Below are 57,671 nucleotides of genomic sequence, written 5' to 3' on the forward strand. Positions count from 1 at the left end.
GGTCATCTGCGCTACGATATTCGCGTAGAAAGCTGTCCGGACGATCTCGATACTCATCCCGAAAGGGAACGTGCGATCCTTTACGCTCGACACGAAATCGTACTGACCGGTATCCGCCTTTTCGATCATAAACTGCAAGGCCTCCAGGTCAATAAACAGATTGTCACCATTGATGCGAACGACATAATCCCAGTCGAATTGCCGGGCGAGCGATAAAAATCGCCCCGCTACGTCCGTCAGGCTGCCGCGAAAATAGTCAATTCCCTGCTTTTCGCAGTATGCGGCAATCGCATCGTCGCTGCTTTCTTCCGAAGTGGCCACTACTACCGGTCGGTGGGGTTCCAGTTTTTGCAGCCGATCGATAATATGTTGGAGTACCGGCTTTCCTCCGATCGGCATCAGTACCTTTCCGGGCAGGCGCGAAGAGCTGTACCGGCACAGTACGGCGATTCCTATAGTCATTTTCTTTCGCTTATTTTTTTGGCGGGAATACCTCCGACGATGGTATAGGGAGCCACATCATCCTTAACCAGAGCACCGGCAGCAATTACAGCGCCCTCGCCGATGGTCACGCCTTTAAGGATCTTGGCTCCCGTGCCGATCCAGACGTCATTCCCAATAGAAATGGGTGCGGTTTGATTGGGCTGGCGGTTGATAAGTTCGTTCCGATCGATACTGTGGTCACTATCCACCAGGTAAACAAAGGGAGCGATCAGGCAATTATCCCCGATGGAAATTCCGGCCGAAGCAAATAGGTAGGTATGGTAACCGACCGTGGTGTTCTCCCCGATCCGGATGGTTGCCTGTTCATTGCAGGCGCACAGGCGGGCGCCGGTTTTCAGCACCATATTGGACCCCAGGAAAATATTCTCCGGGAAGCGCATCAGTGCGACTCCCGGTTCGAAAAAAATGCCTTTCCCGCAGCTCCCCAGTTTCTGCTTATTCCGCCAGTAACGAAGGTGCGTACCGAGTGTCCACTTTAAATTTTTCCTGAGTTGTTGATTCCCCATGGCCTTGCGTAAATAAATGCCCAAATTTCACCTATTCCGGCCAGAGAAGACAATAGATCAGCGAATTTTTATGATTTTTTTCGTGAGTTGTTGCTCTGGGGTGCGGAGATTCAGGAAATACATTCCCGGCGATAGCCCGGAAACATCCAGGGAAAAGCGGTGTTCTCCCGCTTCCAGCCATCGATCGGTAAAGATCACCTCCAAGCTTCGCCCGTTCATGTCCAGCAACTGCAAATGCGCCGGTTGTAATTGATCGGTCCGGATGCTAAGCTGCAGGTCCGATCGAAAGGGATTGGGTACCGCTGTGAGTCCCAGCGTATGCTCGGTAACATTTGTAGAAGCCGTCTGATCAAACGGTAGCGCATCCGGTATAAGCCGCGTATTGGGCATTTGCGCTTCGTTACAGTCCTCAATTTTCCCGATAAACGACACTCCCGGCTGTACCGAAAATCCGGGATTCAGAACGATCCGGCTTCCCGCCTGAAAAACCGTTTGTTCGCCAACGGTGACGGTTCCGGAAGTTGAGAGTTCGGCCGCCGCCTGGTAGTGTAAATAATTTGGCGCTTCGTCGACAATCAGCTCTTCCGGGCAGTAGGTATTCGCCACGGCCCTGATCTCGGCCGGCGATAACGCCCGGCCGTAATAACGGACTTCGTCCAGACTTCCTTCGAAATGATTGTGGATGAAAGGGAAATTGCCCCCGGGCTCCCAGGGGTTCTGGGCACCAATGATCAAATTACCATCGCCGCTAAGTCCCCGAAACCGGGAGTCTTCCAGCGAAGCTACCAATTGCAGATCTACCCACAATTCGACATGGCTACCGGTGCGTTGGAAAACGACATGGTGCCAATCCTGATCCACAAACAGCGGATTGGTGCTCCCCACAAAGGTACCCGGAGGCACTCCGTCGGTGAGAGACGCCTGGATGTGGTTTCCATCCCCGTAGTCATCCAGGCGCAACCAGAGCCCCGGATGAGGGCCGTCCACTGTACCGGACGTTCCTTTTTGAAAAAGCATCTGCGGGCCACCCGTCGGATCATCGGCCTGGACCCAAAGCGATACGGAAAAAGGCCCGGTTCCCGGATTCAACAAATCGTTATTGGGAACCAGAATGTGGTCATCGATCCCGTCAAAATGCAGGGCCGCACCGCCTTGACCAAACCGGTCGGCAGTATTCAACGCCCCCGTAACGGTACCGTCCAGCTCATTGCCGCTTTCATCATTTCCGTTTCCGTCCAGTGGGTAATAAGCGATCAGTCCGGTTGTAATATCCGGTGCGGTATCCGGGCAGCTGAAATCCGAAAGTTCTACCAGCTGATCTTCGGTGAGAGGATAATTATACAGCTGCACCTGATCGATCGTTCCCTGGAAATAGCGAAAATTGCTGAGGTTATTGGCTACGGACAGTCTTCCGATCGCCAGGGGTACGGTGGTGGTGAAATCGGGGAATTCCGTCCCGGTATTAAGCCCATTCACGAAGCGACAGTCCAGGAACAGCCGCCAGGTATCTCCGTCAATCACCCCCACAATGTGGTGCCAGTTACCGTCATTGACCATAAAACCTGTAGAAAGGATCTGATAAAAATTGCCGGATCCATCCCGGCCTTCCATCGAAGCCAGGCCACTTTCCACGGAAATAGAATATCCGCGATCCTCGGCAACGTTGTATTTGGAGGCAACTATCATTCTACCGGTTCCAGTCGTTTTCACCCATGCACTGAGCGTAAGCTGGTTGCTTACATTCCGGTTATCCGTGCCGGCATCAATGTAGCTGGAGGTGCCGTTGAAAAGAAAGGCACCGTTAAAATCGCCTTCTACTCCACCCGCAGAACTCAGATCAGTCCCGCTGCCGTCCAGCATATTGGGACTGTCATCGGCCAGAGATCCGCTGTCGAATTCAAATTTCGCCTGTAAATAGGGAGTAATACTTTGCGACCGGAGGGTTGTGGAGAAAAGGAATAGCGCCCCACTTATTACAATCGTAGATAAAAAACTTCTGTACATGCCAATAAACTGTATTAAATGATCAGAGAAAGTTAAATGAGTAAAAATCAGAGTTTTACGAATCGATACCCCCGGAGCAACTGGTGGTCCGTCAGATAGAGTTGCAGTGTATACATACCCGCGGGCAGGTCCGCCAGGTTCTTCCGAAGCTGCTCCCGGCTCCCCTGCCATTGCTCCTGCCAGAGGATCCGCCCGTTCAGGTCGATCAGCCGCAGGCGGGTCCGCTGCCGCTGCTTAAAATCGAGCTGGATCGTTAGCCAGTCGGAAACCGGATTGGGGTACAACTTAACTTCGCCTACCTCCAGGGGCAAGGGTTCGGTACGACTCACCATATCCCCCAAGGCGAGGATATCATCACCGCAAAGAGCCCGGTTATAGATCCGGATCTCATCCAGCCGACCGTTCAGGTGACTGTGTATATAAGGATAATTCCCCCCGAAGTCCCAGGGATTTTGGGCACCGATGATCAAATTACCGCTGCCACTGACATTGCGAAACTGCGTATCCGCCTCCGAAGCAGCCAGTTCTCCATCTACCCAAAGCTCCAGGTAAGTAGCCGTTCGTTGAAAAACGATATGGTGCCAGTTCCTATCGGCAAAGGGTGAGTTTTGGATACCGATGGAAGAGGCCGGCGGATAGCCGTCGGTGACCGTTCCCATCACCTGCAGCGGCGTAAGGAAATCATTTAAGCGGATGAAAAAATGGGGATTGACCTCAATATTGCCGGAAACGCCTTTCTGGATCAACATCTGCGGACCGTTAGAAGGATTATCCGATTGCGCCCAAAGCGATACGGCAAATTCTCCGGTACCAAAATTGAGTAAGTCATTGTTCGCGACCAGAATATAGTCATCTACTCCATCGAACCGCATGGCACGCTCTTCCTCCCCCAACTGGTTCTGGGTCGGTAAGGCGCCGCCGACCGTGCCGTGCAGTTCATTGCCACTTTGGTCGAGACCGTCCCCATCGAGGGGATAGTAGGCAATCAATCCGGCATTGAGATCCATCTCGCAATCTGCACAGGAGTAATCCGAGATCAGTGGTAGTTGTTCCACCCGTAAAGCCGTATTATAAAGTTTGACATTATCGATCTGACCGTCAAAAAACCGGCTGTCATTGTCGTTATTCGGTACGGACAGTTTGCCGATGGTCAGGGAATCAGTCGTAGTGAGCAGCGGTGCTTCTGTGGTAGTGATCAGCTCGTTGACCAACTGACAATCCACGTACAGGCGCCAGTGATTCTGGTCAATAATCCCGATAATGTGGTGCCAGCGATCATCATTGATGAGATAGTTATCCAGCAGGATCTGGTGAAAAAAGCCCGATCCGTCCCGCCCTTCCATGGAGGCCAAACCTTCCTGAACGGACAGGGAATAGCCCGCATCATCGTTCACGTCGTATTTGGCCAGTACAACCTGCCTTTTGAGGGAAGTCGTTTTAACCCAGGCGCTCATGGTCAACTGATTGGTGATGCCGCGATTATCGGTCCCTAAGTCTATAAAACTGGTGGTGCCGTTAAACTGAAAAGCGGAATTGGCCTCCCCCTCAACACCGATAGCCGAGCTGAGATTGACACCGGTACCTACTGTCATGTTCGGACTGGCATCCAACAGGGAACCATTGGTAAAATTGAGATCTAGCTGTAAAAAGTCGCCGGGAGATTGTCCCTGAGAGCCGGGAAGGAATGCATACCAGAATGTAAGCAACAGGAGAAAGCGTAATGGTTTCAGCATAGGGTGTTTGCGTTTATCAGAGATTTAGGGCAATATACCAAATATTAGGTTATCGGCACGTGCTCCAACTGGGAGCCGCTCCCATATTTGTGTCGGAAAAACAGCGAAACGAGCTTACTTGTATATTTTTCTAAAAATCACTAACTTAATCAAATCATTACACAAACATCGTTCTCCTAAAAAACCTTTCCGACATGATCGCCAGATGGATCATTTTCGGTTTATTGTTGGGCATTTACCCCCCAGTTATCGGGCAGATCACCCTTCAGAACAGCGATCGCCTGGATAGCCTCTATTCGGCATTGGATACCGCAGGTTCCAATTATTACCGCATTCAACTCACCGATGAGATCCTCCGGCTGGTGGACACCGCCGCGGCCAGCCCTAAACTATATGAGATCTACGGAATTCGCGGCCGCGCTCTTTTCCAGGCCGGGAATTACCATCAGGCACTGATCAGTCAGCAGGCTGCCAGCCGGATCGCTCACCAATTGCAGGATTCCTTTCTGATCGCTCAGTCTTCCTACAGTATCGGCAGTATTCAGTATATCCGGGAACAATACAAATACGCCCAGCAGCATTTCGAACAAGCTGCCGGAATATTCGGCCGGCTGGATAGCGTTCGGTGGCTGGCTTACGCCAAAAATGGATTCGGCCTGCTGGCCCGGGAACAGGGGCAATGGGAGCAGGCCCTTGGGTATTACCGGGAAGCTTACGACCTTTTGGTGAACAATGGTTTTGAAGGCTTGTCGTCGATCCCGCTTAATAATATCGGAGACATCTATTTTCTTCAGGAAAAATACAAAGCATCCCTGGAGGCATTTCAGAAAAGCCTAACACTGGCACTTCGGCTTCGTCGAAGTTCGGACATCGCAACCGCTTATTTGAATATCGGCCAGTCGCACCGGGAGTTGAGTAATTACGATCAGGCCGTTCGCGATATACGGAGGGGACTGGACCTGGCCCGGAAGGAAGGCCTGAAACCCGTTGAAGCACTGGGCCTGAAAGACCTCTCCGAGACCTTCGAGCGCATCGATCAGCCGGACTCCGCCCTCCTCTATCTCGACCTTTACCTCGAATTGCAGGATTCCCTGAAACAGGCCGAGACCAACGCCCGCATCGAAGAGTTGTACGTTGTTTACGAAACCCAGAAGGCCAGAGAGGAAGCAGCGCTTCAGAAACAGGAGATCGAGGATTTAAAAAAGGAACGACAACTGGATCATCTGAGCGACTATTTCATTATCACGCTGCTGATACTGGCGCTAATGCTGAGTAGCTTCCTGATCATTCGCAACCGCATGAAAAGAAAACTAGCTGAAAGTCAATTGCGGAATCAAAAGCTGGAAGCCCAGCAGATCCGCCGGGAACTGGAAGGAAAACAAAAAGACCTCACTAACCTGGCCCTGGAAATTGCCCGTAAAAATGAACTGTTCAGCAAAACCAACGAAGCCCTGACGGAGATCGACCGGGACTCGCTGCCGCCGGAGCAGCAAAAGAAGATCAGACAACTGATCCAATACAATGTAAACCAGCTAAGGATTAATGAGGATCTGAAAGAACTGCTCCTGAATATCGAGCAGGTCAACGCCGATTTTTTTGAAAAACTGAACGAGCTGACTCCGGACCTGACTCCTTCCGAAAAACAATTGTGCGCCCTGCTGCGGCTCAACCTGAGCAATAAGGAGATCGCAGCTATCCGGAATATCTCCCCCAAATCCGTAGAGATGGCCCGCTACCGGCTGCGGAAAAAACTACCGATCGAGGCCGGAGATGACATTTATACCTTTATCCAGAATATCTGAACGATCGGGGGCCGGACGGTGATCCGGCCCCCGACGGTACTATTCAATCGACAGATCGAAAGTTACCCGGCGGTTTTTCTGCCGCCCGGCAGCAGTACGATTATCCCCGATCGGTTGGGTTTCTCCGAAGCCGTCGTGGATCATTCTTTCCGGGTCAACACCTTGTTTGACCAGATAGTCAAAGCAGGCTTCGGCCCGTTCTTTGGACAGTTTCAGGTTGAGTGCATCTTTACCGCGACTATCCGTATGGCCGGAGATCGTTAGTTGATAATAATCGTATTCTTCCATGATACCGGCAATTTCATCCAGAGTTTTCAGGGATGCCTGCTTCAGTTTGGCGCTGCCGGTCTCGAACTTGATGTTGCGGGTAGCAAATTCCAGGATCGTTTTAGCTTCCTCGGGCAGTGGTGGGCAACCGGCATTGGAACGCAAACCAGGCGTCTCCGGGCAACGGTCATCGATATCAACTACCCAGTCGTTATCGGTATCCGGGCAGCCGTCGTTGTAGACAGTACCGGCCACTTCCGGACAGCGGTCGTCCTCATCCGGTACACCATCTTTATCCGCATCGGCAAAAGGACAGCCATTGAACTCGAAGGTACCGGCAACCGTGGGGCATTCGTCCGAGGCATTACCGATACCGTCGCCGTCACAATCCGGACAACCGAGCAGCAGCTTGGTACCGGCTTCGCCCGGACATTCGTCCAGATCGTCCCGGAAACCGTCGCCATCCAGGTCCGGACAGCCCTGGGTAGATTCCTTGCCAGGTACATCCGGGCAAAGGTCGAACCGGTCGGCCACTTTATCGCCGTCACTATCCGGACAGCCGCTTAACTCATACACTCCCGGGATGCCGGGACAGATATCCTCCAGGTCTTCGATCCCGTCACCATCCTGATCCGGGCAGCCGCGCGCGGAGAGATTACCGGGTTCTACGGGACAGGCATCTTCCTTATCCGGTATACCGTCATCGTCGGAGTCCTTCTCTCCGATCCGGAAAGACAGAGAAGTACCGCCGAAGACGTACCAATCCCCGCTACCGGGGTTGCCCGCTTCGCTGATGCCGTCTATATAATCGGTCATGGCCTTACGAAAGCCCAGTTCTACGGATATTACGCTGCGTTTACTCAGGTCCTGTTTAAAGCCTACCCCCATCGGAAAGGTGGGGATCAGATTTTCGGGGAGATCGCGTTTATCGGTTTGGATGCGTTCCCGGTATCTGGCTTCCTGGTTAGTCGGCATATCGGAAAAATCCGGATCCGCCATCACCCGGACCACGCCTATACCACCAAAAATATAAGGGGAAAAGATCTTTTTGAATTCTACTTCACTGGGATAACGGCGTTTACCGAATGGTTCCCAAACGCCTACGAGCGACAGCTCCAGCAGGTCTGTGGTAAAACGAAAACGGCGGTTTTCGGAATAAACCGGATCCGAAAAATTCTGATCGTCTCCACTGACTTTACCGTAAGCAGCCCCCAGCCGGAGGCCCCCCGTTTTACCGATCCGGTAAGTCGACCACATCCCGAACATTGGATTGGTCTCTTTCAGGAAAGGCCAACTGGTCTCCACCAGATCTCCCAGATAATTACTACCGCCAACCGCAAAGCCAAGGTCGATGCGAGGCTGTGCGGACAACATGAACGTAAAAAACAGTAAGCAAAAGGTACCGTAGATACTCCTTCTCATAATACGCGATTTAAACCCAACACTGAGTTGCTCTTCAATAGTGCGATCCATTCAAACGGACCTTGCGGACATGGCATTGCCAGACCAAAGGATGTTCGAATGATTCAATTCGATAATTTTTGGCTATGGATTCCTATCCAGTCTATTGCAGGGAATAGAAAGCCTTTGTAAAGGGTTGCCGCGATTTGGATTGATTGTGAGAAGTAAACTATAAAAATAGGAATGATGGGGACGTAACTTACTCTCTGAACGTAAAATTGGCAAGAAAATTTGTATTTGCCCAAAAAAAATCAAAAAAATGGCGAGCCGGTTTTGCGCAGCCCACCATTTTTGTAGTCTAATAGTATCAGTAAGTTATTCTTAATTCGAACTTGAAGCGGTCCCGAAGACCGGTGATCAGATCTAAAATGACCGGGCCGAAGCCCGGTCGAATTGGCCATCTGAAAAATTAGAAAATCCTTATCCTGAATTTCAGGAGCTCGGATTGTCCACATTCTCTTAAAAATGAGGATAGTTCCTAATTACAAAATCGAAAATAAGGATTTTATTGACTTTATGAACAGCTAGTTATTAACACTATGTTGATAAATGACATAAATGCCTGATTATCAGAACCAATTGATTGTTAATTAAGTTTTCCACATTGTGGATAACTTTTAAACATCTTCAATTTATTTATCTATCACATTGGGAATACAGCCTTTTGAGTAGTCTAAATGCTTAGTAAAGAGGAAATTAGTTGCTCGTGAGCACCGCTGAACTGACGTAAATTTGGTTGGGGCAATCCAATCCAATTTAAATACAAGTACAACATATACTTACCGAGGTGGTTGGGGAATTCCGACTGTGACCAGCACATCAGGACCAAACCACTCCACGTCATGTATAGTAGGTACATTTCCTAATGCTCATCGAAAACTGCAGGAATACCTGAAGTTAAAAAAGCCGTTTACGTTGAAAATACCAGGCCAGTAACAGGCTGATAAAGATGGAGAAGATGACGATGAACCAGGGCGTCCACATCCGGTTTTCGAACGGCAGCGGGACGTTCATACCGTAGAAACTGGCGATCAGGGTAGGTACCATCAGGATGATCGTGATGGTGGTCAGTCGCCGGATGGTCAGGTTGAGATTATTGGAGATGATCGACCCGTAGGCATCCATCGTCCCGTTGAGGATATTCGTATAGACGTTGGCCATTTCCAGGGCCTGGGAATTGTCGATGATGATATCTTCGAAAAGATCGGAGCGGTCTTCATCGTCCCGGATCTGCAGAAAATCCGTTCGTTTCATTTTCATCTTCAACAACTCGTTGGCATTGAGCGAGTTCATGAAATAAACCAGACTTTTTTCAATGCTCAGCAATTGTTTCAGCTCGCGGTTGCGGCTGGAATCGTAGAGTTCCTGTTCGATGAGGTTACGCTGCAGGTTGAGCTTTTTCAGGCAGGTCAGGAAACGATAGACGTTCTGCTCGAGGATCTGCAACACGAAAGAAGCATCCTGGCTGGGATCGAAGTTCTTTACCTTACTGTCGAGAAAAAGTTGCAATACCGGGTTTTCGTAAGCAGTGATCGTGATGACGTGGTCCGGCGTAATAATTATACCGATGGGCACGGTAATGTAGATCGTATCCTTTTCTTCTTCCTGCGCGTTGAGCAGAGGGGTATTGACCACGATCAGGCGAATATCGTCTTCGCGTTCGTAGCGGGATCTTTCATCAATATCCAGCGAGTCCGTCAAAAAATCGAGCGGAATATCGACGATCTGAGCAAACTCTTCCAACTCTTCCTGACTAAAAGGCGGAGAAATATTAATCCAGTTCGCCTGTTTAGGCTCTTCCATTTCCTGGATCCGACCTTCTATTTTGGCATAATAACGAATCATAGGCCCTTGTTTTTTGACCTGTTCCAATCTCCCGGTAAGCAGCCGCAAACTTACGATTTATCTTTAGGTATTGACGGGAAAAAAAATAATAATCCGGCAATTCAGAAAATGGCTTCAGGGATTTTTCAATTTATCGATGTAGTACTGATAGGTTTCCAAGTGGCTTTTGCCCCCGTTCGGGCTCCAGCGCGCCAGTCCCGTCCGGATCAGGCGGAAATAGTCCTCAATAATGGCCGCCTGCTGTTCGTAATTAAACGCTTTTAATCCACGGTCAGCGGTTTTGGCCTGTTCCAGCAGGGGAATACCGCCGTAATTATAACCCATCAGGGTGCGCTGCGCCAACAGCGCTCGCAGGATGTAAGGGCTACCGTAATGCTGGAATTGCCAGACATGCACCAGTTCGTGTACCAGCACAGACGGCGGCATGGTCTCCCAGCTATTGATGATGCTAAAACTCACGTAGCAAAACTGATACTGACGGGGCCCGACCCGCGCACGCTCGTCCAACTGGATACGCTCCAGCGAAAGCCAGTCGCCGAAGATATACCTGGCCAATTGTTTTTCCTCAACCGTCAAGCTTCGGGAATTGGGTTTAAACCAACAATTTCCCAGCTCGTACCATTCGGGTATGCCCAGCAGATCCAGCAGAAAAAACACCAGTTCTCCGACCCACAGCATAAAACGTGGAAAGGGCCGCAGAAGTACGCCGTGTAAGCGGTGGCTTTTGAGGTAGCCCGGCAAATGGAGCAGGTGCCGATACAAACGCCCCAGACGAACGGGCAGCAGCCGAACAACATCCGACAGCAAGCGTACACTCAGCGATAATTTATGCTTAATTCTTTTCGACAAGCATGGAACGTTTAACAGGATTTGCCGGAGCCCGCTGGTTTTGGTAAACGCTGGAGATCATCAATCTCTCCTTGCTCCGGAAATAAAATTCGGACCGTTAGTATCGATCAATAGTCTGTACCTTACGGGGTCAGGATAGCCGGAGGAACAGCTCTGATGTTTCGAACACGGCTTGCAGCCGATCTGTTCAATAAGCAAACACCGACAGCCTTTCAATCAACAATCTTTTCAATCTAAATATTATGCCTTACAAAAACAATACCGAATTACCGGATACCATCAGAAAGAATCTTTCCGAACCCGCTCAGGACGTTTACCGCGAAGCTTTTAACAACGCCTGGGATCAGTACCAATCACCAAGGGGCCAGGAGATCACCCATAATCTGGACGAATCCGCCCACAGCGTAGCCTGGGCTGCCGTGCAGAATTTTCGGGAGAAAAACGAAAAGACGACCAATCCGTAAAGCTACCGCGGCTTATTTAAACCGAATGGCCTTCACCGGACTGATCCGCGTGATCAGATAGGATGGTATGATCAGAAAGATCAGGATAATGATCAGCGATCCGGCGTTCAGTCCCAGTACCGTCCAGAAATTGACATGTACCGGCGCTACGGACAGGTAGTAATCCGCTTCGGACAGGCGGATCAGTTCAAATTTATCCTGAATAAAACAGATCAGTAAACCGATCAGATTGCCCCAGAACAGGCCCATCACTATGATATAGCCGGCATAGAAAAGAAAGATCTTCCGGATATCCCAGTTGCTGCTGCCCAGCGCTTTCAGGGTACCGATCATATTGGTCCTTTCGAGGATGAGGATTAGCAATGCCGTCATCATATTGATTATGGCCACCGTGATCATCAATCCGAGAATGACTACTTCGTTTACGTTCTGCAGGTCCAGCCAGTCGAATATTTCCGGCGTCTTTTTGCGGATGGATTCCGAATAGAGTTCGTTCGGGATCACATCGTAGAATACATATTCATCAAAGGCCTGCAGATCTTCAATATCGTCCAGCAGTACTTCAAAGCCGCTTACCTGATTGCTTTTCCACCCCATCAGCCGCTGGATCTGGCGAATGTCCACCAGCGCGAACTTGCGGTCGTATTCCTCCAGACCGGTCTTATAAATCCCCGCTACCGTAAATTTCCGCTTGAGCTGACTTCCCTTTTCCTCCACGAAATTCACGATAAACTCATCTCCTACCCCGATCTGCAGCCGGTCGGCCGTCTGTCGGGAGATCAGGATCTCCCGGGAAATATTCTGGGTCGGAATACTGTCCACCTCACTCTGAGCCGTAGAGTCGGCCAGGTCCAGCGGGCGGCCTTCCTGTATGTATTTTTTGAGAAATGACCAGTCGTAGTCCGGCCCTACTCCCTTCAGGATGATCCCTTCGATCTCATCGTTGAACTGGATCATTCCCGGTTTCAGGGCAAATACCTGGATGTGTTTGATGCCCCCGTTGGTCATTTTTTCCCGGGTAAATTCCCGGCCCATAAACTCATCATCTTCCAGGTATTTGATGGGTCCGACCTCGGTGATCTTCGGGTAAAAGTCCTGGTCTTTGTCGATGGGTGACAGATCAACCAGAGAATGGGAAATATTCGGTTCGGTGATGTGGATATGCCCCCAGAAGCCAAAGATCTTCGCCCGGATCTCTTCTTTAAAACCAGCGATCAAAGCCGTGGCTACGATCATCACCGCCACACTGATCGCCACGGCGGCGATAGCGATCCGGATGATCAGCCTGGAAAAAGTTTTTTGCTCGGAAAGAGCTACCCGTCGGGCAATAAAATGTGTAATATTCATTCGCGTGGTAAAAATAGAAGTAGATCAGACACCAGAAAAACGAACTTAGGGTGAACTTATTTTTCTACTTGTCGGTATGTTACGACATAGATTTTTTTGTAAATCTCTGCATTATCAGATTACAAAAGTAGTCCGCGTCGATTATAAAATTAGTAATTTGCGCCGGATTTTTTCAAACGATAACTACGAGCATGGATTTTTTGGAAGAACTGAAGTGGCGTGGCATGTTGCACGATGCCACTCCCGGAGTTGAAGAAGTACTGGATAATGGATCGATCACCGGCTACATCGGATTCGATCCGACGGCCCCTTCTCTAACCATTGGTAATTACGTTCAGATCATGTTGCTGACGTTGTTCCAGCGCGCCGGTCATCAACCTATCGCCCTGGTGGGCGGGGCCACGGGCCGGATCGGTGATCCTTCCTTCAAGGATAAGGAGAGACCGCTCAAATCGCACGAGGAACTGGAGCAAAACCTGGCTAAAGTAAAGGAACAACTGGAGAAATACGTTGGTACTCCCGACGGTGAGCACGAGGTGATCATGGTGAATAACCACGATTTTTACCGAAATATGAACGTTCTCGATTTCCTCCGGGATGTGGGTAAAACCCTGACGGTCAACTATATGATGTCGAAGGATTCGGTCAAGAACCGTCTGGAGACCGGTCTTTCTTTCACCGAATTCAGCTACCAGATCCTGCAGGGATACGACTTCCAGTGCCTGTTCGAGCAAAATAACTGCCTCCTGCAGATGGGAGGATCGGATCAGTGGGGCAACATCACCTCGGGTACCGAATTCGTTCGGCGTAACCTGGGTGGTAAAGCCTACGCGATCACCACTCCCCTGCTGACCAAGGCCGACGGCACCAAATTCGGTAAGTCGGAAGCCGGCAATATCTGGTTGGATCCGGAGATGACCTCTCCCTACGAATTCTACCAGTTCTGGATCAATGCCGCCGATGCTGATATACCCAAGTTCATCCGTTACTTCACCCTGAAATCCAAAGAGGAAGTCGAAGCAATGGAAGCCGAACACGCGAATAATCCCCGGGAACTCAAACGGCTGCTGGCCGAAGAACTGACCATTCGTCTCCACGGAGAAGAGCAATACGAAGCCGTAAAAAAGGTCTCCAACCTCTTGTTTAACACCCGCGCCAAGCAGGATGACCTGCACGCACTGGACGCCAAAAGTCTGGCCACCGTGGCCCAGGAAATCCCCAGCTTCCAGGTGGAGGCTGCGTTGTTGCAGCAAGGGGTGAACATTGTGGATCTGCTGGCTGAGCACACGGAGATCGTCAGTTCCAAAGGTGATGCCCGGAGGGCCATTAAAGGTCAGGCCGTGTCGGTTAACAAGGAAAAGATCACCGACCATGAGACCGTAGTCGGTATGGATGCACTGCTCCACGATAAATACGTGATGGTGGAGAACGGTAAGAAGAATAAATACATGATCGTGACTGTCTAAAATCACGATCTCGTTAATAAGAATATAAGTCGTTCTGAATTTTTTCAGGACTCAAAAATGACCTCGTAGAGGTTAAACATTCGTAGAAAAATAGCCGAAATGCTGGTCTCGACCTCAGCGAGGTCGCACAACATGGAGCATGTGGTAAATGTGCGACCTCGCTGAGGTCGGAAAACGCTTATCCAGCCTAAATTCTACGAATATTTGACCTCTCTGAGGTCATACACCGCCCTTTATAAAATTTGGGGTGATTCATGTTCCTTTTGCGCCGCAGCGGATACTGCCATTACGGCTAATTCACCTTGCGCAATTCACCATTCTGTTCGATCACGATGAAAGCCGTATTAAAACCGGCTGCCCGGGCCTGCGCCAATGCCTGCTGCGCCTGCTGCAGGGATTGCAGTCCACCAATAAATTTCACCGTAAGGTTGCCTTTGATCCGCTCTTCGATGGTACCCAGTCCCGCAATCGGCGATGGATCGAAATAAGCCGGATTCCGGTAGGCGGCCAATTGCACTTTATAAGCACCGCCGCGGGCCGTTTCCTCGATCGGATAAGTTGGCTGACCGGGAGAATCCGGTGCCGCACTGCTGCCCAGCAGCGCGCCTTCTTCTTTGACCAGAAACGCATCGCGGTAGCCGGAATTGCGGATCGCATTCATCGCATTGATCGCTTCCTGGCGGGTTTCGAAGATACCGACGCGGATCTTGTACTTGCCATTCTCTTCCGTAGAATATACTTCCCCAAAACTGTTCAGCGAAGCGTACTGGGCCATATTGGCCTGATTAACGGCCGCCACCTGTACCGAAAATCCGTCCTGAGGCACAGACTTAGGCTGTACGGTCGGATTGTTGGGTACCGTATTGGGAACCGATGGCGTGGAGGGCCCCACCTGCGTTGCCGGCAGCATCGAGATCACGCCGAGTATGGACCGATCCAGTCCGTCGCGGGTATCCACCGTAAAGTTGACCTCCCGGAAACCGGGAGCAGAATAACGCAAAATATAGCTGGAATACGGGCTCAGTGCCAGGAAATAATCCCCGTTGAGATCGGTACGGGTTTCCGTGGTATTACCGGTAGAACGGTTCGTGGCCGTTACTACTACGTTTTCCAGAGGAGTACGGGACGTATAGTTAACGATCCGCCCGGCGTAGGCTTCGCCCAGCCGGCTGAGGGTCACATCGTATTCCCGGTTTTGATTCGTACCGCTGGTTGATACATCCACCGTGGTGGTCAGGTAACCTTCTTTGGTGATCACCAGTCGGCAATTCAGGCCCTGTACCGCCTGGAAGGTGTAAACCCCGGTCGGATCGGTCTGGTAAATCCCTTCACCACAGTTGGAGAAGTCCACTACCGCGTTGGGAATAGGCGTACCGTCCACAGAGTTTCTCACCCGCAGGACGATATTGTCCGCCGCGCGGCTGACATTGTAAAGGTCTTCATTGCCTCTGCCACCGGCCCGGTTGGAAGCCAGATAACCGACGTTCCGGAAGGGATCGTAAATGAAACCGAAGTCATCGCGCGGGGAGTTTACCGCATTACCCAGGTGGTAGATACGCGACCAGCGATTGTCACTGCCTCTTTCACCGCGGAAGATATCGAAGCCGCCCATCCCCTGGTGCCAGTTGGAAGAGAAGAACAACATGGTTCCGTCGAAGTAAGGCGTTATTTCATCTCCCGGGGAGTTGATCACCGCACCGAGGTTCTCCGGCGTACTCCAGGAGTCAGCCGTCCGGTAAGAGACATAAATATCAAAGCCACCGTAACTGTCCGAGCGGTTCGAGGCGAAATACAGCGCCGTACCGTCCGGAGAAAAAGAAGGGAATCCGTTGGAGAAATCGGATCCGTTATGCGGGAAGGGTTTGACATCCACCCAATCTCCACTCTGGTTGACCGTAGCGAGATAAATACTGGTTTCGATGCCGGCTTCCGGGATCATCCGGGTGCCGTCCACAAAATTGTTCCGGGTAAAGGCCACACTGCGGCCGTCACTGCTGTAGGTAACCGGGCCTTCGTTGAATTCCTGAGCCGATGCGTTGGACCGCAGGAATATCGGTGATTCCAGGTAGCCCCGACTGCCGATACTGGCCGAAAATAACTGGTTGCCCTGCTTTCCGTCAAAAGATCCCGGGCTCTGAATGTCCGTCCGGGAAGACGAGAAAACGACTCGCTGGTTGCCCAGAAATGCCGGGCCGAATTCGGCCGCAGAGGTATTGACAAATTCATTGGTTACGGTGTAGGAAGAAGCCATGTTCATCTGTTGGGCGGCAAAATCACAGCTCTGCGCGTAGTGATTACCGGTCATGGCATCTGCGTCCCGCGCGTACAGAAGGAACCACTGTTTGGCTTCATCGTAGCGCGCCAGGCCCTTCAGGGTCTTGGCGTACTGTAGGACATATTCTTTATCGGCGTCCCGGTTACGGACGACCTGTGCGTAGTACTGGGCGGCATCTTCCAGTTGGTTGAGCATCCGGTAGCTATCGGCGAGTTTTCCGAGGGCTTCGGCTTCATCCGGTCGTCTTTCCAGGGCCGCGAGATATTCCGGGATCGCAACATTATAAGCGTGAATTTCATAGGCTTTGTTAGCACGTTTCATCCGGGTTCTGAAGGACTGGGCAGGAAGGGATGCAATGCCTACCAGTAACAATAACAGGGTTAAGAGGAGTTTTTTCGTTATCTGCATCATTTGCTGACTTGTGGTGATAAAGATAGTGCAGTCCGCTAGCTCATTCCATGGGAAAAGATCCTAGACTACGCCTTGTAATTTTCTGTAGAAAGCTAAAGCTCGTAGATTGAAACGACAATAAGGTGTTTTTCATTTCAATGCTTCCGGTAAATGTAGGAAAAGTTGAAACTTATAACAAGTTATTTGCTAAAGCGATATCGATGATCTGATCCGGCGGAGGGGCAATAACGGCAGGCCCGGAAGCAAGCGTGATCCGGCCAGAGGATGGCAATTGGGGCGGGCGAGAACGCAAAATGCCGGTCAGGGCCGGTGTAAAACCGACCGGATAAACTGGCCCCGGAGCGGAGTTATATCCCCGGCTCCGGGTTGCAGTTGTTGTATCTTACCTTAAGATTCCCCCATAAAAGGATAGCGATAATCTCTCGGTGGAACGAAATTCTCTTTGATCAGTCGCGGAGAGACCCAGCGGTACAGGTTGAGTACCGAGCCCGCCTTGTCGTTCGTACCCGAAGCCCGGGCACCGCCGAAAGGTTGCTGGCCGACCACCGCACCGGTCGGCTTATCGTTGATGTAGTAATTGCCCGCTGCGTGGCGCAATTTTTCGTTGGCCAGCAGGGTTGCAGCCCGGTCCTGGGAGAAGATCGCCCCCGTCAGTGCGTAGGGAGAAGTTTCGTCCACCAGTTCCAGCGTTTGCTCGTACTGATCATCCGGGTAAACGTGGATCGTCAGCACGGGACCAAAGATCTCCTCGCACATCGTCCGGTATTTCGGGTCTTTGGCAACCAGTATGGTCGGTTCAATGAAGTAGCCTTTGGATTTATCGTAGTTACCGCCGACCAGGACCTCTACCCCATCGTCTTTTTTAGCCTGAGCGATGAAACCGGAGATCTTGTCGAACGCCCGTTCGTCGATCACGGCGTTTACGAAATTGGTAAAATCTTCCGGATCTCCCATTTTGACGCTCGCCATTTCTTTGGTCAGCATCTTTTTCAGTTCCGGCCACATGCTTTCCGGAATATAGGCCCGGGAAGCGGCTGAGCATTTCTGCCCCTGGTATTCAAAAGCACCGCGGATGAGCGCGGTCCCGACTTCCTGGGCCCGGGCGCTGGGGTGCGCCACCACGAAGTCTTTACCACCGGTCTCGCCTACGATCCGGGGGTAAGAACGGTACTTGCTGATGTTCTTACCGATGGTTTGCCAGAGCGTCTGGAAGACCTTGGTACTACCGGTGAAGTGCAGCCCGGCAAAATCTTTATGATTGAAAATGATATCTCCGGCCATCGGGCCGTCTACGTAGATCAGGTTGATCACTCCGGCGGGCAGTCCCGCGGCCTCGAAGATCTCCATGATCACGGCGGCAGAGTAGATCTGGGTTTCGGCCGGTTTCCAGACCACCGTGTTACCCATCAGGGCCGGTGCGGCCGGGAGGTTACCGGCAATCGAGGTGAAGTTGAAAGGTGTGATGGCAAAAATGAAGCCCTCCAGTGCCCGGTATTCGACGCGATTCCAGATCCCCGGAGCACTTTCCGGCTGCTGGGCGTAGATATCGGCCATGTACTCCGCATTGAAACGGAAGAAATCACACAGTTCTGCTACACAGTCAATCTCCGCCTGGTAAGCGTTTTTGGACTGGCCGAGCATGGTAGCCGCATTCATTTTGGCGCGGTACGGTCCCGCCAGCAGATCCGCTGCCCGCAGAAAGATGGCCGCACGATCTTGCCAGGGCATATTTTCCCAGTCCGCTTTGGCGGCCAGGGCCGCGTCGATAGCCTGGTGAACGTGGGCACTGGTTCCTTTATGGAAATGTCCCAGAATGTGTTGGTGGTCGTGGGGAGGTGAAACGGGTACTTTATCGCCCGTGGTCACCGTTTTTCCTCCGATGTGCATCGGAAGATCGATCGCTTTGGATCTCAGCTCTTTTAGCGCAGCTTTTAGTTCCTTTTTCTCAGCGCTGCCCGGCGCGTAACTCAACACGGGCTCGTTTTTGGCCTTAGGTAAGTCAAAAAATGCGTTAGCCATATCAGCTTATGGTTTTATTTAGTAAATCCGGGGTTTTCCCGGACGTAAAAAGCCACCGGCCCGAAGCCGATGTTCATTGAGCCGCAAAATTACGTATTATGTTAAGGAATGAGAAATGCGCATTGAGAAATGCGGGTCGAAGCCGGAGAAATAGCATAGGAAGGGACCGGCTTCCCGGTCCGACCGTGGGAAGTAGCGGTTAAGGCTCCGGTAATTCCCTCATTTTCGATCAGAGCGTTTCAAAAAATCCGGTCTTTTTGTTCTTCCGTACCTGATCCCAGGGCCAATAACGACCGTTCATGACAATATATATGCCCGGCGGCAGAACCTGAACGAAAGACAAGGCGCTCCCAAGATTGAAGAAACCGTCCGAAGAAGTACCGAAGGCATAGGGGATCATGGCTCCGGTGAGTACGATCGTTTTGTTCTCCAGGCCCGGAGCTTCCGATAGGTAACCACCAGTCTCCACCATGGTATCCGTACCGTGGGTGACCAGGATCTGATCCGTTTTGGCGCGAAAACAGTTGTGAGCGATGATCTGGCGATCCGCATCGGTCATTTCCAGACTGTCGATCATCATGAGGGTCTTTACATCGATGGGTAAGGTACAGCGGCCCCGTTCGAACATCCGGGGCAGGTGGGTATCCTGAAAAAACAGCTTACCGTCTATATAGTTGTATTCTTTATCAAAGGTTCCTCCGGTAACAAAAACTTGGATCATGGAAAGTGGTGATTTTGTGGCAGTGATTATTTGATCGCCTTCCCGTTGCGGGCAAAATTTACCGCAAAGGAACAAAGTCCGGAATGGGCCGCGAAGTTTTTCGATAAAAACTTCGCGGCCTGCACTTCCGACCAGCCCGGACGGCGCGGGATCAGTTCTTTAGAACCACTCTTAAATCCCCACTGTTCAGTACGGTGTAAACCGGCCGAGGCTAGATCACCGCAGCAAAAATTTATTCCACCGCAAATTCAGCCGCTTCGAGGCCGGTGTTTACCTCCAGAGACTGTACTTCCATAGTCAGCGGGAACGGCATCATGCCGCTTACGGTAGTTTTGAAGGGGAATTTGATCCCGTCTACCTCGCGGTAATCATCGTAGTCATTCACTACGTTCTGGCCGCCGTTTGCCACCACACTGCGGATCTTCAAACCATTGGAGATGTCGAAATATTCGGTCGACTTGTTACCCGTCGGAGAGATCATTTCCACGGCGTAAGCCTTTTTACCTTCCAGCATTTCCAGTCCTTTCAGTTCCATTTGGTAACCCAGTTCTTCCAGACGGGTTTCCGGGAAAAGGGTGGCCTGGATCTTCATTTCCGCCAGTGCGGCTTCGTCCAGCGGTACGGCCTGGCCCTGTTGTACGGCTTTTCCCTGCTGTCCGTCGTATTTCTGGCTCATGAGCGTCATTCCGCTGACCGTCATCTCCATGGCCATCATATCCGGCGCTTTGCGTTTGATCACCGTTTCGAGGTTTTGCCCCTGGATGGAAGCGCTCATTTGCATGGTCATATCCTTGATCGTTTGCAGCTTATCGGCTCCGCCGATGGCCGCTACGTAGTTGTCGATCACGTCCTGGGCACTCATGTCCTCGGGCAGTCCCATCTCTTCCATTTCTACTTTCTGACCGTAGGCATCGTAGAAATTAACTTCCCCATCGCTGTCGAAGCGCGCCAGTTTATCGGCAACTTCCCCTTTATTACCGACCACCAGAATATGGGCGTTCTCCGGATGGATGAACTGCCGGGCGGCCTCCGTAACGTCTTCCTTGGTCACTTTGGAAAGTTTTTCCAGGTAGGTAGCGTAGTAATTTTCCGGCAGATCGTAACGCACGGTATTCAGGGCAAAACGGGCTACCGTCTGGGGCTGTTCCAGGTTGCGGGCAAAACTACCGGCCAGGATACTTTTAGCCTGTTGGAGTTCTTTATCCGATACCGGTTCGCTCCGGATCTTTTCGATCTCCTTCATGAATTGCAGGATGGCACTATCGGTCACTTCGTTGCGGACACTGGCACTGGCGTTGAAATTACCCACGTACTTATCCGGGCTGGTCTGGGAACCCGCACCGTAGGTGTAGGCCTTGTCTTCCCGCAGATTGAGGTTGAGCCGGCCCGAGAAACCACCACCCAGGATGGTATTCATCACACTGGTAGCGATCGCCTCGTCATCTCCCAATGAGAAATCGATGGGATAAGTGATCGTGATTACGGACTGGACCGCACCGGCCTTATCTACAAAATCGACCTGGGTGGAAGCCGGGCGCTCCGGCATGGGATATTCACTTTCCATTACTTTTTCCCCGTTCCAGGAACTGAAATACTTTTTGGCCATATTTTCGGCGTCCCGGGCCGTAATATCCCCAACTACTACAAAGTAGGCCCGGGAAGGCACGAAGTACTTATTGTAAAAAGCCTTGGCATCCTCCAGCGTGATATTGTTGACCGTTTCTTCGGTGGTCAGTTCACCGTAAGGATGTTCGCTGCCGTAGCGCAGTACCCGGGCGACATTCGCGGCGATCGAATTCGGATCGGCCTTGCTCTGGGCCAGAGCCGACAGCGTTTGTTTTTTAATTTTTTCGAATTCATCTTCCGGGAAGGAAGGGTTCAATACCACATCGGCCAGGACCTCCATCAGTTTGTCCTTGTGCTTGGTCAGGGATGCGCCACTCACCGCACTGGCTCCGGTATTCAGGGAAGCACCGATGAAATCGATGGCTTCATCGATCTCCGCTTTTTTGCGGGTGGTGGTCCCCTTGCTGATCAGATCTCCGGCGATATCCGCCGCACCGGCCATGTCACCTTCGGCGATCAGGGGCAGATCAAAGAACAACTGAAAACTTACCCGCGGAAGCTTGTGGTTTTCTACCACAATACCGGTAAGACCGTTCTTGAGGGTAAAAGTTTCGTAATCCCCGATCTCAATTTTTGGGGCCGGGCCGGGCTTGGGAGCCGAATTGCGAAAATCCTGCGCCTGGATACCGCTCCAACCCAAAACCAGGAAAAAGAATAATATATAGGATCTAAAGTTCATGATTTTTTTTTTGAAAATTGAACATCTGAAAATTTCCTCGCACTCCATTGCGCTGTTCGCACAGCCGGGTACTTAGGGCTGCGTCGGTTTCGGCAAATAGTGCAAACTTACCCGGTTGTTCTTATTCAGGTATTTGCGGGCCGCTTCGCGGATATCTTCGCGCGTTACCTTGAGGTAGCGATCCAGTTCGGTATTGATCAGGTTGGCGTCACCGAAGTACATCTTGTAGTTGGCGAGGCTTTCCGCAATACCGAAAACGGTTGAGTTAGCCGTGATAAAATCGTTTTCCACCTTGTTCCGCAGTTTTTGGAATTCCTTTTCGGAGATCAGGTCTTTCTGTACTCTTTCGATCTCGGCATTGATCGCACTTTCCAGTTCCTGCACATCTACCCCCATATTGGCGATACCAAAATTGAGCGTAAGTCCGGGATCTTCGGTAGAGATCGGGAAGTTGCCGGCGGCCAGCGCTTTCTGCTGTTCATCCACCAATGCGCGGTACAAACGGGAGCTCTGTCCGTCGGAAAGCAGGGTACCCAGCATACTCACCGCATAGAAATCCTCGGTTCCCTGGGCGGGAATGCGGTAAGCCTGGATAACGGCCGGCAGTTGAATGTTATCGTAGACAGTATCTTTGATCTCGGCGGTAAGCGGCGGTTCCTTTACCTCCGGGCGATAGATCGGATTGGTGCCTTTGGGGATCCCACCAAAGTACTTTTCGATCGCTTTTTTGGTCTTGTCGAAATCGATATCCCCGGCGATGGAAAGAATGGCATTATTGGGCACGTAAAAGGTCTCGTAAAAGGACACGTAGTCTTCTTCGGTCGCTGCGTTCAGGTGATCCATAGAACCGATCACCGGCCATTGGTACGGATGTTCTTGGTAAGCCCGGCCGAAGATCTCTTCCAAAATAGAACCATAAGGTTGGTTTTCAACGCGTTGGCGTCTTTCTTCCTTAACCACTTCGCGTTGGGTCTCGATCCCCACTTCTTCTACTTTGGCGTGTAACATCCGCTCGGATTCCAACCACAATCCCAGGTCTAACTGGTTGGACGGCAATACTTCGTAGTAAAAGGTACGGTCCCAACTGGTGTTGGCGTTCAGGGTACCTCCGGCATTGGTTACGTATTTGTCAAACTCGCCCCGTTCGATATTTTCGGAGCCTTCAAATAACAGGTGTTCGAAAAAATGCGCAAACCCGGTACGGTCCGGCTTTTCGTTTTTCGAACCGACGTGGTACATCACACTCACGGCAACAATGGGGGTAGATTTGTCTTGATGAAGGATGACTTGTAAGCCGTTGTCTAACTGATACTCTTCGAATTCAATTTGGTTCATCTGGGCTTGCCCAACGGTGAGCAGCAAGCTGGCACAAAGTGAGAGCCATAGTTTCAATTGCATAGATTTGGTTTTTATACTGTAAAATTCGGCGGCAATTTCAGCATAAAAAACCAGAAAGCGTGAATAGTTCAGTTGAACGGCAAGAATTTATAGACAAAACGAAAGGAGGGCGACAGGATTCGACAAATTGTGACAATGGCAGGTGGGACCGGGCATCCGGCCATGGTCAATGGTCGAGCGCCGGGTCCCGCATACCGTAAACAGTCTCCTAGACTACCTTGTCCGCGCAGGAAGAGCTGGCGAAGGCATCCGGTTTGGCTTTGAACACAAAGCCCATCCCGAGGATATACCCCATGGCCTCCTTGAGCGCCAGGTTGGACTGGAAATGTGGGTCGGTATTGATATCAGCGTGTACCTCCAATTCTACATTGTAGGCATCGAGCAAGTCGCAAAGGCTGTAAGCAACTTCCACCGAGCGGGCCACCTCGGAGATCATTCGCTCCCGGATGGACATCTTCTGGCTGGTTTTGGAATTGCTGATGAACATAAAGCCACCTTTCTTTTCCCGGAGGAAAACGATAACAGTAGCAAATTCGATGACACCCCCTCTCACCTGGGAGTCAGAACCAATGCACACTTTAAGCTTGTGACCGAGGTCGGTTTCGCGCACAATGGCTGCTTCAACAGCCTCTTTGATCGGGAGAGCGATGCGCTGACCATTTAGTCTTCTCCATTTCATGGTAATCATGCAGTTTTGCTTAAAGATAAAAAAATCCACTGCCAAAGCATTGCTGCTTTGGAACATTTAAGCCATAATTAAAATTTGGTTAACAGATTGGTTAACATCGAAATGTTTGCTTAAAGTTCCAAAATGCCGATAAAAAAATCAGGAAATATTTTCCGGCGGGAAAGCCCGGTTTTATTCCGCAAAGCGACCCTTACCGCACGCGCCGGGCATTCCTGATCTCAGACCTATTTCCGGTTTTCTGGTTTAATTTTTTACATTTGTAATCGAAACATGGTTCCCGGTTTCACTATGAACGAAACTCATTTTACCCAAACAAACACAGAGTCCTCCGCAACTTATGAGTGATTTTCAGGAAAGAGTAAAGTCCCTCTTACCAGATTCTATTGCAATTGTCGGCGTCCCCTTCGACGATAATTCTTCCTATCTGAAAGGAGCGGCCGCCGGCCCCAGTGCCATCCGTGCCGCCTACCATTCCGAATCCACCAATTACTACGCCGAAGACGGCACTAATCTGTTGGAAGCACCGGTTTCCGAATTGGGAGATATGCCCGTTTCCGAATATTTCGATATTCAGCAACACACCGAGACGATTCTGGCCAGGGGCGGTATGATGATCGCCCTCGGAGGCGATCACTCCATTACCTATCCACTGATCAAAGGTCATTCCCGCTATTACGACTGGCTGACCATTCTGCAAATTGACGCCCACGGGGACCTCTACGATAATTTTGAAGGCAATCCCTACTCCCACGCCTCTCCTTTTGCTCGGATTATGGAGGAAGGACTGGCCAAAAGGCTGATCCAGGTCGGCAACCGCACCCTGACCAATCACCAGCGGGATCAGGCCAAAAGGTTTGGTGTGGATATCATTGAAATGAAGGACTGGCGCCCCGGAAAAAAACTTCCACTGGAAGGACCGCTTTATCTTTCCGTAGATCTGGATGTGCTGGATCCGGCCTTCGCTCCCGGGGTCAGTCACTACGAGCCGGGCGGCATGAGCGTCCGCGATCTCATCGGGATCATCAGCCAGATCAACGTCCCGCTGATCGGCGCGGATATCGTGGAATACAACCCCAGCCGGGACCTTAATGATATGACGGCCATGGTCGGTGCCCGCCTCTGTAAAGAAATAATCGCCAAGATCCTGAAAGGCTGATTTTTCATCTTACCTTTGTCCGATGATCATGGTAAAGGAACTCTTCGTTTACGGTACTTTGATGCAGGATACCGACTCGGCCATGGCGCGTTTCCTGCACGCCCGGGCCACTTCCCGGGGGATAGCCTACCTTCCGGGCCGCCTCTACGATCTGGGCAGTTATCCAGGCGCCGTTTTTGATCTGAATGAATCCGGCACCATTACCGGCCAGATCTATTCCCTCCGCGATCCGGAAGCGATCTTCCCCATCCTGGATGAATACGAAGGGGTTTCCGAACACCCCGCCGAACCCGAAGAATATATCCGGGAACTGGTACCGGCATCCCTGGACGGCGAAACCGTTCCCTGCTGGATCTATCGCTACAATTTCGACACCACTCCCCTGCCCCTGATCCCCAGTGGAAACTATCTGACCTATTACGCCAAAAAACTGACGCACCGGCAGTTTATTGAGAAAGGTCGCTAGGGCCGCGGGAATGGGAAGTTTTTTGGAAATTGTGGCCAATCCCGTGCATTCATCGTATCTTATTCCCGGGCTGCGGCCCGATTTGAATCGTTTGCTTATTGCCATCGCCGTTTATGAAATATACGCTTAACTTACTGCTGCTGTCTGCCTTTTCCCTGCTGTTTACCTGCAACCCTCCGGAAGGACAGGAAGAACAACAACACGCATACACCAATCAACTGATCCATACCAACAGCCCGTATCTGCTGCAACACGCCCACAACCCGGTCAACTGGTACCCCTGGGGAGAGGAGGCGCTCGAAAAAGCGGCCAGCGAGGATAAAATGCTACTCATCAGCGTGGGCTATGCGGCCTGCCACTGGTGCCACGTTATGGAGCACGAATCCTTCGAAGATACCACGGTGGCGCGCATCATGAACGAACATTTCGTAAGTATTAAAGTGGACCGGGAGGAACGACCGGATATCGATGCCATTTACATGACGGCCTGTCAAATGGCCTCCAACGGAAGTTGCGGCTGGCCCCTGAATGCTTTTGCCCTGCCGGACGGCCGACCGGTGTGGGCGGGTACCTACTTCCCCAGGAAACAGTGGGTGGAGATACTGGAGTATTTCGTAAAACTACGGGAAGATTCGCCCGAAAAACTGAATGGCTACGCCGATCAGCTCACCGAAGGCCTCCGGGCGCTGGAAGAGATCGATCCGGTAAAAACGGATAGTAATTTTCCGGCGGAGGCCGCAGCCGCGCCCGTTGCCCAGTTTCTGGAAAACTTTGACCAGAAACACGGCGGCCGTACCGGTATCCAGAAATTCCCGATGCCCAATAACTACGAATGGTTGCTGCAGTACGCGGTAAGGACCGGCGATCCGGATGCACTCGCGGCGGTCCGCCTGACGCTGGATAAAATGGGCGGCGGCGGCATCTACGACCAACTGGGTGGCGGATTTGCCCGCTACGCGACCGATGCCAAATGGCAGGTGCCCCATTTTGAAAAGATGCTTTACGATAATGCCCAGCTCGTCAGCTTGTACGCCAAGGCTTACCAGGCCACCGGCAGCCGTTTTTACCGTACCATTCTCGAAGAAACCCTCAGCTTTATCGAACGGGAACTGACCGATCCCAGCGGTGGATTTTATTCTTCTCTGGATGCGGATAGCGAGGGCGAGGAAGGGAAGTTTTACGTCTGGAGCCAGTCGGAGATCGATTCCCTGCTCAGTCCCGAGGAGGCCAGTCTTATCAGTACTTATTACCACACCAGCAAAAGGGGTAACTGGGAGGAAGGCAAGAACATCCTGCGCACGACCGATTCACTCTCGGTCGTAGCCCGGAAAATGGGGCTTTCGGAAACAGTAGCCGGGGAGCGCCTGGCAGCTGCCGAAGCAAAATTACTGGATGCCCGGTCCGGCCGCGTTCGCCCCGGACTGGACGACAAGATCCTCACCGGTTGGAACGCCCTTATGCTGATCGGTTTAACCGATGCCTACCGGGCCGTCGGAACGGAGGCATACCGCAGCGCAGCCATCAAAAATGGAAACTTCCTGGCCGAAAATATGATGCAGGAGGACGGGCGACTCGATCGCAATTACAAGGACGGCAACACCGCTATCAATGCCTTCCTGGACGACTACGCCCTGACCATCCAGGCTTTCCTCAAGCTGTACGAGATCACTTTCGACGAGCAGTGGCTGGAAAAGGCTACCCGGCTGGCCGATTATAGTATCTCGCATTTCCGGGACGAAACCTCGGGCTTTTTCTTTTACACTTCCGATCTGGACCCACCGCTACTGGTGCGCAAGATCCAACTGGAAGACAATGTCATCCCTTCCTCCAATTCCATCATGGCCAGGGCTTTGCTCCAGCTGGGACACTATTATTACGAGCCACCCTACCGGGAGATTGCCCGAAATATGATGAACGGTATGCGTCCGAATGCGCTGGAAGGTGAGCAGGCCAGCTATTATTCCAACTGGAACCAGTTGTACCTGGAACTCTCCAGTCCGATCTACGAAGTAGCTATTGTCGGTCCGGATCACGATGCGCTGCGCCGGTCGATGCAGACAGAATTCCACCCGGAGGCTATCTACCTGGGCGGAGCTACCGAAGGAGAACTCGATTTGCTGGAAGGTAAACTAAGCGATGGGGAAACCTTTATCTACGTATGCCTCAACAAGGTGTGTAAGTTGCCGGTACAGGATGCCGGATCGGCCCGGGAGTTGTTGGCTCAGTAGATTACGTCTCCAGTATGTAATGATACTTTTTCCGGAACCGCTTCAATCCTGCAGGTCTCGATGCTACCAAAAAAAGCCCATCTCCGGAGAGACGGGCTTTGTCTTATCGTAAAACCTTATTTGTTTCCATAAGGAACGTGTTATTAACGCCGGAACATGGTGATTTTATTTTATGTTTCCGACAAAAAAGAGCGCTCCGACGGTGCCGGATACGCTCCAATCAAACACTAACAAATATTCTTACAGGTAATTTTTATCAGATGGTGTAGGTGAACAAAGATCATAAATTTTATTTAATAATATATCATTTAGCGATCTAAATTCAGCGCTGATCCGCATAAATCCGCCATTTTCCGGTGGTTTAGCGTCCGGCCGGGCCTAAAACAGCGATTGCAGCGCCACTCCGTCCGGAGCATGACGCTGCAATCGCAATGTGTAAGTCTGAATACCGCTACTGGCGGGTAGCCTGTATCCGGCGCAGGAACAGGTTAGCCGATCCGGGCTCTACCGCCTGGATCTCGTAAGTTTCTCCGTCATCCATTTTCTGGATCAGATCTTTCGCTTTTAGCTTATCGAAAGCTTCCATGAAACTGGGGTTGTTGGAGGTGATACTCAGAATGCCCTGCTTAAACCCGAAGAAGTAGAATAACTCACTCGGTGATTTAATGTAGATATACAAACGATCGTCTTCATTGGACGGCATTTTGAACTCGACGTGGCAGGTAAGCATTTTGTTGATCGGTTCCCCGGCCACGCTCACGATACCGTTCTTATCTTCCGTCGTCACGAATGACTGGTAATCTGCATCCCACTTCATTTTCAACCGGCTGAACAACACCGTATAGGGATTATACTTGGGCTGAATATCCAGGAAACCGGACGTCAAACCTTCCAGTGACTGCTGGATCTCCTTGGTTGTCGGCGGGAACAGTTCCCGGGCCGATTTTTTGTAGAAATTGATATCGTTCAGCAGCGTTATGGTCGGCGCGTCGAAACTGGATGATTTAATGTCATTGAGCATGATCTTCAGGAGGTTTTCCGGAACGATCAGCTGAATGCCCGTCATCAGGTCCGCCGTGAAGGGTATATCCACCACCTTGGGCCCGCCGAGTATACTATCGACCTTATCCTCGGCCTCATCCTCTTCCAGGAGCATCATCATATTGGGATCGGGCTCCGTCTCTTCGGTTCCCTCTTCTTCGTTTTCCAGATCTTCGGAAGGAGGCAGTTCGTCCTCTACTTCGGAAGGTGGCGGGAAAGCCGTTTTGGCTACACCGGCCGCATCTACTTTAATATATTTCAGACCGGAGCCGATATTGAATTTACCTTCAGCTTCCACACTACCGTCCACGTTTTTGAAAATGAACTGGTTGCCGGTCAGCTCATCCCGCAGTACTTTGAGCGAGTCTCCGAAGATGAACTGGTCCTTGCCCTGATTGTATTTGAAGTATCCTTTTGCATCAAAGATCGGGCGATCCTTCCGAAAGTGCAGAGGAGCCATTACCCGGGGATAGATCCGCGAGTTTTCTTTACTCAGGAAAAGTCCGGTTTGAAGCGGCTCTCCGTCAAAACTCTTCGGCGTATCGTAGCGGATCGCAAGGTCTTTTTTATCCCCTTCACTACTGATGGTGAACCAGTACGGGCGAGGGAGTTTGTCGGCATCCAAACGGGCAAAACCGTCAAATTGCAGGTTCTTTTCTTCTGCGTTCAATGTGATCCGTCCCTGGAACTGGGTCTTGTGATCCACGTAGAAATCCGATTCGGACTTCACTTCGCCAACCGCACGGGTAACGGTCTTTTTATCACTGTAATTTCCTTTTCCGACCGGCTGACCAACGATATCCTGGAGTTTGATCTCCTGTTTCCGGTCACCGATATTGTATTCGTAGAAGCCGGAAGCGCGGTAATTTCTCCGCCCCAGGATCTCAACGGTCGCCCGGTTGATCACGTGGTATTTGTTCGTGGTATCGGCTACGATCCGGGCCTGCTCCAGTTTGGTCATTACCCCACCCTTCTGGATCTCTACCAGACCGCTGTCCGGATAAATGAAGGCATCCGCCGAAACGATATTCGGTACCCCTTCAATATTCAGCTGACTGGTCTTAAGGTCGTAAAAAGCATTCTGCCCTTTGAAATTCAGCGAATCCTGATCCGGGTGGATCGACGTAAAGATCCCGTATTTACCGGGATCGGCCTTGAAGTCGATCGTCTCCTCTTTCATGTCCCACGTAAACTCATTCATCGAAGTGATGTACTGATTGTAGGGCAGCGTCGTCTCCAGGAACTGGTCATTCGCCTTAAAGAGCCCTTTCTGGGCATCGAAATCCACATCGGCGGATACGTTCTCCGTACTCAGGGCCAGCTCTTCCGCATCAAATGCCTTGATACCGATATTGGTGGTATCCGCTTTGGTGGAAAATGCTCCGAAGGAGAATAACTGGCTGTTCAGATAGGCCTTCGACCAATCCAGTTTACCGTCTCCTTTCAAACCATCGGGAGTCAGGATCAGGGTACCGTCGAAAACGTGGTCATCCTGCTGGAACAGTTTGAAGGGGTCTTCCAGCGTACGCACGTACATACTGTCTTTCTGCGGTCGCCAGTTGATCCGTACATCGCTACCCCTTACCTGCGGTACTTCCGAACCGGGCGTCCGGTCCTCTTCCAGGTCAAAACGGTCGGCACCGGCGGTCGCTTCACTCGGTTTGAAAATGATATCTTCCGAGTCAATGGAGGCCTTCAGGTACTGCATATTGCCCCGGCCGTAGAATCCTTTGTTACTCAGATCGAGTTCCCCCGTATACTTCCCTTTCCCGCCGTAGGCGATCTCCCCTTCTTCGGGGGTTTGGGTCTTAAAGCCCAGCGAGTGGTTTTCCCGCAATACCAGTGATTCCTTGAAGTCCGGGAAAATACCACCGGAAGTCAGAGACCCGCGGAATTTAATGTCCTCGGCGGAATAGTCATCCAGGTGGTCAAAACTGAAAGGCTCCAGCTGGAAGTAGAAAGAATCCCGACCGTAGGCACCTTCCTGGATCGTATCCTGATCGTAGTACACGTAGGAAAACTCCTGCGTCTGCAAACTCGGGAACATCTGGATACTATCTTTACCGGATTTGTTGTTGGGTGCATCGATGAGCAGTACTCCGTTCACATGTTCGATCCGGGAGGCGATGGAAGTTGCTTCCCGGTCGCCGTTGGCCATCCGTTCGCCGGTCGGTACGAAAAGGTCAAAATAGCGCACGGAATCCAGGTGCACCTGGAATTTTTCGTAGCTGAACTGAAAGTCCTTACCTTCCATCATACTGTAACCCGCGTATAGCTGTCCGTCGAAACTCAGGTTCCGGTTTCCTTCCATCAGTACCTTTTCCCCCAGTGGTTTAGCCGCAACCCGCTGGGCCGGACTAAACTCGATACTTTTGATCCCGTCAATGGTGATGGTCTCATCCTGCAGGTTCATGACTGCGTTGGTTCCCAGGGTACTGGACCGCATATTCAAACCGTCGTAATCCACCTGGTTACGGGCGGCATCCACGTAGTGGAATACTTTATCTTTTACCTCAATGAGTTGTTTATCGCTATCGTAGTTGATGAATCCGTTGGCTACCAGATCGTACAGGAGGGTCTGGATACTTTCAACCGAATATTTGGAATTGATCCTTCGGGCGATCATATCTGCGTCCAGGAAGTTGGTACCTTCCTTTTCGGCCGTTACTTTCATGATAGCGAGCGGGTTCACCGTGGCAATGTTCTGAAAGCGCTGATAGTTTCGCGGGTGAAAATAACCGAACGATTCGAACACCACATCCCGTTTGGAAGCCTGCTTGATGGTGGGTTTACCAATCACCAGCGAATCACTTTCGAGAAATGCGTTAATCGTTTCGGCGTCGATGTTCACCTGGTTCATGGAGTTGTAGAAGGGGTTCCGGTCACTACCGCGGTCCCCGCGACTCAGCTGGATCTCCCGGTTCTGCACGTCAAAACGGAGGTTGACGGAGGGGTGATACAAAGAGTCATTCTTAAAATACAGGGTAGATTCTACGTGCTCCGCAAGGATCAATTCCTCACTCTTGATGGCGTACTGTTCGGCGCGACCCCGATAGACCAGTTTACCGTTCTTATCGTAGAGCTCCAGGGTAGCGGGATCATCTTTTTCGCCATAGCCGTAGATGGTGGTACCTTTGATCCGGAATCCGCCCCGAAACTCGATACCCGTACCAAAATTGGTCATGGACATCATCCCTTCCCGGGAGTCGAAACGCGGGAAGGATCCCACCGTGGTCTTTTCGTTACCCGTGGACAGTTTGGCGGCATAAGTACCCTTGATCAGTCTATCTCCGAAGAACAGCGGATAGTGCAGCTTGGCACTTTCCACTTCGTAGATACTCCGCCGGGTATCCAGCTGGTAATTATCCAGAATGGAATACACATCGGAATTGTCTTCAAAATTATCCCATTCCGTTTTCCCCCCTTTTCCTTCCCAGAGAAAATCTACCGGGTAGTACACTCCGGAGGTTTTCTGGATGAGAATGGAGTCCTGTTTCCGCTGCCCGAGCAGGTCCGTCTCCGGAAAAACGATGGCGGCCTTGCCGTCCCGGATCTCCAGGTCGTATTTGTCGGAAAGGGCATACCAGGATACCCCGCCGTCGGAAAATCGGAGTGCATTCAGCTCAATGAACTTTTCGGCAAATCCCAGAAATTCCTGGAACGGCCGCTTGTGGCTAACGTCCATTTCGGCGAGCAGCTCGTCAAAGACCTTATGCCATTTGGCGAACAGCTCACTACCGTTCTCCTGGCGCTTGATCAGGATCACAATCTTGAGGTAGTCACGAAAGAAGGGGTTGGCCTGCATCCGGACCGACAACATGGAGTTGGCGGTTTGCAGGATCCGTTTTTCTTCATCTTCGGTAAACATACCGGCTTTAAATACCGATTGGAATTCCCGGTAGTTATCTTCCAGTACCTTTTGTTTACTGGAAGTCATGTAGTTGCCGAGTTCGGCAATGAATTCGTCTTGGTTTTCGGAAAATTTCTCTAGTCGCTGGCCCCAGCCGGAGGTACTGAGCAATACCAGACACATGCTAAGGAGTAGAGGCAATGTCTTCATAGATCCGGTGATTTGAATTTCTTTTACTGATGATCGACCGCAGACCGGTAGACAACAAGCGGTTGGAGGGAAGATGAACAAACCGATTGGCAACCAATGATCACGGGACGATCCGGATTAATAATTGGGTAGTATTAAATATTATATTTTCATATACGTCTCAAGTCGGGAAAAGATTCATCAGTCTTTTCCTAACTCAATTCACGGACAAACTTTAACTAAAATCCATCCGAAAAAATACACCGGGGAGGTTTTTTGACATTTGCCCCGGACGAACCCGCTAAATGATCAGTTTTAGCCTTTTACCAGAACAACTGGAAGCAACACCATTCGTTGCGGTAGTACTTTTCATCTACGGTGAAGCCGGCCTTACGGGCTGCTTCCAATACCATGGGTTCGTCTTGTCGCAAAATGCCGGAAATCAATAATATACCACCCTTATTGAGTTTGTTATGTAACGTGGGAAGGGAGTTTAAAATTACATTTCTATTGATATTGGCGAGAATAAAATCGAATCTATTATCCAGAATGACGTCCAGATTACCATGGAAGACCTGAACGTTGAAAGCATTGTTGATCTGAATGTTCTCCAGGGAGTTTTCGTAAGCGGGCAATTCGATGTCGACTGCATCGATCATGGTCGCGCCCATTTTGGCGGCCAGGATGGCCAGGATACCCGTCCCGCAGCCGTAGTCCAGTACTTTTTTCCGGTTGAGATCATGGTCGCGCATCGCGTTCATCATCATCCAGGTCGTATCGTGATGGCCGGTCCCGAAAGCCATTTTGGGATTGATCACGATCTCGTATTTGACTCCCGGCTGTACCGGGTGGAAATCAGCACGAACGGCGCAAAAAGAATCCAGTACGATGGGATGGAAGTTGGATTCCCAGGTTTCATTCCAATTGACGTAGGGCACTTCCCGAACCGAAAACTCGGCGGCGAACTGCTCCGCAAGTGACTGCACTTCCGAATCGGGCACTCCTTCGCGTTCGGAGGCCGGCACGTAGGCATCGAGCCCTTCTTCCGTCTCCTGAAAAGAGTCGAAAGGCCATTCCGAAAGGAACGCCAGAAGGATATCCCGCTTATCGTCTGCAACCTTAAAGGAGTATTCCCAGTAATTCATCACACAGATTTTTAGTTTCGTTGGGGAAAACGAGCCTGTCCGTTATGCAGGCAGTTTTATTTTTCGGCGGGCCGGATAAGCGGAGTTCCATTGTTTATTCCGCTTACCCGGCACCTGCAATTACTCAAAAGATAAATTTAATACACCTCTCCCCGGCTGGCTTTCAGGGTATTCATCAGCAGGGAAACAACGGTAAGCTGCCCTACCCCACCCGGAACCGGAGTGATCCAGGAGGCTTTGGTAGCCGCGCTGTCAAAGTCGACATCGCCCACCAGACGGTATCCCCGGGGCGCGTCCTCATCATCTACCCGGTTAATGCCCACATCCACGATCACCACGCCTTCTTTCAACATATCCGCAGTAATGAAATTCGGGCGACCGATGGCGGCGATCACGATGTCCGCCCGACGGGTATGTTCCGCCAGATCGCGGGTACGGCTGTGACAGATGGTCACGGTGGCGTTCCCGGGATAGGCCTTCAGCGCCATCAGGATGCCCATCGGCATCCCGACAATGTTACTGCGGCCAACCACCACTACTTCTTTCCCGGCAGTTTCGATCTCATACCGCTTCAGCATCTCCAGAATACCGTTCGGAGTAGCCGGAATGTAGGCCGGCAGGCCCTGGGCCATTCGTCCGAAATTGACCGGGTGGAAACCGTCCACATCCTTTCCGGGTTGAATAGCCAGGGTGACCCGGTTCTCATCGATGTGCTCCGGTAAAGGAAGCTGCACGATAAAACCGTCGATATCTTCATCCTGGTTCAGCTCTTCCACAATGCCCAGCAATTCGTCTTCGGAAACGTCCGCCGGCCGGCGGATCAGGGTCGATTTGAATCCGATCTTTTCACAGGAACGCACCTTGTTGCGTACGTAAACCTGACTGGCGGGATCTTCCCCGACCAGTACGGCTGCCAGGTGTGGGATCTTCCCTCCTTCAGCCTTGATCTCCTCTACCGCTGCGGCCAGTTCCTCGCGTATTTTTGCGGCCAGTATTTTGCCATCCAGTATATTCATGCCCTTGAATATTTTCCGTTTTGATTGAAAGATCACAAAGGTAATCAAAAAGATATTTCCTTTTTTCTATCTTTGTTCCAGTCACGGTAAACTCCTACTCCCAAGTGGCGATTTCCTCTGCTAATTTAATAATGGAGTTGACATCTTATTTGTAAATTCCACAAGTACAAAACATAAAGGTTTTTTCTAAAGCGATCGCAAGATCATACGCAATTGAAAAAACTACTCTCAGTGCCGGATGAATCCTAAAAAACTATAAACTGGCATCAACTTCACTGTTTCCCTTTACAACTAAAAAAAAATCGTAATGCGTTACTGTTGCCTGCCAACAGTTATTGCAATGCAAAACTGTAGGGTCATAGTTATAATAAACCTTTTCCTGAACAAGTTAGCTTAACGGATATTTATCCCGAAGACAGCAAAGAAACAATAGAGCATGTTGAGCAAGCAACAAATCATTCTGTGGATCATCTGCGGCCTACCAACGCTCCTGTTTGGACAAAACTACTCGATGAACGACCCTATGATCATGGATTGTAGCGGTATCTTTTTCGATGGAGGAGGCACCGGCACTCCTTATTCAGATTCGGACGTACTCACTACCACGATCTGTTCAAATGGCAATACCGGTAGTCACGTTCGCCTCAGCTTTTCCGATTTTGAGATCGCCACCGGGGATTCTTTATTTTTCTACGATGCTACCACCGCCGACCCGGATTCGCTGCTGGGTACCCTGAATACTTTCGGGAAAAGCGGGAACAATTTTATTACCGGTCAGGGCTTTTCGGTACAGGCCACAACGGCCAACGCTTCCGGTTGTCTCACCTTGGTGTTTCAACCCAATAATGACGGTCTGGTCGGTTCCGGCTGGGAAGCAACCCTTTCCTGCGGCTCGGCCTGTCAGAATATATTTGTGGAGCTGGACAGCACCGATCCGGCCGTAATGCCGGCGGATACCGGCTACATCGATCTGTGCCCCGGAGAGACGGTCATGCTCTCGGCCGTAGGCGATTACCCCCAGTCGGGTATCCGCTATGTGCAGAATGACGGTCTCACCAGTTTCCGGTGGATGATGGATGACGGCACCACGCTGGATGGTCAGCAGATCAGCCACGTTTACGACCAGCCCGGCGGATACGTAGTGCAGCTCGTAGCCACCGATCAGAACGGTTGTAAAAACCTCAATCTGCTCACCCAGCGCGTCCGGGTGGCTCCGCCGCCGAGCTTCAATACCGATATCCAGTATCCGATCTGTATCGGCGATACCGTTTCGCTGACGGCGTCCAATCAGCCCGCGGATAATGCCGATGTGCTGATCCGGCCGGGTGTAAGCGGATTTCCCATTTCCGGCGTGCGGGCAGATTCCCTGCCCCTACCCGACGGACTGGAGCCTTATACGGCCAGTCTGGTGATCAAGGAATTTCCGGCGGATGCGGTGATCGAAACGCCGGAGGACCTGGAAAGCATCTGCCTGAATATCGAACACAGTTATTTGTTCGACCTGGATATCATCATCACCTGCCCGAACGGTCAGTCCGATACCCTACAGCAAACTTCTCTGCTGAGCGGTGATATTTCCGTGCTCGGCGAGCCCTACGAAGCCGATGACACCCTCAATACGGGATCGAACGGCCACATTCCGGGGATCGGTTACGATTACTGCTTTACCAGTGGGGCACCGCTCACCTGGAATGAATACATCAATGTAAACGGTCATGGACAGCTTCCCGCCGGTGATTACCGGCCGGTGCAGGGTTTTGAGCAGCTCATCGGTTGCCCGCTGAACGGAGAATGGACCCTGCAGGTGACGGATGAGATCGTCGATGACAACGGGTGGATCTTCGAATGGGCGGTCAATTTTGCCAATCGCCTGCTTCCTTTTGCGAATTCCTTTTCTCCGGCCATTGTCGATTACAGCTGGGTCAACAATCCGGAAGTGGATTTTTTCAGCAGTGACTCGATCGCTACCTACAGTGGTACCGCCGGTGATATCAGTTATCTGCTAAACGCCACCGATGAGTTCGGCTGTAGCTGGGATACTTCCGTGGTGGTCACCGTTCTCCCGGAAACGCATCCGGATTGTTACGAATGTACGCAGTTGCTGAATCGGGAGAACGATGTGCTCATCTGTAATCCCGAATCCAGACAACTCGATGTAACGAATAATGAGCTGGTCCTGGACCAACCCGTTTCCTATATCGCCACGCCCAATGTACCGGTCGGCTTTGACAATGCCCCTCCGGGTATGCCCCTGCAATCGGTGATCACGGCCGGTAATGTGGTGCCGTCCGTACTGAGCGATCCCGCCAGTCAGATCCTGTCCGTTTGTGTGGACCTCAGTACCGACCGACTGGGAGATATTGAACTGTACCTGCAGGCTCCCTCCGGTCAGCGGCTGGAACTGAGTACCAAAAACGGAGGAAATTCCGCCGACGGCTACAGTCAGGTGTGTTTCACGCCGGGAGCAGCCACCGCCATTGATTTTGCCTTTCCACCCTATGCCGGCGACTATTTGCCGGAAGGCGACTTTTCGGACCTCACCGGAGCCGCCATTGACGGTGACTGGACCCTGCTCGTTTCGGACGATGCCAACATCAACGAATCCGGAGTGCTGAAGTCCTGGAGTATTTCCTTTCAGAGTACCAATGAGATCACCTATAGCTGGTCGCCCGCTTTTGGACTGGATTGCGATGAGTGTCCCAACCCAATGGCCGCTCCCAGCGCTACGACTAACTATGTGGTCCGGGCCACCGACCTGTTCGGTTGTACCGATCGCGATACTATCGTTGTCGCGATCGCATCGGACCTGCCCGAACCGCAGATCGGGTGCGAGATCACTTCCAACGGACAGATCACCTTCAACTGGCAGAAAGTGGAAAACTTCAGCCTTTTTGACGTCCGCCTGACCCGCAATGGCAACACCGCCGCCTGGGAAGGACCGATCACGGATCTGGAATACACCATCAACGGACTGCAGCTTTTCGACACGGTCAGTCTGGATCTGCGTGTATTTGCCGACCCGAATGCTCCTTCCTGCGATAATCCCGAAGTCCGGTCTACCTGTGTCTACGCTTCCTGTGTGCACGAAGGGCAGATCGAAGAGGTCACGCCGGTGAGTTGTAGTGAACTATCGGACGGAACGATCTCCATTATGGGTGTCAATGGGATAGAACCCTATCGCTACTTTATCGATGACGATACCAATGGACAGGACAACGGTTTTTTCGACGGTTTGAGCGCCGGAGATCATATCGTAGTCATTGAGGATCAGACCGGCTGCCGGGATACCACAGCATTCGAAGTACCGGCTCCCCTCCCTCTGCAGGCAAGTCTGGAAAGAGAAAAAGCCGTAAGCTGCCCGGATGGAGACGATGGGATCCTGCGGGCCATGGTTTCCGGCGGAACAATGCCCTACAGCTACGATTGGGTCGGGATCAACCGGCCGGACACCGGTACCGTAGATGGACTGGCTCCCGGCACCTACGAAGTGATCATTACCGACCAGAATAACTGTACGGTCAGTGCGAATTTCACCCTGAATAATCCCACCGGCATGCAGATCACTCTGGAACCGGTGGCTACCAGTTGTTTCAATACCGAAGACGGTGCCGTCGTCACCAGCATTACCGGAGGAACTCCGGACTATACATTTCTCTGGGATAACGGCGCCACGGTTTCCGAACCGAACAACTTTTCACCGGGGCAACACTGCGTCACGGTAACCGATGGTCGTGGATGCCAGGAAGTTGTCTGTACAACTATCGAAGCACCGGCATCCCTCAATATTGAAGAGACCATAATCAAGCCGGCGGAATGTTTTGACACCAATACCGGATCGGCCACGGTGGTCGTTTCCGGTGGTAGTGGCAATTACACCTACCTCTGGAGTGATAATCTGCAACAGATCAGCCAGGAAGCCGTGCGATTGCGCGCAGGCACCTATACCGTCTCGATCACGGATGATAACAGCTGTGAGATCACCACCCAGGTGGAAGTTCCCGAACCCGGTCCGCTGACCGCAACGCCTTCGATCGACGATGCGCTCTGCTTCGGCAGCTCGGACGGTGCCATCCGGCTGGAAATGAGCGGCGGCAACGCGCCCTTCACCTTTAACTGGTCGAACGGAGGCAGTCAGCAGGAAGAAACCGGGCTCAGCAGCGGCACTTACGAAGTGACGGTAATCGATGCCAAAGGTTGCGAAACCGCGGCAACGGCGACGGTCGGCCAGCCCGCTACCGCGGTGACCGTGGCAGCCACCCAAACCGACCGGGGTTGTGCCGGCACAGCGGAGAACGAGGTAGAAGCGCTGGCTGAGGGAGGGTCCGGCTCCGGATACACTTACAGCTGGAATGATGCCAATCAACAGTCCGGTCCCGTAGCGATCGGCCTGGATGCCAATATATACGTGGTCACCGCCATGGATGACCGGGGCTGTACCGGCCAGGACACTATTGCCCTGACGGACCTGCCGGAAATTGAAATCGGTATCATTGCCAATTCGCCTTCCTGCTCGGGTATTGCCGACGGGCGAATGGGTGTCAACCAGGTGGAAGGAGGGATCGGAGGCGATGATCCGGATAACTTTGACTTCATGTGGAATACCGGCTCCAGCGCACTAACCATCAGTGGACTGGCGGGAGATATTGAGTACTCCGTCACGGCAACGGATTCCCGGGGTTGCCGGGGCGTCCAGACCCGCTTTTTACCCCAGCCGGATACCATCAGTTTCGATTACGTCGTAACGGATGTTTCCTGCAATCAGGGCAGTGACGGTACCATCGGTGTAGAAAATATCGCAGGACCTAACAGCGGATTTACGATCAGCTGGGGTGTAGCTACCGGAGGGCAGACGGGACCGATGGCCGAACGTTTACCGGCCGGAAATTACCGGGTAACCATCACCGACAGCAAGGGTTGCCGAAATTTCAGTTCCATCCGCGTGAATCAACCGGACCCGATCGCGATCCAGTTCCAGACGGTGGACATCAGTTGCTTCGGAGGTAACGAAGGCAGCATCACCGCAATCGCCACCGGCGGCCAACCCGACTATACCTACCAGTGGAGTAATAGTCTGGACCCGGTGGCCAGTGTCAGCAATCTTTCGGCCGGCGACTATACGCTGACGGTGACCGATACCAATAATTGTGAATCCGTTGCCACCGTGGAGATCGATCAGCCGGCGACCGTGGAGGTCAATTTGAATATTACGGACGTCAGTTGCTTCGGCAACCGCGACGGGCGGATCGAGATCACAACCAACGGCGGAACGCCACCCTATATGTACAGCCTCAACAACATTAACTACAATGGAGTATCGACCGTGATCGGTCTGGAGGCCGGCGACCGGGTTGTCTACGTGCGGGATGCCAAGGGCTGCCTGTACGCTCAACCCGTAACGGTAGCCAGTCCGCCGGAGTTTCAGCTGGATCTCGGCCCCGATATCACCATTAATCTGGGCGATACGGTCGATCTGAACGTAGCGCTCATCGATGCCGCCGGTGGTATAGCGGACCTCTTCTGGTCGGCTCCCTACAGCGGTACGCTGAGCTGCGAACAATGTGATATGCCGGCGGCTTTCCCGCAGAATTCCATCATCTACAGTGTAACGGGTTACGACGGAAACGGCTGCGAAGCCGAGGATCAGGTCCGCGTCCGGGTGGAAAAACCGAGGGTGGTGCTGGTACCTACCGGATTCAGTCCGAACGGGGATCAGGCCAACGACCGATTAATTGTTCACGGCCTGGAGGGTACAACTATCAAAGTATTCCGTATCTTCGACCGGTGGGGACAACTACTTTTTGAGAAGTATGATTTCCCCGTCAATGACCCGGCTGAAGGCTGGGACGGCACTTTTCGGGGCGAACCTTTGAATAGTGGCGTATATATTTGGTATCTTGAGGCCATATACCCTTTCGATCAGGTAGAAGAGAGTTTTAAAGGACAGACGACTTTAATCAGATAGAGAAATTAAACGTTAAGAATCTTTTCGGATGGATGCCTTTCCAGGAGAAATTTCTACTTTCATTTCCTGAGGCGGTGTTCCCATCCTTATGATCATTATTTCTAAAGTCGTCGCATTGCGGCCAAATTTGAAAACTATGCTTGAGAACTCTACCATCCTAACTAAACGATCTTTTTACTGGGGCGTGTGGATGCTGATCTGTCTCCTTTATTCCACCCAAAGCAGTGCACAGGACCCCCGATTTTCCCAATTTTACGCCAACCCGCTGCAGTTGAACCCGGCCATGATCGGTGCCTTTGAAGGGCAGTTCCGTTTTACGGCCAATTACCGGGATCTCTACGGCAGTATTCTGGCTAACAAGCCTTACCGGACCATGACCGCCGGCATTGAGATCAAGTCGCCGGTTGCCCGCCGGGATTTTGCTACCTTTGCCATTAGTGCCATGCGGGATCGTGCCGGAGAATCCAATTTCCAGCGCACCCGGCTCAACATCGGCGGCTCCTTCATGAAGCAGCTCGACGGTGGCCGCTTCGGTCGCAACGGACAATTCCTGGTAGTGGGCGCCCAACTCGGGGCGGGCCAGCGTTCCTACAACTGGAATGACCTCTGGTTTACCGAACAATTTGATGCCAATACGGCTTCTGTCAATTACGGTGCCGATAGTGGCGAAGCGTTTGAACGGGCCAGTACCAATATTTTTCTGGATTTTAACGCGGGTTTGCTGTGGTACGCGCTATTCGATGAAAATATGAGCGTCTACCTCGGCGGTTCTATGCATCACCTGAACAATCCCAGTATTTCGCTGCTGGATAATCCGATGGAGAAGCTTCCCACCAAATACGTGATCCACGGTGGTGCCGAATTGCCCTTCAACGATAATCTGAGCTTTATGCCCGCGGTGGCTTTTCTTTCGCAGGGCACTTCAATGAGTACTACGGTGGGTGGTAATTTCCGCTACCGCAACCGCGACTGGAAGGAACTGGCCATCCGGGCCGGTCTGTGGGGGCACGTTGCCAATAAGCTGGATAGTGGTGTCGGTATCGATGCCCTTATTTTCACTACCATCCTGGAGATGGAACGCTGGAACCTGGGCATCAGCTACGATGTAACTACGTCCATTCTTTCGGTGGCCAACAACTCCCGGGGTGCATTTGAGCTATCGCTCATTTACGTTCATCCGGGCGGCTCCCGGCAGTATCGGGTGGAATGTCCGAACTTTTAATAATAACGCATTTACCGCCGGCAGGTGGCCAAAAATAAACGGCATGAAGATCAGGATCAAAGGTAATACCCTCCGCTTACGTCTGTCTCAGACGGAGATTAAACAACTTGATGAAGCGGGGATGGTTTCCGAGGCCATTGCCTTTGGTCCTGGTCAGACGCTGGTCTACAGCCTGGAAAGATCGGATGCGGCCGAATCTCCCCGGGCGGTATATTCCGATCACCGCATTCTGGTTATTCTTCCCGAAAAAGCAGTTCGGGACTGGGTTCAAAGCGATCAGGTCAGCATTGTCGGAGAACAAAATAATGCGACCAGTGAAGGACTTTCGCTGTTGATCGAAAAAGACTTCCGCTGTCTGACCGAACGGGCGCACGAAGATGAGGAAGATCTGTTTCCGCATCCTAAAGAAGGCGAGATCAACTGCTGATCACAGAGTAGCGGCGATGGATCTGTCCGGCCGCCCCCCGAATTTGTTGGTTATAAGACGGTAATGGGTTTCGCAATTGTAAAACATGGCGAAACAATCGTAATTTCCTATCTTTCAACTATCCTGACCATCTGAACTGACGTAAAATTGGTTTGGAGATCCTGAAAGTGCAAAACACGTCAGGACTGAACCGCTTCGCGTTAAGAATAATCGGTAAGCCGTACCTTTTTTCACCAATTGCAGTTCCCAATATGAGCGTCTGGCCTATCCTTCGTTTATTCGGAGCCTTGATCCTGCTTATCCCTGAATCCGGAGATCCGGCCCGGCCGGTATTGCCCCCGGAGATCTGCGACAACGCCCGCGACGACGATGAGGACGGTCTGATCGACATCAACGATCCCGATTGTACCTGTACGCTGATCGAACCGATCTCCCGCATTCCCAATCCCTCATTCGAAGACCGGAGCTGCTGTCCTGCGGGGATCACTCAGCTCCACTGTGCGGATACCTGGATACAGGCGTCTGCTCCTACGACCGACTATCTTAATACCTGCGGTTGGATGGGCTGGGATAATCTGCCGCCTCCCCTGCCCTTTCCCGACGGCCAGGGAGCGGTTGGTTTCCGGGACGGACGAAACATCATGGGCCAGGCTGAACCCTGGTGGAAGGAATACGTGGGGGCCTGCCTGCTGGCCCCGCTCGAAGCCGGCATTCCCTACCGCATAGAATTTCATATCGGATTCACCAACCGCAGCAATTCGCCGCCGATCTCCGTTACCTTTTTCGGCACCACCGACTGCAAAAACCTGCCCTTCGGCAATAACGATCAGATGTTCGGTTGCCCGACCAACGGTCCGGGCTGGATCAAACTGGGTGAGGTGGGACTGAGTGGTTCCAACAATTGGGTCAAAACCAGGATCGACATCACTCCCCGCGAGGACATCCAGGCCATTGCGATCGGTCCGGCCTGTGCGGATCGGCCGGCCAGCACCAGTTATTATTACTTTATCGATAACCTGATCCTCGATGAACAGGCTGTTTTTAATTATCAGATCACCGATAACGGCGAAAGCCCCTGCTCCAATTCCTTCAGTCTGCAGGTACCCGCAGCCGATTCGCTGGACTACCAATGGTATAAGGACGGAGTGGCCCTGATCGGAGAGGTCCAACCCCAACTGCAGGTCAATACCGGAGAGGGCAATTATCAGGTAAGAATATCGGGTTCGGACGGTTGTAAGGTGACCAATATTTACCGGCACAGCATCCCGGAGGAATTCTCTTTTTCCCGAACGGTGCTTTGTGAAGGGGAAAGCCTGCGCTTCGGCCCCCAGTTGCTCAACAGCGCCGGTACCTATCTGGACACCCTGAAAACCGCCGAAAACTGCGACAGCATTGTACAACTGGAAGTCATAGCCGCCTACGATCAGGAAAATACCGTAAGCGCCAAGATCTTTGAATCGGAATCTTATAAACTGGAGAACTTCTCTTTTTCCCGACCGGGCACCTACCCTATTCTACTCACTTCCAGTGCCGGCTGTGATAGTCTGGTGACCCTCAACCTCGATCTATATAAGGTCTACACGCCCAATGCCTTTTCGCCGAACGGCGACGGGATCAACGATTTTTTTACCATAATGGGAGAAGATGATCTGGTAGAGATCAAAAGTCTGCGGGTATTTGACAAATGGGGCAATCTGGCTTACCTCGGTGAGAACCTCGTGCCCAACGAACCTTCTACCGGTTGGGACGGCACCTTTGAAGGGCGCACCTTGCCGGGAGGGATTTACGTATATTCCGTAGTAATGCTTATGGATGACGGATTGGAAAGACGTTTGTCGGGAAGTATCAGCCTGATCAGATAGACCTCATTAATTTCCGGTTCAGGCCTCTACCTGTTCCATGGCCTGCAGGGCGATCAGTCCACCGTCCAGGTTGTAGGCCGTCGGGATGCCACTGTTTTTCATCAACATGCAGGTGCGCACGCTCCGCCGACCGGTACGGCAATACACCAGATAGGTCTTTTCCGGATCCAGCGCTTCCATCTTTTCGAGGAAATCATAATCCAGATAATCGATATTCAGCGCACCTTCCAAATGCCCGGATTGGTATTCGTTGGCGGTACGGCAATCGATCAGAATCGCCTCCGGCCACTTGGCGATAGCTTCCTGAAATTCTTTTGGACTGAAATTTTTAAGCTGTTTCTTCAACAGGTCCCACCGGCGTAATTTACAGGCATCCGACATAGTTGTTGCGTTGGTGTTTTACAAATATACTTTTAATTGGAATATAGGGCAATTTTGTTTTGAAGGGAACCGGCTTTCTTTTCCGTTCAGCCCGCCCCACCGACCATCTTTTCCCGGTCAAATACCCACTGCATGATCGCCCCTCTGGCGATCATAAAGATCAGCAGGGCCGCCCAAAGTCCGTGGTTGCCCCACTGGGACTGTAGCGGATAGTAGGCTAAAAGAAAAACCGCCAGCGCCAGGATCATACTGTTCCGCATGGCTTTCGAAGCTACCAGGCCAATGAAGATGCCGTCCCAGATGTAGCAGGGCGTACTGAGCAAAGGGAATAAGGCCATCCAGAACAGGAAGGGCTGGGCCGCCGTTATCACATCCGGCTGATCGGTAAAAATGCGCAGCAGCGGGTTTCCGGCCAGCCCGTAGAGCAGGGTATAAAAGGCAGCCAGTCCCATGCCCCAGACAAAGGACCGGCGGATCATGGCCATCGTCTGCGCCTGGTCCTTTTTTCCGGCGTATTTCCCCACCAGACTCTCGGCAGCGTAGGCAAAACCATCCACGCCGTAGGACATCCAGTTCAGGAATTGCAGTAAAATCACGTTCACTGCCAGCACCATGGCCCCGTCCAGTGCGGAGCGACTGTAAAAAAAGCCGAAAGAAAAGGTGAGACAAAAGGTTCGGATAAACAGGTCACTGTTCACGGAAAGGAACTGGCGCAGTGCCTGCCATTGCAGCAGCAGTTTCAGGTGGATCATCCGCAGGTAGTCCCGATATTTGTAAGCAACCAGGCCCGCTGCCAGCAGAAAACCTGCATACTGAGCGATCAGCGTACCGTAGGCCACGCCCGCCGTTTCCATGCCGCGCTCGTGCACCAGATACCAGCTGAGTAGCATATTCACAAGATTACTGAACACCGTAAGCACCAGCGGATAGATCGCGTTCTGCATACCGAAAAGCCAGCCGAACAGCACGTAAGTACCCAGCGTAGCCGGTGCGGCCCAGATCCGGATGAATACGTACTCGCGGACGAGCGGCAACTGGGCCTCCGTCACATTTAATAGTCGGAAAGATAATTCCGCCAGGGGTCGCTGGAACAAAAGGATGAGTCCGGCCAGGATCAGGGCCACCAGTAAAGCACGTCCCAAAGTAGCTGCAATGGCTTTAGCATCATCCGCGCCGTAGCCCTGAGCGGCCATTCCGGTAGTGCCCATCCGGAGAAAACCGAAGTTCCAGTAGATAAAATTAAAGATCATGGCGCCCAGTCCAACGGCCCCCAGATGCAGCTCCGTCAGACGCCCCATCAGGGCCGTATCCACCGTGCTGAGCAGGGGCACGGAAATATTACTGAGAATATTTGGCACGGCCAGGCGTAATATTTCCCGGTTCATATTCGTCTTTTATACCAGTTTTTACGGAATTTGCAGGATAGCAGAATTTCGTAGTAATCGCTTTTTAAGCTAAATTTGTCGGTTTCGGGGCCAAAAATATGGATTCGCTTAACAAAACACGCTTGCCAACAACATGAAAATTCCAATCGGCATATTTTTCGGAGGAGCTACTTCCAGCAGGGATCATTCACTCCGAACGGCACAAAGGATCTACGAACAGCTACAATCGGGGAATTTTGATCCCCTGCCGGTATTCGTGGATCCTTTCGGCCAGTTGATACTGCTGGATCAAGGTATGCCGACGAATGACAGCATCAGTGAATTTTACCCGTCCGCAAAATATTTTTCGGCAGGCGAACGGGCCCAGTTCACGGTTTATCCCGAGCAACTCGGCAGTCTGGGAGATCCCGAAAAGCAGGCCATGGCCAGAGAGCTGGGACGGCCCCTGAGCTTTGAAGAACTTCCCGAGCACATCAGCATGGCTTTCCTGGCCTTACCCGATGTGGAGCAACTGCAGAGTAATTTGAGTGCCCAGCGAATCCCTCATACCGGTGAGCCGGCCGATCTGCTGGACCTGATCCACGACCGTTACGGTCTTCATCTCCAATTGCAAAAGAACGGTTTCGATATGCCGGCCGCCCTGCGGCTGAGTACCAAAGACTGGCAGGATAATAGTTTGCAGGCGATCTGGGGCGAAGATACGGTCAGTGTTGCCTATCCCCTGCTACTGCGTCCGAGCCACCCGCACGGTGCCGGGCGTTCCAGCGTGGTGACTTCCAAAGACGGCCCCGAGGGACTACGCCGGGCCATCGACTTGGCCTTCGGCCAAAAACGGCTGCCCGCCGAAGACTGGCTGGATATGAATCCGGTCGATCGGGAGAACTTCGTTCGCCAACTGGCCCAGTGGCCGTCCGGGATCGGCTTTCCGCTGGAATTGAACACCGGTCAGGAGACCATCGTATTCCAGCGCCCCAGATCCCTTATGGATTATTTGAAACAAACGGCTGCCGACCGGCCGGATACCACTTATATTTTCAGATCCCAGCAGGCTGCCGACGACATTCTGGTCTCTTCTTTGCCCGAAGGCACTGCACTTTCCTGTTTGTTGATCAGACAGGAAGATGGAAGTTGGGATACCGCCTCCCTGCGATTCCTGGGACCTTCACGGGCGCTCGTGGCCGGGACGGAGCAATTTCCCGCCGCCAATGGCCCCGTTCCGAGAATTTCGGATAGCCTGCAGGAGCAGCTCATTACGCACTGCGAAGCCCTGGCGGAAAGTCTTCCCGCTACCTCCGGCATCAGGATCTTTGGCATTCTATCCAGCGCGGGCACACTCATCCCCGGAGAAGTCCAGGCTTTCACCGGACCAATTAATAGGGAAAATTTAAGTGGAGAGGCGCTAAAAAGTTTTATTATTGCATCCCTTCGGGCCCGGCAGGCGGCCAACCCGGATCCGGCGTACCGGTCATTACTGGAAACGCTAAGTTCCGGTGCGACGCCCGCCCTTGCCAATTCGCAGGCGCCACCCGAGCCGGAAGGTGTACCGTATATTCCCCCGCAGTCATCGGATAAGCCGGCCGTAATTGCTAATAAGGCGATATACGAACGGGAATTAGAAAAACTTAACAAGGAAAAGGAAGTAATGCCCGAATCAACATCATCGATACAGGAAAGCCCCTCCCAGGAACGCCGGCGGAAAAAAGCGGCAGGATGGTGGCCTTCTGTGAAAGCGTTCTTCTCCTCCCGGGTGTTCCTGAGGAACCTGGGAGCTGCGGCCCTTTTTGTCGTCCTGTTGTTCCTGCTGCTCAATATGGGGCTGCGGGTATACACCAAGCACGGCGACTCCATGCAACTGGAAGATTACCAGGGATTGCTCCTGGAAGATGCCACTCGTAAAGCCAAAGCCAAGGGGCTGAAGATGGAAGTGATCAGCACCTCTTTCCAACCCGGTAAAAGAGCCAATGAGATCTTCGCCCAGTATCCGGAGCCGCTCAGTAACGTTAAGGAAGATCGTACCGTATTCGTCTCCGTCTATCAGGGTAAAGGAAAACTGGTGACCCTACCGGCCTTTACGGAAGTGGGCGACGACATTGACAACTACCGCCGGGAACTCGGCAAACGCAAGATCCGCCTGCTGGTGAAAGACCAGAACTTTGATCCCAAGCTGGCCGAAGGAACCATCCTTTATCTGATAGTCGACGGGGAAAGGATTACCAATACCCAATTGCGGCAGGGCAAAGTAGAAGTACCGGAAGGGGAAGCGGTAGATGCCGTGATCTCTACCCGGCAGTCGGATAATGTGGAGCTGCCCGATCTGCTGTGTAAAACTTTTGACGCCGCTCAGTTTGAGATCCGGGCCAAAAGCCTGGTGCTGGGTAAAGTCTACGGAGGTACCGACGGCAACCGCAGCGATTATTATGTCTGGAAACAGGAACCGGCTACCGCTCCGGGTAAACTGATCCCGAAGGGAGCTCAGATTAATCTATATCTGACCGCCACCAGGCCGGACAACTGCGAAAATTAGTATTACCGACTCCAAAAGGAATTATAGTGAACAGCGAGTGAAATGCTCGCTGTTCACTATTTTTTAATACGATCGTTCCTATCGCTTCACGATCCGCTTGACCAGGGTTTGCCCGTCCATATTTACCCGCAGCACATACACACCCGAGGGGATCCCCGAAAGATCAATTTCCCACATAGTATCTCCGGCTCCGGGAGTTACCGCAAGCTGTTTACCCGATAGGGTGAAAAGCGAAAAGCTTATCCGTTCCGGACGGGTATCCAAACGAATGACCGCCTTATCCAGCGTGGGATTGGGGTACACTTCTACGCCACCGCCATGGGTGCGGAGTTCAGCCACCACAATATCCGAATACTCAAAAGCACCGTCGATATCAACCTGTTTCAGTCGATAGTAGTTGGCGCCCGCTGCGGCCTGCCGGTGTAAAAAGTGGTATTCAACGGTCTCGGTAGTTGTGCCGGCCCCTTTGACCTTCCCGACCGGCTGGAACCGGACGCCGTCGCGGCTGTGCTCAATCTGGAAAAAGTCATTTTGCAGTTCCGATGCGGTAGTCCAGTTCAGTTCCACTTCATCATCCCGGGTATCCGCGGAAAAACGGGTCAATTCCACCGGTAGGACCGAGGACTGGACGGTGATCACTACCTGGCCATTACCGCCGGCGCCGCCGTTACCGTTATTCGAACCACCGGCGCCGCCGCCACCCGGTGCAGCGCCCGTACGATTACTGGTGGTACCACCGGCACCGCCCGCCATACCGCCGGCCTTGCCACCGCTGCCACCGCTACCGCCGCCACCACCACCGGATACTCCGGAAGCACTGTTTCCCGAACCGCCACTGCCACCGGGGCCTTCAAAACCGGCGCCACCGCCGCCACCACTAGCCGTGATGCCCTGAAAGGAAGAAAATCCACCCAGGCTACCGCTGGAAATGACCATTATGCCCCCTGAACCACCGGTACCGACGACCACCGAGTAATTTGTCGGACCACCCGTCAGGGTAACGGGACCACCGCTGGCGAAACCGCCACCACCGCCACCGCCGCCTTTGTCATAACCACCACCGCCGCCGGCACCCCAGATCTCGAAAGTGACCGTGACGGAATACCCGTCGGGAACAATGAAGTTGCCGGAACTGGAGAAGGTATATTCGGTAGTACCTTCGCTAAAAGTCTGATCTTGGCCGTTTAGGCTATACCAGCTTAGAATGCTGAAAGACAATAACATAATCACCGCCTTTCCGTGAATGTAAGATCTCTGTTTCATAAAAAACTATTTACAGGGTTAAGTATCATTCATACTGTCGTATACAGAAATACCGGGAGCATACCGAACCGGTCGGTAGTTCCTCTAGTAATGATCCTGCAGTAAATTATGGCTTTTGGATGTAGCGTAAGAATGCGGAAAACTGATGTAATTGCTGGCCTACAAAGCTGTGATGATGAGGGTTTTATCAATAAGGAGACTCAATCATAAGAAATCAGGGCCGAATGTAAAATATTTTCTTAATATGAACAAGAAAAATGGGGAAATGTAAATGATGGGATCATCCAGACTTGTGGCACGGGATGTAATGGTTACACCGTACGACATATTTGCTGATGGACGATCGTAATTCAGGACGGTGCGCTGCAGCTCGAATAGATGGGAATGTATTGGGTTGGACATAGATCGGTACCCTGCAGCTCGAAGATTATTGGTACGGATCGGGTTGGAGAGAAGACATGAGTCATCCTGAATTTTTTCAGAACTCAAAAATGACCTCGTAGAGGTTAAACATTCGTAGAAAAATAGTCGAAATGCTGGTTTCGACCTCGGCGAGGTCGCACAACATGGAGCAATGTAGTAAATGTGCGACCTCCCTGAGGTCGGGTGTACAATATGGCACACTAATCATGCGGTATTTTTTAAATTTCTCCGTACTTTTTTCCGCCAAAAAAGTACCCAAAAGGCCGGGCAAAATTATCCCTCCCACGAAGCAGGCACCCACACCCACCATTTTGCCCGCTTCCCAACCCGCACCACGACATCTGATTGCACTAAATCGAACGAAAAGTATTGATAAAAAATGCACGCAACTTTTACCCCGCAGATTGTACACCCTACCTCGTAGAGGTTAAACATTCGTAGAAAAATAGTCGAAATGCTGGTTTCGACCTCGGCGAGGTCGCACAACATGGAATAATGTGGTAAATATGCGACCTCCCTGAGTTAGGGTGTACAATATGGCACACTAATCATGCGGTATTTTTTAAATTTCTCCGTACTTTTTTACGCCAAAAAAGTACCCAAAAGGCCGGGCAAAATTATCCCTCCCACGAAGCAGGCACCCACACCCACCATTTTGCCCGCTTCCCAACCCGCACCACGACACCTGATTGCACTAAGTCGAACGAAAAGTATTGATAAAAAATGCACGCAATTTCTACCCCGCAGATTGTACACCCTACCTCTCTGAAGTCATACACTGCCTTTTATAAAGTCCAGGGTGATTCATGTTTTGTCTCTAAAGGCAAATTTATCCCATGTTTAATTCCTGATTGGCATGATACACCCCAGCAAATGACTGGATATAGCTTAGCTTTATTTCTTAATAATCTTGTGCACCTCCTGCCGGCCATCATAAGCGATATGCAGCAGGTATATCCCTTCCGGTAGATCATTGAGATCCAGTTCCCAGCCATTTTCCGAGGCGGCAGGCTGCAGGTCCAGCTGCTGACCGACCAAATTGGACAAGCGAAATTTCACCCGCTCCGGACGTTCCGCGATCTGGATCATTGCCTTCTGGATGGTTGGGTTAGGATAAACCTGTGCCCCTCCCCCACGATGGTTTACTTCCGCCGCGACAATTTCCGAATATTCAAAAGCGCCGTCGTAATCGACCTGTTTGAGGCGGTAATAATTGGTACCGGTTGCCGGTTGGCGGTGCATGAAGTTGTAATCGACCGCTTCGGTGGTGGTGCCTTCTCCCTTTACTTTTCCTACCGGCGCGAAACGAACGCCGTCCCGACTGTGCTCGATCTCGAAATAGTCGTTGTTGAGCTCGGTAGCGGTGCTCCAGACCAGTTCCACCATATCCTCTTTGGACTGGGCTTCGAAACGGGTCAGCTCTACCGGTAGTGCCTGTTCCAAGGTGCTACAGCTGGGAAAATTCATGGCACATTCCGTAAACTTGGCGGTTAAAGCTTCAAAATCGTCTCCCGCCATACCGTTGAGTAGATAAGTTACGCCCGCTGCTTCGATCTCGGCCGAACCGTTCCCCCCCAGAGTAATCTCGGTATTATTATCGATCAAAATATCTCCGGGTAAGATCAACTTGTTATTAGACGATACGGTAAAGTTAATATTGCCGAATTTAATCGCATTCGGACCACAGGTTGAAGGAAAAACATAGTCAGCATTCCCCGTCGAAAAGTTGATAAGAAATACCCCTGAAAAGGTTACAACTCCGTCAACCGGGGCTGAAACATTAAAGGGACAGGAAGTACAAATATCGAAGGAAGCGCTGTTGACGGAACAGGTTTGAGCCGAGAGCTGGAGGCCCAAAAGGCTAAAAAGAGCGATGGTAAAAATTTTCCTCATAGTGAACAATTTTCCGGGTTATAAATGAATGATGGTAAATTCTGGATAGTTGTACGGAGGACATAGGAAGGCTGGTAATCCGGGACCGGATTACACATTTAAATTACGGACTATACATTAGGGTAACTCAATCAATTAAATGAAGGGAAATACTCGATTGAGATTATTCTTTTTTATTATGCGACAATGCTTCTATCTCTGTGATATACAGGCAATTACATTGCTAAAATATTCTTTCCTAACTGATTATCCAAATCTTAAATAAAAAAAAAGAGATACCCTAAGATGTACTTAGTGCATCTCCCAACAATAGGCTCTAACAGTTTATGGTTCATTCGTCCTTGAGGGACGGATTATTTATCGTTTGACGATCTGTTTGGTAATGGTTTTTCCATTGGCCTCAACCCGCAGCAGGTAAATACCGGCCTGCAGTTCACCGAGGTTGATCTCCCATCCCAGATCGTTTACCCGGGGGATCAGATCGATGCGTTGCCCCAAAATATTCGTCAGCAAAATCTCGACGCGCTCCGGACGTTCATCGAGCTGGATCACGGCGCGGTCTACGGTCGGGTTGGGATAGACCTTCACCCCTCCGTCGCGCAATTCCATTTCTACCGCGATCAGGTCCGAATACTCGAATTTACCGTCGTAATCCACCTGCCGCAGCCGGTAATAATTGGTACCGCTTACCGGTTGGCGATGCAGGAACTGATACTGCACCTCTTCGGTGGTGGTGCCCGCCCCTTTTATTTTTCCCACGGTATTAAAAGAGAACCCGTCTTTACTATGTTCAATCTCAAAATAATCGTTATTGAGTTCGGTAGCTGTCGACCAGTTCAGCTCGATCATATCTTCCCGGGCCGCTCCCTGAAAGGCCGTCAGTTCTACCGGCAGGAAGGAAACGAGCTCGAGGCATTCCATCGGGTCGGGATTCTGGGCGCAACCGGCGATCAACTGGTTGAGGGCCACGAAACTATTCAGGCCGCGATTGGCCTTATAGACGGTACCATCTTCCCCAAACTGGACTTCGGAATTACCGGAGACACCACCCGTACCCAAAAAATTGGTACTGGCATCAATGATGATATTCCCGGTAAAGACCAGTCGGATCTTATCCGGCACATAAATGGTCAGGCCGGAAAGATCAACCGCAGGATCCATGCCCTCGATGGAAACCGTACCGTAGCCGGCGGGATGCAAAGGTGGTCCGAAAGTGATGGAAACAGTGGCGGGATCGTTGGCACAGGCGATGAAGTTGCTGGCGAAATCGGATCCGAAGACCGTGCAGTTTTGGCTTTGAACTGCTGTAGCCAACAGCAATGAAAGCAGCAGTGTAGAAAGCTTTCTCATAGTAAAAATTTACTGTTAGATGAATAGTATGTTTAGTGGGATAGCTGAACAATTCGGCAAAAGCGCGTACCAGCTATCAGCATCCGTTCATTATGACGGACAAGTTTTCACAAAGTCATAGTTGTACTAAAATATTTGTCAGGCAGGCGTTTCCCTTCGACCTAAACTGACAAAACGCTTTTTGACGCAGCCGCAGTCACCAAAACCATGGCTGGTGTTGATCTAGTGTTTTGGAGGATGTACAGGTTTCTTGTTAGTGATAAATTGAGGACTGTAAAAGGATAGAAGTTGGACGAATCAATAGGTAATTTCTGAGTATCTCTTTTGATCACTGGGCTGAGGGGCAACCCAATTGATGTATCTAATGATTTTTTGTGACCTCTGTTATTGGTGTAGCAGTATCTATTTCTGGCATCTAAATTATGCTTAAATGCCATCACTTACAAGGGTTAAGCCACAGTTTTTGTTCGATTTTTTCCAAATAGCGATTAATTTTGGACTGATATTATTAAAAAGCACAATACCCATCTATGAAAACCATTACCGTCAACGACAAATTCGAAAAATTCAATAAGCACTGGACTCCCCATATCATTGGCGAACTCAACGGACAGTACGTCAAACTGGCTAAGGTTAAGGATGATTTCGTCTGGCACGACCACGCCGATGAAGACGAAATGTTCTTTGTATTTAAAGGTACCCTTTATCTGGATTTCCGCGATCAGCCTACCCAGGCCGTAGGACCGGGAGAAATGCTTATCGTTCCCCGGGGAGTAGAACATCGCCCCTGGACGAAAGACGGTGAGGAGGTCTGGCTCATGCTTTTTGAACCCAGACAAACCAAACACACCGGTGAGGTGGAAGACGCAAAAACGGTTAAAGAGTTGCAGTGGATCTAACGCATCCGTATTTTCCAATGACCGTCAAAGAACCTGCTTATGGATAGCTACCTGCGCCTCCGGGAAACCCTGACCTTGTTTGAGCCGCTCACCGATGCGGCCTGGGCGGATATGCAGTCCCTTTTCCAGCCCGGTTCGTTGAAACGGGGAGATTACTTTGTCCGGGAAGGAGCGTACAATTACAAAGTGGGATTTATTCTGGATGGCGCCCTGCGCGCTTATTATCTCGATGAAGACGGTAATTTTTACAATAAGACGTTTTTCGTGGCCAATACCTTTGCCGCCTCGCTGGCCTCCATTCTGCAACGCATTCCCAGCTACCTCAATTTTGACGCTCTGCTGGATACAAAATTTCTGGAAGCCAGCTACCTGGACATCGAAGCACTTTTCCCCAAACATCGCTGTCTGGAGACCTGCGTGCGGAAACTGGTCGAATACGAGTGGGTGATCAAAAAAGAACGCCGGGAACTTAGACTGGTACTGAATGACGCTACCCAACGATACCTTTATTTTCGGGAGGAATACCCCGGCCTGGAAAATCAGATCCCCCAATACCATATCGCCTCTCATCTGGGGATCACGCCCATTCAACTGAGCCGGATCCGGTCCCGGATCAAAGCCTAACCCTTGAATCCTTAACCCATGTTAATGCTTTCGGCAGCCGACCTGCTCATCTTTGTGATCAAAAGCCGAAAGATGAAAATTAAAAACCATACCGTTCTGATCACCGGAGGAACTTCCGGTATTGGCCGGGAACTGGCCCGGGCATTGGCCAAAGACAATCGGGTGATCGTAACCGGTCGTTCGGAGCAGAGGCTGACCGAAGCCCGCAAAGACGGTCTGACCGCCTGGAACTGTGACCTGACCGTTCCCCGGCAAATAGAAGCACTGGTGGTAAAGCTGGAACAGGAATTTCCACAACTCGATATCCTGATCAACAATGCCGGTATCCAGTTTAATTACAACTTACTGGAGACGCCCAGTTCCTACGAAAAGATCAATCGGGAGATCACTACCAACCTTACCGGCACGATCCACCTGACCCAGCTATTGCTGCCGCTACTAAGCACCAAACCATCCACTATCATCAACCTGACGTCCGCCCTCGGGACGGTCCCCAAATCCGACGGGCTGGTCTATTCCGCCGGCAAAGCCGGGTTGCGCAATTTCACCGCCGGTTTGCGAAAAGTACTGCGTAATAAATCCGTACGGGTGCTGGAGATCATCCCACCGGTTACGGATACCCGTATGACCGCCGAAAGGGGTGAAAATAAAATGCCGGTGGATGAACTGGTACGGATCATCCTCCGGCAATGGGAAAGGGGTTATCAACTAATCGCTCCGGGTAAGGTCAAATTCCTGCTGCTCCTGCAGCGTAGCCTGCCCGGTCTTGCCGATCGTCTGATCGGATAATGCGATCCAAAATTGCAGGGGTAAGGGCGTGGCCCTGTCCCCTGCGGTAATCACCCGACTATTTTTTATTCCAGGATCAGTCCCATCTTCTTTGGGTACTTCACCTCGTAACGGAAGCGTAGGGTTTCGGACTGTCCGGGCACCAGATTGATCTGCCAGGTCAGCGTTCCTTTTTCCCGGTTGACCGTAGCTCCCCGGGGACTATCCAGGTCGATCTCGATATCTTCATTGGTACTGATCGGGAACTGATCTTCGATCACAATACGTACCACTTTACTTTTGGTATTCCGCAGCTCGATCTTCCAACCGATATTCTGGGTCACCTTATTGCCGATAAATTGCTTATCCTTGAATTGCTCGTCCTTTTCGCGGCTGACGATAATGCCCTTATCCCGGCCGAGCGATAATTCCAGGGTATCGGTGGTCTGGTTTACATCCAGATAGGTATTTCCCAGATAGCTGCCCTCAAAGAACAGATTAGCCGGACCGCTCAGCAGATTGTATTCCTCCCATCCGCCGACCTTGGCGGTCAGGAACACGTCTTTGTCCAGTTTGGGCGCAACATAGTACTGGTATTCGGCCGGCAGCTCGTATTTTTCAATAGCTACGGTGTAGGGATTGCCATCCGATGGGATATCGTAGGGCAGACTGATGCGATACTCCCGGGTAGTAGTCCGCTCAAACTGTTCTACCGCTGCATAATCCGCCTCCGGAGCGGGAGGTGGTGGCGGTGGCGGAGGAGGCGGTGCAGCCATTTCAGTGGCATCTTCCATCTCCATTTTATCTTTCAAGGCATAACCGTCGAGTCTGCGTTCTCTGGCCCCGGACTGGTAGACTACCGGCTGGTAAGGTGCCAGCCACCAGGGTTGTAATTCCGGCTTCACGCCGCTTTCGGTAGGGACACCGGTGGACAAACTCAGGCTTACGCCCCGCCAGTCTTCACCGGTAGACTGGAATACATTACCCTTAAGATCCAACAGGACATCTTCGCCCACGTCGGCAACCCGAACGTCATAAGCCGGTTTCCAACCCGCTCTGGACACCATATAGCTCAATTGGAACTTGGAGGTGACCGGCCGATCGGCGGTTACTTTTATCCAGATCTCGCCGCTGGCCCGGTTGGGATTTTCCCGGGTCATCTGGCCAATCTGTTTGGCAATTTTGTTCTTTTCTTCCGTCAATTGCTTCGCTTCCGACCGCAGATCAAACAGTTCCAGTTTAATGGCTTTAAGCCGGGTGCGGTAATATTCGGCAATGGCCTGCAGATCCTGCAACTGCACACCGTTCTGCTGGCTGCCGATCTGTTTATTGGCCAGAATCAGGGCCTCCTCTTCCTTCAGCACTTCCTGCTCAATTTCCAGTTTGCGCAATTGTTCATCCAGCGCTTCCAGTTGGGTTTTCAGGTCGTTTACTTCCTCGTTATTTTCGAGGGGATTGATAAAGTTTTGTTGAAAGTTTACGGACAGGATGGTGAAATCACCGGTAGCCGAGAATTGCACGCTCGCTGCATT

The 57,671-nt window shown here is 51.6% G+C and carries 36 protein-coding genes and 2 pseudogenes (2 of these 38 running past the window's edge); 14 read left to right on the forward strand and 24 right to left on the reverse strand.

What is annotated here, in order from left to right; all coding sequences use genetic code 11:
- The 5 genes and pseudogenes from CRP01_RS05555 to CRP01_RS05570 form a co-directional block, all read right to left on the reverse strand.
- Positions 1–462 carry the 5' portion of a cytidylyltransferase domain-containing protein gene (locus CRP01_RS05555; protein ID WP_099149018.1) on the reverse strand. 225 nt of this gene lie to the left of the window's left edge, so only the first 462 of its 687 coding nucleotides appear in the window; it begins with the start codon at positions 460–462; its stop codon lies off the left edge, out of view.
- Positions 459–620, reverse strand: a pseudogene (locus CRP01_RS43400) (acetyltransferase); the annotation flags it as partial. The gene CRP01_RS05555 and the pseudogene CRP01_RS43400, both read right to left, overlap by 4 nt.
- Before the next feature lie 99 nt (positions 621–719).
- Positions 720–1,010: pseudogene (locus CRP01_RS43405) on the reverse strand (hypothetical protein); the annotation flags it as partial.
- A gap of 57 nt (positions 1,011–1,067) precedes the next feature.
- On the reverse strand, positions 1,068–3,014 hold the full coding sequence (locus tag CRP01_RS05565) for a LamG-like jellyroll fold domain-containing protein (RefSeq protein ID WP_170110238.1): 1,947 nt from the start codon (positions 3,012–3,014) through the stop codon (positions 1,068–1,070).
- A 47-nt stretch (positions 3,015–3,061) separates the two neighbouring features.
- On the reverse strand, positions 3,062–4,747 hold the full coding sequence (locus CRP01_RS05570; RefSeq protein WP_099149021.1) for a LamG-like jellyroll fold domain-containing protein: 1,686 nt from the start codon (positions 4,745–4,747) through the stop codon (positions 3,062–3,064).
- Positions 4,748–4,941: 194 nt separating this feature from the next.
- Between CRP01_RS05570 and CRP01_RS05575 the strand changes: the two genes are divergently transcribed.
- Positions 4,942–6,549 carry a tetratricopeptide repeat protein gene (locus CRP01_RS05575; RefSeq protein ID WP_099149022.1) on the forward strand — a complete coding sequence of 536 codons (1,608 nt, stop codon included), beginning with the start codon at positions 4,942–4,944 and terminating at the stop codon, positions 6,547–6,549.
- 39 nt (positions 6,550–6,588) lie between these two features.
- On the opposite strand, the gene CRP01_RS05580 is transcribed toward CRP01_RS05575, so the two are convergent.
- The 3 genes from CRP01_RS05580 to CRP01_RS05590 form a co-directional block, all read right to left on the reverse strand.
- Entirely contained in the window at positions 6,589–8,238 is a 1,650-nt protein-coding gene (locus CRP01_RS05580; RefSeq protein ID WP_170110239.1) for a DUF6089 family protein, read from the reverse strand.
- Positions 8,239–9,174: 936 nt separating this feature from the next.
- Positions 9,175–10,122: a magnesium transporter CorA family protein gene (locus CRP01_RS05585; RefSeq protein ID WP_099149024.1), complete on the reverse strand. Its 948-nt coding sequence runs from the start codon at positions 10,120–10,122 to the stop codon at positions 9,175–9,177.
- A 114-nt stretch (positions 10,123–10,236) separates the two neighbouring features.
- Positions 10,237–10,971, reverse strand: coding sequence for a hypothetical protein (locus tag CRP01_RS05590; protein ID WP_143473282.1), 735 nt, complete (start codon positions 10,969–10,971; stop codon positions 10,237–10,239).
- 242 nt (positions 10,972–11,213) lie between these two features.
- On the opposite strand from CRP01_RS05590, the gene CRP01_RS05595 reads away from it, so the two are divergent.
- Entirely contained in the window at positions 11,214–11,435 is a 222-nt protein-coding gene (locus tag CRP01_RS05595; protein WP_099149026.1) for a ChaB family protein, read from the forward strand.
- Positions 11,436–11,447: 12 nt separating this feature from the next.
- Here CRP01_RS05595 and CRP01_RS05600 read toward each other — a convergent pair whose 3' ends face one another.
- A complete protein-coding gene (locus tag CRP01_RS05600) occupies positions 11,448–12,782 on the reverse strand; it encodes an ABC transporter permease (RefSeq protein WP_099149027.1) in 1,335 nt (444 codons plus the stop codon).
- 191 nt (positions 12,783–12,973) lie between these two features.
- Here CRP01_RS05600 and tyrS point away from each other — a divergent pair, with 191 nt between their 5' ends.
- Positions 12,974–14,248 carry a tyrosine--tRNA ligase gene (tyrS, locus tag CRP01_RS05605; RefSeq protein WP_099149028.1) on the forward strand — a complete coding sequence of 425 codons (1,275 nt, stop codon included), beginning with the start codon at positions 12,974–12,976 and terminating at the stop codon, positions 14,246–14,248.
- A 292-nt stretch (positions 14,249–14,540) separates the two neighbouring features.
- On the opposite strand, the gene CRP01_RS05610 is transcribed toward tyrS, so the two are convergent.
- The 6 genes from CRP01_RS05610 to CRP01_RS05635 all read right to left on the reverse strand — a co-directional run bounded on the left by CRP01_RS05610 (position 14,541) and on the right by CRP01_RS05635 (position 24,056).
- Positions 14,541–16,844: a carboxypeptidase regulatory-like domain-containing protein gene (locus tag CRP01_RS05610; RefSeq protein WP_170110240.1), complete on the reverse strand. Its 2,304-nt coding sequence runs from the start codon at positions 16,842–16,844 to the stop codon at positions 14,541–14,543.
- Between the two features lie 477 nt (positions 16,845–17,321).
- A complete protein-coding gene (gene pruA / locus CRP01_RS05615; protein WP_099149030.1) occupies positions 17,322–18,953 on the reverse strand; it encodes an L-glutamate gamma-semialdehyde dehydrogenase in 1,632 nt (543 codons plus the stop codon).
- A 229-nt stretch (positions 18,954–19,182) separates the two neighbouring features.
- Complete coding sequence (locus CRP01_RS05620; RefSeq protein WP_099149031.1) at positions 19,183–19,674, reverse strand: asparaginase domain-containing protein; 492 nt, start codon at positions 19,672–19,674, stop codon at positions 19,183–19,185.
- Between the two features lie 232 nt (positions 19,675–19,906).
- Entirely contained in the window at positions 19,907–21,979 is a 2,073-nt protein-coding gene (locus CRP01_RS05625) for a M16 family metallopeptidase (protein ID WP_170110241.1), read from the reverse strand.
- A 72-nt stretch (positions 21,980–22,051) separates the two neighbouring features.
- On the reverse strand, positions 22,052–23,377 hold the full coding sequence (locus CRP01_RS05630) for a M16 family metallopeptidase (protein WP_099149033.1): 1,326 nt from the start codon (positions 23,375–23,377) through the stop codon (positions 22,052–22,054).
- 208 nt (positions 23,378–23,585) lie between these two features.
- Positions 23,586–24,056, reverse strand: coding sequence for a ribonuclease H-like YkuK family protein (locus CRP01_RS05635; RefSeq protein WP_099149166.1), 471 nt, complete (start codon positions 24,054–24,056; stop codon positions 23,586–23,588).
- Between the two features lie 346 nt (positions 24,057–24,402).
- Here CRP01_RS05635 and speB point away from each other — a divergent pair, with 346 nt between their 5' ends.
- The 3 genes from speB (at position 24,403) to CRP01_RS05650 (ending at position 27,915) form a co-directional block, all read left to right on the forward strand.
- Complete coding sequence (gene speB / locus CRP01_RS05640; RefSeq protein ID WP_099149034.1) at positions 24,403–25,221, forward strand: agmatinase; 819 nt, start codon at positions 24,403–24,405, stop codon at positions 25,219–25,221.
- 22 nt (positions 25,222–25,243) lie between these two features.
- Positions 25,244–25,687, forward strand: a complete 444-nt coding sequence (locus CRP01_RS05645) for a gamma-glutamylcyclotransferase family protein (RefSeq protein ID WP_099149035.1) — start codon at positions 25,244–25,246, stop codon at positions 25,685–25,687.
- 113 nt (positions 25,688–25,800) lie between these two features.
- Positions 25,801–27,915 (forward strand): thioredoxin domain-containing protein, encoded by a 2,115-nt coding sequence (locus tag CRP01_RS05650; RefSeq protein WP_099149036.1) that lies wholly within the window; start codon positions 25,801–25,803, stop codon positions 27,913–27,915.
- Between the two features lie 451 nt (positions 27,916–28,366).
- On the opposite strand, the gene CRP01_RS05655 is transcribed toward CRP01_RS05650, so the two are convergent.
- The 3 genes from CRP01_RS05655 to folD all read right to left on the reverse strand — a co-directional run bounded on the left by CRP01_RS05655 (position 28,367) and on the right by folD (position 35,156).
- A complete protein-coding gene (locus tag CRP01_RS05655; protein ID WP_099149037.1) occupies positions 28,367–33,016 on the reverse strand; it encodes a hypothetical protein in 4,650 nt (1,549 codons plus the stop codon).
- A 302-nt stretch (positions 33,017–33,318) separates the two neighbouring features.
- Positions 33,319–34,140, reverse strand: coding sequence for a 50S ribosomal protein L11 methyltransferase (gene prmA, locus CRP01_RS05660; RefSeq protein ID WP_099149038.1), 822 nt, complete (start codon positions 34,138–34,140; stop codon positions 33,319–33,321).
- A gap of 137 nt (positions 34,141–34,277) precedes the next feature.
- The gene (gene folD, locus CRP01_RS05665; RefSeq protein ID WP_099149167.1) at positions 34,278–35,156 is read right to left on the reverse strand and encodes a bifunctional methylenetetrahydrofolate dehydrogenase/methenyltetrahydrofolate cyclohydrolase FolD; all 879 of its coding nucleotides are present in this window, start codon (positions 35,154–35,156) and stop codon (positions 34,278–34,280) included.
- A 511-nt stretch (positions 35,157–35,667) separates the two neighbouring features.
- Here folD and CRP01_RS05670 point away from each other — a divergent pair.
- From CRP01_RS05670 to CRP01_RS05685, 4 genes are all read left to right on the forward strand, one after another.
- On the forward strand, positions 35,668–41,118 hold the full coding sequence (locus CRP01_RS05670; RefSeq protein WP_170110242.1) for a proprotein convertase P-domain-containing protein: 5,451 nt from the start codon (positions 35,668–35,670) through the stop codon (positions 41,116–41,118).
- A gap of 136 nt (positions 41,119–41,254) precedes the next feature.
- Positions 41,255–42,340: a PorP/SprF family type IX secretion system membrane protein gene (locus tag CRP01_RS05675; RefSeq protein ID WP_170110243.1), complete on the forward strand. Its 1,086-nt coding sequence runs from the start codon at positions 41,255–41,257 to the stop codon at positions 42,338–42,340.
- A gap of 43 nt (positions 42,341–42,383) precedes the next feature.
- The gene (locus tag CRP01_RS05680; protein WP_099149041.1) at positions 42,384–42,767 is read left to right on the forward strand and encodes a DUF7009 family protein; all 384 of its coding nucleotides are present in this window, start codon (positions 42,384–42,386) and stop codon (positions 42,765–42,767) included.
- A 251-nt stretch (positions 42,768–43,018) separates the two neighbouring features.
- The gene (locus CRP01_RS05685; protein WP_099149042.1) at positions 43,019–44,629 is read left to right on the forward strand and encodes a gliding motility-associated C-terminal domain-containing protein; all 1,611 of its coding nucleotides are present in this window, start codon (positions 43,019–43,021) and stop codon (positions 44,627–44,629) included.
- 18 nt (positions 44,630–44,647) lie between these two features.
- Here CRP01_RS05685 and CRP01_RS05690 read toward each other — a convergent pair whose 3' ends face one another.
- Entirely contained in the window at positions 44,648–45,010 is a 363-nt protein-coding gene (locus CRP01_RS05690; RefSeq protein ID WP_099149043.1) for a rhodanese-like domain-containing protein, read from the reverse strand.
- A gap of 86 nt (positions 45,011–45,096) precedes the next feature.
- Complete coding sequence (locus tag CRP01_RS05695) at positions 45,097–46,395, reverse strand: MATE family efflux transporter (protein WP_099149044.1); 1,299 nt, start codon at positions 46,393–46,395, stop codon at positions 45,097–45,099.
- Positions 46,396–46,528: 133 nt separating this feature from the next.
- Here CRP01_RS05695 and CRP01_RS05700 point away from each other — a divergent pair, with 133 nt between their 5' ends.
- Complete coding sequence (locus tag CRP01_RS05700) at positions 46,529–48,919, forward strand: PASTA domain-containing protein (protein ID WP_099149045.1); 2,391 nt, start codon at positions 46,529–46,531, stop codon at positions 48,917–48,919.
- A 78-nt stretch (positions 48,920–48,997) separates the two neighbouring features.
- On the opposite strand, the gene CRP01_RS42145 is transcribed toward CRP01_RS05700, so the two are convergent.
- The 3 genes from CRP01_RS42145 to CRP01_RS05725 form a co-directional block, all read right to left on the reverse strand.
- Positions 48,998–50,182 (reverse strand): T9SS type A sorting domain-containing protein, encoded by a 1,185-nt coding sequence (locus CRP01_RS42145; RefSeq protein WP_170110244.1) that lies wholly within the window; start codon positions 50,180–50,182, stop codon positions 48,998–49,000.
- A gap of 1,317 nt (positions 50,183–51,499) precedes the next feature.
- On the reverse strand, positions 51,500–52,498 hold the full coding sequence (locus CRP01_RS05720) for a T9SS type A sorting domain-containing protein (protein WP_099149048.1): 999 nt from the start codon (positions 52,496–52,498) through the stop codon (positions 51,500–51,502).
- A 357-nt stretch (positions 52,499–52,855) separates the two neighbouring features.
- On the reverse strand, positions 52,856–53,848 hold the full coding sequence (locus CRP01_RS05725) for a T9SS type A sorting domain-containing protein (RefSeq protein ID WP_099149049.1): 993 nt from the start codon (positions 53,846–53,848) through the stop codon (positions 52,856–52,858).
- Positions 53,849–54,378: 530 nt separating this feature from the next.
- On the opposite strand from CRP01_RS05725, the gene CRP01_RS05730 reads away from it, so the two are divergent.
- The 3 genes from CRP01_RS05730 to CRP01_RS05740 all read left to right on the forward strand — a co-directional run bounded on the left by CRP01_RS05730 (position 54,379) and on the right by CRP01_RS05740 (position 56,160).
- A complete protein-coding gene (locus CRP01_RS05730) occupies positions 54,379–54,747 on the forward strand; it encodes a cupin domain-containing protein (RefSeq protein WP_099149050.1) in 369 nt (122 codons plus the stop codon).
- Positions 54,748–54,786: 39 nt separating this feature from the next.
- Positions 54,787–55,371: a Crp/Fnr family transcriptional regulator gene (locus CRP01_RS05735; RefSeq protein WP_099149051.1), complete on the forward strand. Its 585-nt coding sequence runs from the start codon at positions 54,787–54,789 to the stop codon at positions 55,369–55,371.
- A 72-nt stretch (positions 55,372–55,443) separates the two neighbouring features.
- Positions 55,444–56,160, forward strand: a complete 717-nt coding sequence (locus CRP01_RS05740) for an SDR family oxidoreductase (RefSeq protein ID WP_170110245.1) — start codon at positions 55,444–55,446, stop codon at positions 56,158–56,160.
- A gap of 65 nt (positions 56,161–56,225) precedes the next feature.
- On the opposite strand, the gene CRP01_RS05745 is transcribed toward CRP01_RS05740, so the two are convergent.
- Positions 56,226–57,671, reverse strand: the 3' portion of a protein-coding gene (locus CRP01_RS05745; RefSeq protein WP_170110246.1) for a DUF4139 domain-containing protein. It continues 198 nt past the right edge of the window; the window shows 1,446 of its 1,644 coding nt (coding positions 199–1,644); the start codon falls outside the window, past its right edge; its stop codon occupies positions 56,226–56,228.

This window comes from Flavilitoribacter nigricans DSM 23189 = NBRC 102662 (genome assembly GCF_002646595.1).
Taxonomy (GTDB): domain Bacteria; phylum Bacteroidota; class Bacteroidia; order Chitinophagales; family Saprospiraceae; genus Flavilitoribacter; species Flavilitoribacter nigricans.

Bases quoted from the DNA above. Each gene is read 5' to 3' on its own strand.
- CRP01_RS05565 (WP_170110238.1), bottom strand. From the start codon at position 3,014: ATGTACAGAAGTTTTTTATCTACGATTGTAATAAGTGGGGCGCTATTC.
- CRP01_RS05570 (WP_099149021.1), bottom strand. From the start codon at position 4,747: ATGCTGAAACCATTACGCTTTCTCCTGTTGCTTACATTCTGGTATGCA.
- CRP01_RS05575 (WP_099149022.1), top strand. From the start codon at position 4,942: ATGATCGCCAGATGGATCATTTTCGGTTTATTGTTGGGCATTTACCCC.
- CRP01_RS05580 (WP_170110239.1), bottom strand. From the start codon at position 8,238: ATGAGAAGGAGTATCTACGGTACCTTTTGCTTACTGTTTTTTACGTTC.
- CRP01_RS05585 (WP_099149024.1), bottom strand. From the start codon at position 10,122: ATGATTCGTTATTATGCCAAAATAGAAGGTCGGATCCAGGAAATGGAA.
- CRP01_RS05595 (WP_099149026.1), top strand. From the start codon at position 11,214: ATGCCTTACAAAAACAATACCGAATTACCGGATACCATCAGAAAGAAT.
- CRP01_RS05600 (WP_099149027.1), bottom strand. From the start codon at position 12,782: ATGAATATTACACATTTTATTGCCCGACGGGTAGCTCTTTCCGAGCAA.
- tyrS (WP_099149028.1), top strand. From the start codon at position 12,974: ATGGATTTTTTGGAAGAACTGAAGTGGCGTGGCATGTTGCACGATGCC.
- CRP01_RS05610 (WP_170110240.1), bottom strand. From the start codon at position 16,844: ATGAAACGTGCTAACAAAGCCTATGAAATTCACGCTTATAATGTTGCG.
- pruA (WP_099149030.1), bottom strand. From the start codon at position 18,953: ATGGCTAACGCATTTTTTGACTTACCTAAGGCCAAAAACGAGCCCGTG.
- CRP01_RS05620 (WP_099149031.1), bottom strand. From the start codon at position 19,674: ATGATCCAAGTTTTTGTTACCGGAGGAACCTTTGATAAAGAATACAAC.
- CRP01_RS05625 (WP_170110241.1), bottom strand. From the start codon at position 21,979: ATGAACTTTAGATCCTATATATTATTCTTTTTCCTGGTTTTGGGTTGG.
- CRP01_RS05630 (WP_099149033.1), bottom strand. From the start codon at position 23,377: ATGCAATTGAAACTATGGCTCTCACTTTGTGCCAGCTTGCTGCTCACC.
- CRP01_RS05635 (WP_099149166.1), bottom strand. From the start codon at position 24,056: ATGAAATGGAGAAGACTAAATGGTCAGCGCATCGCTCTCCCGATCAAA.
- speB (WP_099149034.1), top strand. From the start codon at position 24,403: ATGAGTGATTTTCAGGAAAGAGTAAAGTCCCTCTTACCAGATTCTATT.
- CRP01_RS05645 (WP_099149035.1), top strand. From the start codon at position 25,244: ATGATCATGGTAAAGGAACTCTTCGTTTACGGTACTTTGATGCAGGAT.
- CRP01_RS05650 (WP_099149036.1), top strand. From the start codon at position 25,801: ATGAAATATACGCTTAACTTACTGCTGCTGTCTGCCTTTTCCCTGCTG.
- CRP01_RS05655 (WP_099149037.1), bottom strand. From the start codon at position 33,016: ATGAAGACATTGCCTCTACTCCTTAGCATGTGTCTGGTATTGCTCAGT.
- prmA (WP_099149038.1), bottom strand. From the start codon at position 34,140: ATGAATTACTGGGAATACTCCTTTAAGGTTGCAGACGATAAGCGGGAT.
- folD (WP_099149167.1), bottom strand. From the start codon at position 35,156: ATGAATATACTGGATGGCAAAATACTGGCCGCAAAAATACGCGAGGAA.
- CRP01_RS05670 (WP_170110242.1), top strand. From the start codon at position 35,668: ATGAACGACCCTATGATCATGGATTGTAGCGGTATCTTTTTCGATGGA.
- CRP01_RS05675 (WP_170110243.1), top strand. From the start codon at position 41,255: ATGCTTGAGAACTCTACCATCCTAACTAAACGATCTTTTTACTGGGGC.
- CRP01_RS05680 (WP_099149041.1), top strand. From the start codon at position 42,384: ATGAAGATCAGGATCAAAGGTAATACCCTCCGCTTACGTCTGTCTCAG.
- CRP01_RS05685 (WP_099149042.1), top strand. From the start codon at position 43,019: ATGAGCGTCTGGCCTATCCTTCGTTTATTCGGAGCCTTGATCCTGCTT.
- CRP01_RS05690 (WP_099149043.1), bottom strand. From the start codon at position 45,010: ATGTCGGATGCCTGTAAATTACGCCGGTGGGACCTGTTGAAGAAACAG.
- CRP01_RS05695 (WP_099149044.1), bottom strand. From the start codon at position 46,395: ATGAACCGGGAAATATTACGCCTGGCCGTGCCAAATATTCTCAGTAAT.
- CRP01_RS05700 (WP_099149045.1), top strand. From the start codon at position 46,529: ATGAAAATTCCAATCGGCATATTTTTCGGAGGAGCTACTTCCAGCAGG.
- CRP01_RS42145 (WP_170110244.1), bottom strand. From the start codon at position 50,182: ATGAAACAGAGATCTTACATTCACGGAAAGGCGGTGATTATGTTATTG.
- CRP01_RS05720 (WP_099149048.1), bottom strand. From the start codon at position 52,498: ATGAGGAAAATTTTTACCATCGCTCTTTTTAGCCTTTTGGGCCTCCAG.
- CRP01_RS05725 (WP_099149049.1), bottom strand. From the start codon at position 53,848: ATGAGAAAGCTTTCTACACTGCTGCTTTCATTGCTGTTGGCTACAGCA.
- CRP01_RS05730 (WP_099149050.1), top strand. From the start codon at position 54,379: ATGAAAACCATTACCGTCAACGACAAATTCGAAAAATTCAATAAGCAC.
- CRP01_RS05735 (WP_099149051.1), top strand. From the start codon at position 54,787: ATGGATAGCTACCTGCGCCTCCGGGAAACCCTGACCTTGTTTGAGCCG.
- CRP01_RS05740 (WP_170110245.1), top strand. From the start codon at position 55,444: ATGAAAATTAAAAACCATACCGTTCTGATCACCGGAGGAACTTCCGGT.